Source organism: Azospirillum cavernae (genome assembly GCF_003590795.1).
Classification (GTDB): Bacteria; Pseudomonadota; Alphaproteobacteria; order Azospirillales; family Azospirillaceae; genus Azospirillum; species Azospirillum cavernae.
The window spans coordinates 343,169-400,839 of sequence record NZ_QYUL01000004.1 but is presented as its reverse complement, the minus strand read 5'-3'; the positions used below and the strand labels follow the sequence as shown (position 1 = coordinate 400,839).

At 65.6% G+C, this 57,671-nt stretch carries 43 protein-coding genes (1 of these 43 cut by a window edge); 17 read left to right on the top strand and 26 right to left on the bottom strand.

What is annotated here, in order from left to right:
* The 3 genes in view from D3877_RS24955 to bcsA are tightly spaced (each overlapping or abutting the next) and all read right to left on the bottom strand, a layout consistent with a single transcriptional unit that may run on beyond the window.
* Positions 1 to 401, bottom strand: the 5' portion of a protein-coding gene (locus tag D3877_RS24955; RefSeq protein ID WP_119833489.1) for a family 8 glycosyl hydrolase. It extends 667 nt beyond the left edge of the window; only the first 401 of its 1,068 coding nucleotides appear in the window; it begins with the start codon at positions 399 to 401; the stop codon falls past the left edge of the window.
* Positions 398 to 2,896, bottom strand: a complete 2,499-nt coding sequence (locus D3877_RS24950) for a cellulose biosynthesis cyclic di-GMP-binding regulatory protein BcsB (RefSeq protein WP_119833488.1) — start codon at positions 2,894 to 2,896, stop codon at positions 398 to 400. Before D3877_RS24950 ends, D3877_RS24955 begins: the two co-directional genes overlap by 4 nt.
* Positions 2,893 to 5,175 carry a UDP-forming cellulose synthase catalytic subunit gene (gene bcsA, locus D3877_RS24945; RefSeq protein WP_119833487.1) on the bottom strand — a complete coding sequence of 761 codons (2,283 nt, stop codon included), beginning with the start codon at positions 5,173 to 5,175 and terminating at the stop codon, positions 2,893 to 2,895. The genes D3877_RS24950 and bcsA overlap by 4 nt, the downstream gene beginning before the upstream one ends.
* A 378-nt stretch (positions 5,176 to 5,553) precedes the next feature.
* Here bcsA and D3877_RS24940 point away from each other — a divergent pair, with 378 nt between their 5' ends.
* Together D3877_RS24940 and D3877_RS24935 are read left to right on the top strand one after the other, a co-directional pair.
* Complete coding sequence (locus D3877_RS24940) at positions 5,554 to 6,450, top strand: AEC family transporter (protein WP_238475067.1); 897 nt, start codon at positions 5,554 to 5,556, stop codon at positions 6,448 to 6,450.
* A gap of 63 nt (positions 6,451 to 6,513) precedes the next feature.
* Positions 6,514 to 6,993: an OsmC family protein gene (locus D3877_RS24935; protein WP_119833486.1), complete on the top strand. Its 480-nt coding sequence runs from the start codon at positions 6,514 to 6,516 to the stop codon at positions 6,991 to 6,993.
* Between the two features lie 21 nt (positions 6,994 to 7,014).
* On the opposite strand, the gene D3877_RS24930 is transcribed toward D3877_RS24935, so the two are convergent.
* The 15 genes from D3877_RS24930 to D3877_RS24860 form a co-directional block, all read right to left on the bottom strand.
* Positions 7,015 to 8,316, bottom strand: a complete 1,302-nt coding sequence (locus D3877_RS24930; protein WP_119833485.1) for an HD-GYP domain-containing protein — start codon at positions 8,314 to 8,316, stop codon at positions 7,015 to 7,017.
* A gap of 183 nt (positions 8,317 to 8,499) precedes the next feature.
* Complete coding sequence (locus D3877_RS24925; RefSeq protein WP_119833635.1) at positions 8,500 to 9,945, bottom strand: diguanylate cyclase; 1,446 nt, start codon at positions 9,943 to 9,945, stop codon at positions 8,500 to 8,502.
* Between the two features lie 145 nt (positions 9,946 to 10,090).
* On the bottom strand, positions 10,091 to 12,073 hold the full coding sequence (locus D3877_RS24920; RefSeq protein WP_158599995.1) for an HD domain-containing phosphohydrolase: 1,983 nt from the start codon (positions 12,071 to 12,073) through the stop codon (positions 10,091 to 10,093).
* A 14-nt stretch (positions 12,074 to 12,087) separates the two neighbouring features.
* Positions 12,088 to 13,317, bottom strand: a complete 1,230-nt coding sequence (locus D3877_RS24915; RefSeq protein ID WP_119833483.1) for an HD-GYP domain-containing protein — start codon at positions 13,315 to 13,317, stop codon at positions 12,088 to 12,090.
* Positions 13,318 to 13,452: 135 nt separating this feature from the next.
* A complete protein-coding gene (locus D3877_RS24910) occupies positions 13,453 to 14,055 on the bottom strand; it encodes a cold-shock protein (protein WP_119833482.1) in 603 nt (200 codons plus the stop codon).
* A 202-nt stretch (positions 14,056 to 14,257) separates the two neighbouring features.
* Positions 14,258 to 15,139 carry a LysR family transcriptional regulator gene (locus tag D3877_RS24905; RefSeq protein ID WP_119833481.1) on the bottom strand — a complete coding sequence of 294 codons (882 nt, stop codon included), beginning with the start codon at positions 15,137 to 15,139 and terminating at the stop codon, positions 14,258 to 14,260.
* 98 nt (positions 15,140 to 15,237) lie between these two features.
* Complete coding sequence (locus D3877_RS24900; protein ID WP_158599994.1) at positions 15,238 to 16,281, bottom strand: pentapeptide repeat-containing protein; 1,044 nt, start codon at positions 16,279 to 16,281, stop codon at positions 15,238 to 15,240.
* Positions 16,282 to 16,945: 664 nt separating this feature from the next.
* Complete coding sequence (locus tag D3877_RS24895; RefSeq protein ID WP_119833480.1) at positions 16,946 to 17,701, bottom strand: 2OG-Fe(II) oxygenase; 756 nt, start codon at positions 17,699 to 17,701, stop codon at positions 16,946 to 16,948.
* Positions 17,702 to 17,816: 115 nt separating this feature from the next.
* Positions 17,817 to 19,256 (bottom strand): dihydropyrimidinase, encoded by a 1,440-nt coding sequence (gene hydA / locus D3877_RS24890; protein WP_119833479.1) that lies wholly within the window; start codon positions 19,254 to 19,256, stop codon positions 17,817 to 17,819.
* A gap of 13 nt (positions 19,257 to 19,269) precedes the next feature.
* Entirely contained in the window at positions 19,270 to 19,956 is a 687-nt protein-coding gene (locus D3877_RS24885; protein ID WP_119833478.1) for a TetR/AcrR family transcriptional regulator, read from the bottom strand.
* Positions 19,957 to 20,028: 72 nt separating this feature from the next.
* The gene (locus D3877_RS24880) at positions 20,029 to 21,291 is read right to left on the bottom strand and encodes a Zn-dependent hydrolase (RefSeq protein WP_119833477.1); all 1,263 of its coding nucleotides are present in this window, start codon (positions 21,289 to 21,291) and stop codon (positions 20,029 to 20,031) included.
* Positions 21,292 to 21,327: 36 nt separating this feature from the next.
* Positions 21,328 to 22,608, bottom strand: coding sequence for an NAD-dependent dihydropyrimidine dehydrogenase subunit PreA (gene preA, locus D3877_RS24875; RefSeq protein ID WP_119833476.1), 1,281 nt, complete (start codon positions 22,606 to 22,608; stop codon positions 21,328 to 21,330).
* A 15-nt stretch (positions 22,609 to 22,623) separates the two neighbouring features.
* Positions 22,624 to 23,916 carry an NAD(P)-dependent oxidoreductase gene (locus D3877_RS24870; protein ID WP_119833475.1) on the bottom strand — a complete coding sequence of 431 codons (1,293 nt, stop codon included), beginning with the start codon at positions 23,914 to 23,916 and terminating at the stop codon, positions 22,624 to 22,626.
* 330 nt (positions 23,917 to 24,246) lie between these two features.
* Positions 24,247 to 25,227, bottom strand: coding sequence for an extracellular catalytic domain type 1 short-chain-length polyhydroxyalkanoate depolymerase (locus D3877_RS24865; protein ID WP_119833474.1), 981 nt, complete (start codon positions 25,225 to 25,227; stop codon positions 24,247 to 24,249).
* A 144-nt stretch (positions 25,228 to 25,371) separates the two neighbouring features.
* The gene (locus tag D3877_RS24860; RefSeq protein ID WP_119833473.1) at positions 25,372 to 26,283 is read right to left on the bottom strand and encodes a hydrogen peroxide-inducible genes activator; all 912 of its coding nucleotides are present in this window, start codon (positions 26,281 to 26,283) and stop codon (positions 25,372 to 25,374) included.
* 243 nt (positions 26,284 to 26,526) lie between these two features.
* Between D3877_RS24860 and ahpC the strand changes: the two genes are divergently transcribed.
* The 4 genes from ahpC to D3877_RS24840 all read left to right on the top strand — a co-directional run bounded on the left by ahpC (position 26,527) and on the right by D3877_RS24840 (position 32,855).
* On the top strand, positions 26,527 to 27,090 hold the full coding sequence (gene ahpC / locus D3877_RS24855) for an alkyl hydroperoxide reductase subunit C (RefSeq protein ID WP_119833472.1): 564 nt from the start codon (positions 26,527 to 26,529) through the stop codon (positions 27,088 to 27,090).
* 183 nt (positions 27,091 to 27,273) lie between these two features.
* Positions 27,274 to 28,872, top strand: a complete 1,599-nt coding sequence (gene ahpF, locus D3877_RS24850) for an alkyl hydroperoxide reductase subunit F (protein ID WP_119833471.1) — start codon at positions 27,274 to 27,276, stop codon at positions 28,870 to 28,872.
* Positions 28,873 to 29,281: 409 nt separating this feature from the next.
* Positions 29,282 to 30,400: a sensor histidine kinase gene (locus tag D3877_RS24845; RefSeq protein ID WP_119833470.1), complete on the top strand. Its 1,119-nt coding sequence runs from the start codon at positions 29,282 to 29,284 to the stop codon at positions 30,398 to 30,400.
* Positions 30,366 to 32,855 (top strand): two-component system response regulator, encoded by a 2,490-nt coding sequence (locus D3877_RS24840; protein ID WP_119833469.1) that lies wholly within the window; start codon positions 30,366 to 30,368, stop codon positions 32,853 to 32,855. The genes D3877_RS24845 and D3877_RS24840 overlap by 35 nt, the downstream gene beginning before the upstream one ends.
* Positions 32,856 to 32,865: 10 nt before the next feature.
* Here the strand turns inward: D3877_RS24840 and D3877_RS24835 are convergent, their stop codons facing one another.
* The 4 genes from D3877_RS24835 to D3877_RS24820 all read right to left on the bottom strand — a co-directional run bounded on the left by D3877_RS24835 (position 32,866) and on the right by D3877_RS24820 (position 37,098).
* On the bottom strand, positions 32,866 to 34,164 hold the full coding sequence (locus tag D3877_RS24835; protein WP_119833468.1) for a TRAP transporter large permease: 1,299 nt from the start codon (positions 34,162 to 34,164) through the stop codon (positions 32,866 to 32,868).
* The gene (locus D3877_RS24830; RefSeq protein WP_119833467.1) at positions 34,161 to 34,799 is read right to left on the bottom strand and encodes a TRAP transporter small permease; all 639 of its coding nucleotides are present in this window, start codon (positions 34,797 to 34,799) and stop codon (positions 34,161 to 34,163) included. Before D3877_RS24830 ends, D3877_RS24835 begins: the two co-directional genes overlap by 4 nt.
* A gap of 80 nt (positions 34,800 to 34,879) precedes the next feature.
* On the bottom strand, positions 34,880 to 35,902 hold the full coding sequence (locus tag D3877_RS24825) for a DctP family TRAP transporter solute-binding subunit (RefSeq protein ID WP_119833633.1): 1,023 nt from the start codon (positions 35,900 to 35,902) through the stop codon (positions 34,880 to 34,882).
* A 98-nt stretch (positions 35,903 to 36,000) separates the two neighbouring features.
* Positions 36,001 to 37,098: a 4-oxalomesaconate tautomerase gene (locus D3877_RS24820; protein WP_119833466.1), complete on the bottom strand. Its 1,098-nt coding sequence runs from the start codon at positions 37,096 to 37,098 to the stop codon at positions 36,001 to 36,003.
* Between the two features lie 154 nt (positions 37,099 to 37,252).
* On the opposite strand from D3877_RS24820, the gene D3877_RS24815 reads away from it, so the two are divergent.
* The 7 genes from D3877_RS24815 (at position 37,253) to D3877_RS24785 (ending at position 48,056) form a co-directional block, all read left to right on the top strand.
* Positions 37,253 to 38,143, top strand: a complete 891-nt coding sequence (locus D3877_RS24815) for a LysR family transcriptional regulator (protein ID WP_119833465.1) — start codon at positions 37,253 to 37,255, stop codon at positions 38,141 to 38,143.
* Positions 38,144 to 38,410: 267 nt separating this feature from the next.
* On the top strand, positions 38,411 to 39,379 hold the full coding sequence (gene ytfQ / locus D3877_RS24810) for a galactofuranose ABC transporter, galactofuranose-binding protein YtfQ (RefSeq protein WP_274379645.1): 969 nt from the start codon (positions 38,411 to 38,413) through the stop codon (positions 39,377 to 39,379).
* 140 nt (positions 39,380 to 39,519) lie between these two features.
* Positions 39,520 to 41,079 (top strand): galactofuranose ABC transporter, ATP-binding protein YtfR, encoded by a 1,560-nt coding sequence (ytfR, locus tag D3877_RS24805; RefSeq protein ID WP_119833464.1) that lies wholly within the window; start codon positions 39,520 to 39,522, stop codon positions 41,077 to 41,079.
* The gene (locus D3877_RS24800) at positions 41,076 to 42,107 is read left to right on the top strand and encodes an ABC transporter permease (RefSeq protein WP_119833463.1); all 1,032 of its coding nucleotides are present in this window, start codon (positions 41,076 to 41,078) and stop codon (positions 42,105 to 42,107) included. The genes ytfR and D3877_RS24800 overlap by 4 nt, the downstream gene beginning before the upstream one ends.
* On the top strand, positions 42,104 to 43,081 hold the full coding sequence (gene yjfF / locus D3877_RS24795) for a galactofuranose ABC transporter, permease protein YjfF (RefSeq protein WP_119833462.1): 978 nt from the start codon (positions 42,104 to 42,106) through the stop codon (positions 43,079 to 43,081). Before D3877_RS24800 ends, yjfF begins: the two co-directional genes overlap by 4 nt.
* A 5-nt stretch (positions 43,082 to 43,086) precedes the next feature.
* Complete coding sequence (locus D3877_RS24790; protein WP_119833461.1) at positions 43,087 to 44,160, top strand: aldose epimerase family protein; 1,074 nt, start codon at positions 43,087 to 43,089, stop codon at positions 44,158 to 44,160.
* A 260-nt stretch (positions 44,161 to 44,420) separates the two neighbouring features.
* Positions 44,421 to 48,056 (top strand): hypothetical protein, encoded by a 3,636-nt coding sequence (locus D3877_RS24785; RefSeq protein WP_119833460.1) that lies wholly within the window; start codon positions 44,421 to 44,423, stop codon positions 48,054 to 48,056.
* 14 nt (positions 48,057 to 48,070) lie between these two features.
* Here D3877_RS24785 and D3877_RS24780 read toward each other — a convergent pair whose 3' ends face one another.
* Positions 48,071 to 49,012, bottom strand: a complete 942-nt coding sequence (locus tag D3877_RS24780; protein WP_119833459.1) for a LysR family transcriptional regulator — start codon at positions 49,010 to 49,012, stop codon at positions 48,071 to 48,073.
* 132 nt (positions 49,013 to 49,144) lie between these two features.
* Here D3877_RS24780 and aptA point away from each other — a divergent pair, with 132 nt between their 5' ends.
* Together aptA and D3877_RS24770 are read left to right on the top strand one after the other, a co-directional pair.
* A complete protein-coding gene (gene aptA / locus D3877_RS24775) occupies positions 49,145 to 50,506 on the top strand; it encodes an omega-aminotransferase AptA (RefSeq protein ID WP_119833458.1) in 1,362 nt (453 codons plus the stop codon).
* A gap of 22 nt (positions 50,507 to 50,528) precedes the next feature.
* A complete protein-coding gene (locus D3877_RS24770; RefSeq protein ID WP_119833631.1) occupies positions 50,529 to 52,028 on the top strand; it encodes a CoA-acylating methylmalonate-semialdehyde dehydrogenase in 1,500 nt (499 codons plus the stop codon).
* Positions 52,029 to 52,103: 75 nt separating this feature from the next.
* Here D3877_RS24770 and D3877_RS24765 read toward each other — a convergent pair whose 3' ends face one another.
* Complete coding sequence (locus tag D3877_RS24765; protein ID WP_119833457.1) at positions 52,104 to 52,682, bottom strand: hypothetical protein; 579 nt, start codon at positions 52,680 to 52,682, stop codon at positions 52,104 to 52,106.
* Positions 52,683 to 52,806: 124 nt separating this feature from the next.
* Entirely contained in the window at positions 52,807 to 54,213 is a 1,407-nt protein-coding gene (locus D3877_RS24760; protein WP_119833456.1) for a cytochrome c peroxidase, read from the bottom strand.
* A 565-nt stretch (positions 54,214 to 54,778) separates the two neighbouring features.
* Here D3877_RS24760 and D3877_RS24755 point away from each other — a divergent pair.
* Both D3877_RS24755 and D3877_RS31090 read left to right on the top strand, forming a co-directional pair.
* Positions 54,779 to 56,137: a calcium-binding protein gene (locus D3877_RS24755; protein WP_119833455.1), complete on the top strand. Its 1,359-nt coding sequence runs from the start codon at positions 54,779 to 54,781 to the stop codon at positions 56,135 to 56,137.
* Between the two features lie 203 nt (positions 56,138 to 56,340).
* On the top strand, positions 56,341 to 56,610 hold the full coding sequence (locus D3877_RS31090) for a transposase (protein ID WP_199720949.1): 270 nt from the start codon (positions 56,341 to 56,343) through the stop codon (positions 56,608 to 56,610).
* 263 nt (positions 56,611 to 56,873) lie between these two features.
* On the opposite strand, the gene D3877_RS24745 is transcribed toward D3877_RS31090, so the two are convergent.
* Positions 56,874 to 57,659 carry an SDR family NAD(P)-dependent oxidoreductase gene (locus tag D3877_RS24745; RefSeq protein WP_119833630.1) on the bottom strand — a complete coding sequence of 262 codons (786 nt, stop codon included), beginning with the start codon at positions 57,657 to 57,659 and terminating at the stop codon, positions 56,874 to 56,876.
* Positions 57,660 to 57,671: the final 12 nt, after the last annotated feature.

Here is a 57,671-nt window from a genome sequence, read left to right as displayed (position 1 = left end):
CAAACCTCGGCGGCGCGCAGCAACCCCCAGGCGATCAGGATGTCGCCGTCCGACGCGTTGTTGCGGTCGGTCACGCCGCCCTCGGGCTGCCAGCGCCACGCCGCCAGCCCATCGCCGCGCACCATCAGATTGCGTTGGGTCCAGCCCCACAGCCGATCAAAGGCCGCCCGGTCGCCCGCCGCGACGGCCAGAAGCATGCCGTAACCCTGCCCTTCGGAATGGCTGACGTCTTTGTTGCCGGTGTCGACGATTCGGCCCTCGGGCCGCAGGAAGCGGTCGGCGTAATCGCGCCACGCGGCGGCGTCGAACGGCTTGGCCCACAGCGGCGGAACGCCCGCCGCCGCCGTGGTCAGCAGCGCGGCGGTTCCCCCGATCAGCAGGTCGCGCCGGGTCGGCGTCATGGTCCGTCCTGTTCCTTGTGGTTCCGTTCGGCGTGGCCGCCGCGCAGCAACATCCGCATGCTGACCGTCAGGACCACCGCCGTTCCCAGCAGCAACCCGAACAGCAGCTCCAGCCGCTGCGAGAGGTTGCGCGCCAGAATGAGGATCACGTTGCCAATGTCAAAGGGATTGAGAATGATCTGGTAGGGGCGCGGCGCCTCCAGAACCGTCATCGACGGCGACACGCTGCTCCACAAGCCGCCGCCGCCGCGCAGCTTGTCCCACAAGCCGCCGTCGCCCAAACTGCGCAGGGCGCGGTCCAGCGACCGGGTGTCCGACGCGGTCAGCACCGTCCAGGTCAGCGCCTCCGACCCCGGCGCGTGGTATTGCAGCAGGGCGGCTTCCGGCAGGGTTTCGGTGTTTTCGGTCAGCGCCACCACATCCACCGGCGTGTCCACCACGGTCCAGTGGTTGACGTAGCGCGCCACCATGGCCATGCCGCGCCGCGCCCAATCGGGCGCCCAGCCGCTGGTCGCGCTGGCGCCGCTCTTGCCGTCGCCAGCCATGCGCTGCCAGCGGTTTTGCGCGCCGCCGCTGTCCACTGGGGCGCTGACGGGGGCCGGGCGGGCGGCGACTCCGGCGCGGCCATTGGCGCCGACGCCCGTCCAGGCGCCGCGCAGCCGGTCCACCAGGGCGCGGCGTTCGGCGGCGGCCATCGGTTCGCCGCGCGCGCTGGCCTGGGCGATCAACGCGCCCGCCTCCAACAGACCGGCGAGCCGGTCGGCGGGCAGCGGCGCGCTGGCGAAGGCGGCCTGCGGCAGCGCGGCGACCGGGCCGACGATCAAGGCGTTGCCATCGGGCGCGCCGTCCCAACCGACGGCGGGAACCAGGCGCAGAAGATCGCCCGAGCGTTGGGCCAGCCGGGCCGCCATCGTCCAGGCCGCGCCGAACCAGGGCGCCTCTTTCCCCACCACGACCAGATCGAAGGACGGCGCCGGATCCCGCCCGGCCATTCCGCCATAGGGGTAGGCGGTCTGCGCCGTGGTGGCGAGGTTGGGCAGCGTCACCAGCCGGGCGAAACCGGGGATTTCCAGGCTGGAATTGTCCTGCAAGGTGAAGCGGGGCCGCCGCACGGCGAACACGCAATCGGCGCCGCTGGCTGGCGGCAGTTCGGCTTCGATGTCGATGATGTTCGGGCCGGGCCGGAACAGCGTCATCGGCAATTGCATCTCGCCGTTTTCGATGGCGCCGCTGGATCGTTTGTCGATTTCCATGGCCGAAGCGGCGCGCCCGTTGACGCGCACGTTCAAAATCGCGCCGGGGCCAAGATTGCCCTCGAACGCGCCATTGACGTGGAACAGAACGGCGCGGTCGCTGACCGGGGCGTAGCCGGTCGGCAACGTCAGCGTGACATGGCCGGTGTAGCGGTAGCCGTCATGCTGAACCGTGGAAAAACCAAGGTCCGACAGGCGGTAACGCCCTTCCTCCTGCACCTCGCGGGGTGGGGCGGCGGACGCGCCGACGTCGGTGACGATGACCGCGCTTTGCGTCGGCAATGGACGGTTGACGTCGGACAGCCGGGCCACCGCCTGATCGACCTCCGCCGGATTGCGGCCCGAGACGACGGCAAGGAAGGCGCCGGGCGTGGCGCCGGCTCCGGGGACCGGGCCGGGAACCGGGTACACGGCCAGAAACGGGCCGGTGATCGCCGCCGCCCGCGCCTCGCCCAGCAGCGGGGCGATCTGGTCGCGCGTACCGATCAGGATGTTCTTGCTGCCGAGGCCGGGCAGGCTGTCGAGCGCTGGCGGGGCGCTTCCGGCTTTCCCGAGCGGGATCGGGCGGGCGACGACGCGCGGCGACTGGTCGCCCAGCAGCAGGCCGTAGGATTGCGCCACAATCGCGCCCCACCCCAGATGGTCCGCGTCGATGTCGGCCCCGGCCTTCAGGATCGTCAACGGGTCGCGCGTCCGGTCCGAGGCGACCAGCAATTGCCGCATCATCGCCAGATCGGGTTCGGGGGCCGTCCCCTCGGCCTCCAGCGTCAGCGACGAGGCGGCCAGATTGACCCGCGCCCACAAATCAAAGGTGCCGCGCACCGTGCAGATCGCCCGGTGCTGGGCGTTGGCCTCGAAAACAATCTGATTTTCGCCGGGCCGCATCAGGCTCGCGGGCAGGGAGATGGCGGCGTTGACCGGCCCCTTGAAGGCCGCCAACGGCAGTTCCGCCACCGCCGCCCCGTTGATGAAAACGGCCAGCGTGCCTTTTTCCGGCAGAATGTCGATGCCGTTTTCATAGGACAGCGTCAGCAGCACCGACGACAGCGGCCCGGTCGGCGGGATGAAGACCCGCAAGGCCACACTGTCGGTTTCGCCGTTCAGAACCGCTTCGGGCGGTCCGTCGCGCAAGTTCGACAACGGGATGACGCGGCGGTCCAGCGCCTGGGCCGCCGTCGCGCACAAGGACAAAAGGACGGCGAACAGCGCCGCCCACAGGCGAAACGGTGACGGTGGGATCATGGCGCCCGGAACATCAGGATGCGGCCAACCGCGCCCGGCAAGGCCAGCAGCACATGGCCCAACCGGGGCAGGACGCGCGTCAGGAAGAACAGCAACCCGCCGAAAAAGGTCGGGGCTTGCACCCGCTTGCGGTCCAGGAAGCTGTCCCAGCCAACGCTGTTGCCGAAGACGAAGCGGGCCATCTCCACAATGTCTTGCCGGTTGCGCGGGGCGAAGCTGGCCCCGACGGACAGGATGCCGCCGCGCATCTCCAGCCGTGAGACGCGGACGCCGGTGGTGGTCGCGGCCTCCGTCTCGGTCGCGGTGATGGTCAGGACCGGGGTGTCGGGGTGGGTCAGCCGTTCCCGCCAGCGCGGCTCGACGTCCAACCCGACGCCGCCCGCCGACACGTCGGCGACGGTCACGTCGATCCGCGCGCCGTCGGCGAAGAGCAGAACCGCCGGGCGTTCCATGGTGAAGCGTTCCTGCCGCCGCACCCGCTTGCGTTCATAGACCACCGCCAGACCGCCAAGCGACAGGATGAAGCTCAGGCCGTTCCACACCGCCACCGGCACGATGGCGGCGCGGTGTTCGGGGTACATGCCATAGCGCCAGGCGCACATCGCCAACCCGAGGGCCAACACCAGCGTGACCAGGATGAAGGGGGTCGCCAGCGGCGAAAAGCCGTCCTGTTCGACCGATTGCCCCTTGGCCGTCACCTTGAACACCGGGTTGCGCGGGCGCAGGAAGGTGGCCAAGGCGGCGCGCGAGACGTGGAAACTTTGCAAATACTCGTACAATTCCGAAAACAACGGCCAACGCATCCGCCCATGCAGGAATTGGGACAGGAAGGCGGCGGCGAAGACGTGCGGAATGACGAAACAGGCGAAATCGGGCAGGTTGATCCGGTAAATCTCCATGCCGAACAGCGCGTAGCACAGCGGCGACAGCAGGAAGATCGGGCGCCAGAACCAGAAGAACCAATAGAGCATGGTGCTGAGATAGCACAGCCGTTGCGGCACGGTCAGGCCGCGCTTGAAGATCGGGTTCTTCAGCAGGAATAGCTGGATCATGCCTTGAGTCCAGCGCGACCGCTGCATGATGAAGCTGTCGAAGGTTTCCGGTTGCAGCCCGGCGATCAACGGGCGCGGCAGATACACGCTGTGCCAGCCGCGCGCGTGCAGCTCCAGCGCCGTTTCGCAATCTTCGGTGATGGTGTCGCCGGAAAATCCGCCGACCTCTTCCAGCGCGGCGCGGCGCAGCACGGCGGCGGACCCGCAGAAGAAAGAGCCGTTCCAACGGTCCAGGCCGGGTTGGATCGAGTAATAGAACATCTCGTTCTCGCTCGGCATCCGCTCGAACGTGCCAAGGTTGTACTCGATGGGGTCGGGGTTGACGAAGAAATGCGGGGTCTGAACCAGAAACAACCGGGCGTTCTGCTGGAAAAACCCCACCGTCGCCTGAAGAATGCCCGAGGTCGGGACGTGATCGGCGTCGAGGATCAGCATCAGATCGCCGCTGGTCTGATGAAAGGCGTGGTTGATGTTGCCGGCCTTGGCGTGCTCGTTGCGCGGGCGGGTCATGTAGGTGACGTGCAAGCGCTCGCACAGGGCCATCAGCGTCGCGCGCCGTTCGCGCGCCGCCGCCGCCGCCGCCGGGTTGGCGTTGGCCAGCTTCTGATCGGTGCCGCCATCGTCCAGCAAATAGATGCGCAGCTTGTCGCGCGGATAGTCGATGGACACGGCGGCGGCGAGCGTCGTCTCCAGCAGCTCCGGCTCTTCGTTGTAGGACGGGATGTAGACGTCGACCGACGGCCAGAAAGCCGGGTCGCCGGTCGGCTCCACCGGCTCACGCGTCAGCGGGTCGATGATGACGAAGAGGGAGGTGAGGAAGAGGACGAAGGACAAGGCCTCGGCGGCGAACAGGATGACGCCGGGGATGAAGTTCAACAGATCATCCGCTGGCGGCAGGGTGCCGGTGAGGCGCCAGAAAAAATACCGAAATGTAACAAAGGCCAGCAACAGAACCGTCAGGGTGCGGGCGTGCCAGAATTTTTGCGCAAAACGGCCCAAGACAAAGGCGGCGGCCACCACGCCCACCGAAATGGCGGCGCTGGCCACGCGCCCGACCGGCAAAGCGGCAAGCGCAAGAAAGAACCCAGAGGAAAGCAACAGAAGAACCCACAGAAGCAGCGTTCGTATGGTGAACCGGCGGCTGTGTGGGCTTGGACGCCGATTCGTCTGTTGCGTCGCATTGTTCAGAGGTCGAACAACCGTTTGAACGCTTGTGGAGGGTATCATACGAGACCACAGAATTGCCGTGTTCTTACCATAGACAGTTGCATCGCCAAGGCTCAAGCATCGTTACAATTCGCTACGAAAATGAGATAAACATTGCGCAATTGCCGCGCATGCTTTTTGTCTCTCGTCCGTAGACGGTTGCGAATCGTTCAGCAGGCCAGCCGATCCCCCCTTTTTTGGCCAGCCTGGTGAAACGTCATAGACGAATCGGTTCAGCAAAGAATTGGTTCAGTGACGAATCGGCTGGGTTGAGGGCGCCGATGATCGGTGGTCGCCGCGTTCCTGCCTTGCGTGAAAGCGGGGGCTGTCGAGGGTGACGGCGGCGGGATTTGCCATCATGGTGCGGGACCGATCCGCAAGCGTGATGGTCCTATGCTGATGTCCCTGTCATCGCTGGCTGTGTTGGCCGACGCCTTTGGCGTGATCGCGCCGGTTCTGGTGGTCGCGGCCATCGGGTTTGGTTGGCATCGGGCCAAGCTGCCCTATGACAGCGCGTTTATCACCACCTTCGCCATCAACGTGTCCTCGCCCTGTCTGGTCTTTTCCTCCCTGACCCGTCTGCACATCAGCGGCGCGGTGATGGGGGACATGGCGGTGGCGGCGTTGGCCTGCATGGGGTTGGCCGGGTTGGCCTCTGTTCCCATTCTGCTGGCGGCCCGGCTGCCGCTGCGCGTCTATCTTCCGGCGATGAGCTTTCCCAACGCGGGCAATCTCGGCCTGCCGGTCTGCCTGTTCGCCTTTGGCGAGGAGGGGTTGAGCTTGGCGGTGCTGTTCTTCGCCATGATGTCGGTGTCGCAATTCACCTTTGGACCGGCGTTGGCCGCTGGGCGATTCAGTGTGGCCCAACTGATCCGCACGCCGGTGATCTACGCGGTGGCGCTGGCGATCGGCATGCAGACGACCAACCTCACGCCGCCGGTGTGGGTGTCCAACACCACCACCTTGCTGGGCAATTGCGCGGTGCCGCTGATGCTGCTGTCGCTGGGGGTGGCGCTGTCCGGGCTGCGCTTGACCGGGGCGTTGCGGGCGCTGTCGATGTCGGCGCTGCGGCTGGGGCTGGGCTTCGCCGTTGGGTGGCTGGTGGTGTCGGCGATGGGGTTGACCGGAACGATGCGCGGCGTCGTGCTGGTGCAAAGCGCCATGCCGGTGGCCGTGTTCAATTATTTGTGGGCGCTGCGTTACAACAACGCGCCCGAAGAGGTCGCCGGGATGGTGCTTGGCTCGACCCTGATGGCCTTTCTTGGCCTGCCGGTCCTGCTGGCCCTGGTGATGTGAGCGGGTTGATGTGAATGGGTTGATGCGACCAACAGCGCAAACGAGAGAGGGGAGGGGTTTGAAATGACCAACAAGCTTCATCGTTACCGGGTTCGGCTCGACTGGACGGGGAATCAGGGAACCGGCACCTCGTCGTATCGGGGCTACAGCCGCGACCACAGCCTGAGCGCGGGGACGAAGGCCCCCATCGCCGGGTCTTCCGATCCGGGCTTTCGCGGCGATCCCGCCCGCTGGAACCCGGAGGATCTGGTGGTGGCGGCGCTGTCGTCCTGCCACCAGCTTTGGTATCTGCATCTGTGCGCCACCGCCGGGGTGATCGTCACCGCCTATGAGGATGACGCCGAAGGCGTGATGGAGGAACAGCCCGACGGGGCGGGCCAGTTCGTCAGCGCGGTGTTGCGGCCCCGCGTCACGCTGGCGCCGGGATCGGACGCGGACAAGGCCCTGCATCTGCACCACACGGCGGCGGAGAAATGCTTCGTCGCCCGGTCGGTGAATTTCCCGGTCGCGCACGAACCAACCATTGTGGTGGCGGACGCCTGACCGGCGCCATGGCTTTTGCGGTCAGTGTTTGGCGAAATACTGGCCGACCAGTCGGCGCAACTCCCCCTCCACCCCATCGTCGCCCAGCGCGGTCAAATGGGCGTGGAGGGGGGCGACGATCTCCGTGAAGCGGGCCAGCGCCGCCGGGTCGAAATGCCGTCCCGCCCCCTCTTGCAAAATGCCCATCGCCACATCGAAAGGCATCGGCTCCTTGTAGGGGCGGCGGGAGGTCAGGGCGTCGAAGACGTCGGCGATGGCGAAGATGCGGGCGGCGATTGGGATGGCGTCGCCCGCCAGCCCGCGCGGATAGCCTGATCCGTCGAATTTCTCATGATGCCCGCCCACCACGTCGGCGGCGTCGGTCAGCCAATCCGACGCGCGCAGAATGTCCAGCCCATGGACGACGTGGGTCTTCATCACGGTGAATTCGTCGGCGTCCAGCTTGCCGGGCTTCAACAGGATGCGGTCGGGGATGGCGATCTTGCCGACGTCGTGCAGGAAGGCGCCCTTCACCAGCCGACGGATGGCGGCGGCGTCCAGCCCCATCGCCTCGGCCAGACGGATGGCCAGGATGGTGACGCGGTAATTGTGGGCATGGGTGTCGCTGTCGCGCTTGGCGATGGCGCTGCCCAACACCGTCAGAATGTCGATGTTGGCGGTCAGCAATTGGCGCGACAGCCCCATGACGCTCCGGTTGAAGGCGACGAAGATCGGCAGCAGCACCAAGGCCGCCAGCAGAACCGACAGGGACGAGACGCCGACGACGGTCACGGTGTCCTTGACGATTTCGCGGGAATGTTCCGGCGACAGTTGGAAGACGCTTTCGAAATAGCCCAGGAGTTTGCCGTCGCGGTCGGACAGGGACTCGATGGTCTGGATGAAAAAGCGTCCGTCGATGGTGAAGCGTTCGTATTGGGAGTTTCCAGCGGCGGGGAAGGCGTGGCGGTTGTTTTTCAACCGCTCCTCCGCCCACTCCGCTCCGGGCGCGATGTATTCGGCGGCTTTGGCCTGCGTGGGGTCGTACAGTTCGGCGACGATGAAGATCCCGCCGGTTCCGACCTGGTCGGCCTTGATCCGGCTTTGCATGAAGCGACTGAGAAGCTCGTCGGCTTTGGCGCCGTTCGCGCGATCCGCCGTGACGCCGGGCAACAGGTCGCGGGCTTCGGCCAGAAAGGCGCTGGATTCCCGTTTGGCCAGATCGGACACCAACGCGTCGGCGATTTCCATTTCGACCCAAAAGGCGACGCCCCCGACCACGACGGCCACCGTCAGCGCGGCCACCGCCACGCGCGCCAAGATTGATCGGTAGGTTGGCAGGCTCATCGGGACACGCTCGTCAACGAAAAGGCAGACATTGGACAATCACCAAGGGGAATACACGAAGAGGGCCTTTTTGTCATGGTCATGGGATGATTCCGCCCTTCGGCGGCCAGCCCCCTTGCTCATCCGTCCGCATTCAAGCATCTTTTGGCTGAACTGGGGCTGAACAGCGCGCTCAAATCCGGTTCAGTTGGCCGTTTCGTGGATGTTCGACCGCTCCGCTTCGGTCTGGGGGTTTGTCTCTTCCAGACAGACTTGGTCGCGCCCCCGGTTTTTGGCGAGATACATGGCCTTGTCAGCCCGGTGCAGCAGGCTGTCCACGCTGTCGCCGTTCACCAGGACGGCGACGCCGACGCTGATCGTGTGCGTCCAGCCGGTGGAAAAGGCGTGGGCGCGCACGGCGTCGCACAGGCGCCGGGCGACGATCATCGCCGCTTCCGCGTCGGTTTCCGGGCAGAGGCACAGAAACTCCTCGCCGCCCCAGCGCCCGACCGTGTCGATGACGCGGGTGTTGGCCTTGGCGACGACCGCGAATTCCTGAAGCGTCTTGTCTCCCGCCAGATGACCGAGCAGATCGTTGATCGCCTTGAAATGGTCGAGGTCGACCATGATGACCGACAGCGGGCGACCGTAACGGATCGACCGCTCGATCTCCTTGGTGAAGCGCTCGTTCAGACTGGCCCGGTTGGCCAAGCCGGTCAGGCTGTCGGTTTGCGATTGGATTTTCAGCGCTCGGTTCAATCGGGTGAGCTTGACGATCCAGAACAGGCTGGTCAGCGCCACCAGGACGAAGGCGAAGGCGATCTTTCCAATCAGATCGTAATCAAGGGCGGTTTGCACGTTGATGGCGACATGCTTGTTGGCGATCATCGCCCGCTCTTGCGGGGTGATGGTGGCGATGGCCTTGTTCAGAATAGTCCGCAGGAGGGGGAGATCCTTCACGATTCCAACCCGCAGATGGTTGTCATAGCCGGGAATCTGGCCCGCGATTTTCAGATTGAACCAGCCTTCCTTCTTGATGGTGTAGACGGACACGGTCATCGAGCGGATGGTCAGATCCGCTTTCTTTTCCGCCACCATGGCGAAGGAGTCGGCGTCGCTGTCGCTCAACAGGATGCGCAGGTTGGGGAAGTCCCGCCGCACCCGCTCCTCGATCGAGGTTCCTTTTGGCAGCGTCAGAGTTTCGTTTGACAGAGCGGCGAGATCGGCGACGAAGGGATGGCCTTCGCGGGTGATGATGACGTTGGGGTCGATGAACAGCGGTTCGGTGAAGCTCAGCCAAGCGTCGCGTTTGGGCGTCTGATTCAGGAAATTCAGCAGCGTGCAGGTTCCGGCCTTGGATTGGGCGAGGCTGTCCTCCCAATCCTTCGTCACCACCAGACGCAGGGCAAGACCGGCGCGCGACGCCGCCAGACGCAGCAGATCGGCGCCGATGCCGACATGCTCGCCGCGTTCGGTGACGGTTTCATAGGGCGCCCAATCGGGATCGACGCAATAAGAAATGGGACCGGACGCGTCAAGATATTGGCGTTCTTCCGCCGTCAGATCGAGGCAGAAGGCCAAAGACGGCAGGAGGATGGCGACGCAAAGGGCGACGGCGGCGGCAATGGATCGGCTGGAAAAAGGCTTCATGATTTGCAACTTGTACGGCCGTGCCGAGCGAAACTCCCGCCCCTGCTTGCGATCATGATGCCTGATGCTGACCGATGACGCCATTCATCCAACCGCGACAAGTTGCGACAAAAGACGTTTGGTTTGTTTGGGCCGCCAACCGCTTTCACTCCAGCGTGGATTTTCCCTGGAAACAGCGCAGACAGGCGTCGACCACCGGCGGATCCAGACGGCTGCCGCGTTGGCGGGTGATTTCGTCCAGCGCGGCTTTCAGCCCCAGCGCTGGGCGGTAGGGGCGGGGGGCCGACATGGATTCGACGATGTCGGCGACGGTCAGGATGCGGGCCTCCAGAATGATGGCGTCGCCCTGGATGCCGCGCGGATAGCCGCTGCCGTCGAGATACTCGTGATGCTGGTGCACCGCTTCCGCCAAGGGCCAGGGCAGGTCCAGCCCCTTCAGAATCTCGTAACCGGCGGTCGTGTGGGTCTTGATGAGATCGAATTCGATGGCGGACAGCGTGCCGGGCTTGGACAGGATTTGCAGCGGGATTTGGATCTTGCCGACGTCATGGACCATCGCGGCCAGACGAAGCCCTTGGATGAAGAAGTCGTCCAACCCCATTTCAGCGGCGATGGCGGTGGCGATGTCGCCGACCCGGCGTTGATGGCCCGCCGTGTAGGGATCGCGCGATTCGACGGTGGAGGAAATCGCCTCGATGGTCAATTCCATGCCCCGGCGGAAACGCTCGACCTCAATCTCGCGTTCGGCTTGCGCCGCGTCCAGGGCGCGGCGGGTGCGGCGGGCGTCGATGCCGAACCCCAGATTGTCGGCGAAGCGCTCCAACAGCGCGACCTCCTCCGGGCCGAAGGCGTTCGGCTCCGCCGCGTAAACCCCCATGACGGCGATGATCGACCGTCCGGCGCGCACCGGAATGGCGATGGACGACCGGATTCCGGCGGCGCTGGCCCGCTCCGCCCAGGCGGAAAAACGCGGGTCGCTTTGGATGTCGTCAATGATGGCCGGTTTGCCGGTGCGAACGGCCATGCCCGATGGCCCGCGCCCGTGCGCGTTGTCGGCCCAGGACAGGGCGATGCCGTCGATGTAGGCGACCGCCCGCCCGGCGGCGGCGCGGATGACGATGGATTTGTCGGAATCATCCAGCGGTTCGGCGATGGCCGCCAGAAGGAAGATGTCGTCCGACGTCAGCGCCTCGCACACCTTGCTCATCAGGTCCAGTTCCGAAGAGCTGCGGATCAGGGCGGCCTCGGACTCGGTGACGGCGCGCAGGGTCCAGTTGACCCGTTGCAGGTCCAATTCCCGTGTTTTCAGTTCGGTGACGTCTTGGACGGCGCCGATGGCCTGCGCGGGTTTTCCCTTTCGGTGGATCGAACGGCCACGGATGACCACATGCCGGACGTCGCCGGTCGCCGAACGGACGCGCGCGTTCCGTTGCCAGGATCCGTCCTGGTCGCGGCTGTCGCGGAAGGCCGAGGCGATGGCGGCGCGGTCATCGTCATGAACATGGGCGATGAAGTCGGCCAGCGTCCCATGGGTCTGATCGGGCGGCAGGCCGACGATCCGGAGCAGCTCGGCAGACCATTCAAAATGATCGTCGGCGCTGTGATAGCGCCAGCTTCCCAGATGGGCCAGCCGTTCGCCCTCGCTCAACATCCAACGATGCTGTTCGGCCCGCTGTTCGGCTTCCATCTGTTCGGTGATGTCGATGAGGACGCCCAGAACGCCGATGGGCCGCCCATCGCCATCCAGAATGGGGGCCTTGGTCGTCCGCACCATCCGTTGCGCGCCGTCGGCGGGGTAGGGTTCCTCGACGCTGATCGGCTGGGCGGACGCGAGAACCCGCAGATCGTCGTGCCGATACCGGGCCGCAAGGTCTTCGGGGTAGAACATGCGGTCGGTGCGGCCGATCATGTCGGCGGGCGTCAGCCCCTGGTCGGCGGCGAACGCGGCGTTGACGTGCAGATAGACGCCGTCCGCGTCCTTGACGAACAGCCGGGGATGAACGCCGTCGGTCGCGCGTTGGGTGGCGAGAATGGCGGAAAAGGCGTTGAAAAAGGCGTTCCGTTCCAGCGGGCCACCGGGAATGGGCGGCTCGTCAACCACGGCCTTTTCCAGGGATGGGGACAGCATGGCGGTCGGCTCCATCACGGCGGCGCGGCGGACGGGCCGCTGAACGCCGATGGGAAGCGATAGACCCCTTGAGACACCAGATCAACGCAGTGATCGACGATCTGCGGGTCGAGCGCGGTTCCCCGCGCGCTCTTCAGGGTTTCCACGGCGTCGCCCAAGGACAGGGCGGAGCGGAACGGACGGTGGGAGCACAGGGCTTCCAGCATGTCGGCGACGCGCAGAATCCGGGCCTCGATCAAAATCTCCTCCCCCTTCAGGCCTTGAGGGTAGCCGGTGCCGTCGAAATTCTCATGATGCTGGCGAACGATGGTGGCGACCGGCCAGGGGAAATCAATGGAGCGCAGGATTTCCCAACCGACGTCCGGGTGTTTTTTGACGAACGCGAACTCCAGCGGGGTCAGGCGGCGGGGACGCAGCAGGATTTCCGACGGAACTTGCATTTGGCCGATGTCGTGGGTCTTGGCCGCCAGTTCCATGCCGCGCAGCCGGTCTTCGTCAAAACCGATCCGACGGGCCAGCGCCACGCAGAGATCCGCGACTCGCGCCTCGTGCCCGGCGGTGTAGGGGTCGGTGTGGACGGTGACTTTGGTGAAGGCGTCAATCGTCTGCCGCAACACCGCGTCCAACCTGTCCAGCCGCCCCTGAAGCTGGCCGTCCAACGCCCGACGCTCGTCGGCAAGCTCGATCATGCCGCCAAACAGCAGGACGGCCAGCGCTTGGATGGCGAACAGGCTGCCGCCGAACGTCGCGAAGGCCGTGGATTGGGCGGCGGTTTCCGGCGTCAGCAGCAAGGACAGCGCCTCGACGGCGCCGACGGCGACGCCCAACAGGGCGAGCCGGACAACCCGCCCCGCGCCCGGACGCCACAGCCAATGCACGACCGCCAGCGACACCAACCAATCCGCGCCGACGCCGATGACTCCGGCGGCGGCTCCTTGCCCGCCATACCACCAGCGGGTGGCCGCGCAGACCGCTGCGGTCAACGCGCCGCCAAGCGGCCCGGAATAGGCGGTGGCCAGCCCAACGACGGCGCCGCGCGGATCAAGCCGCAATCCGGCGTCCGGCTGAAGGCTGAGCCAGAGGGTGAGCCATCCGGCCAAAGCGAAAGCGCCGACGCGCAGAATCCGCTGTTGATCGGCGTTCAGACGGAACCCGACGATGACCTGCGACAAGCCCCACAGCCCGAACAGCGACAGGCTGAACGTGCCATGGATGACGAGATCGGGAAGGATCATTCCGGGCATGCTGCACCTTAGAACGCGCGCGGTCCATCAATCATAAGATGGGCAGTGTGCAGGACTTTGTGCAGAGGCGGTATTGAGGACGGCCCTGATGTCCGGCGGCGCTTGTGCGGTGGAACAAGGCCGCCGGACCGAGGGTCAGATCAACTCGACCCGCTGGGCCACCGGCGCGTCTTCCGCCCCATAGGCGACATAGCGGACGTCTTCGCCGTCGGCGACGATTTCCAGGCCGGACAGGCGCAGGGTGGCCCGGTCAAAGAACACGTCGGCGCCGTCTTCCCACGGCTCGATCAGGCCGGACTGGCTGTCCAGATTGTACCAGCGCACGGTGCCATAGGCCATGACCGCCGGGCCGACCGGCTCCGCCGGGCGTTCGCGGCGCTCACGCGGCGGCTTGGGCGCGCGGGGCGGGGCGGCGGCGACGTCGCCATAGTCGGGCTGCGGCTGCTGGGCGATGGGCGGCGCGCCGCGCTGGGGGCGGGCCGGGCGGGCGCGCGGGGCGGGGGGATTTTCCGGCGGAGTCACCGAATGGATGGCGACGACCTGCGGCCCCTTGGCGCCTTGCGCCATGTCGCAAACCAGAATCGTGCCTTCCACCGGGTTGGGCAGGGAGGCGGCGGCCAGGACCGACGCGTGGAGGAACGCCTCGCCCGTGCCGTCGGCCAGACGGACAAAACCAAAACCTTTTTCCGGCTTGAACCACTTCACCGTCGCCGTGACGTTCTTAAACTCGTCGCTCAATGCAATTCCCTTTCGCGTCCCGAAAGCCGGGCAGGCGGCGGCTATCCCCTGATGCGGGCGCAACGCCGCGCGTCGCGACCGTAGAACGGCCCCGGCTGCGCGCACCCTATCATAAATCGACCGAAGAAAAGCCACATCACCGTTGCGGTCCGCGCCGGACTGCGACGAAAAATTCGCAATTCGCCGTCAGACAGCGCCAAACTTACCCGCCAGCCACCCAAGGATGGCGTTTGGCCAGCGCCGCGAAGCTGCGCAGCGCGGGGGAATGGCGGCGGCCCGACACCATCACCAGCCGGATCTCGCGCGAGATTTCCGGCTCCACAATCACCCGCGTGGCGATGCCGGGCAGAATCGGCAGGAATTCCGGCATGACGGCGCAGCCCATCCCGGCCAGAATCAGCGCCTGCACCCAATCCTCCCGCTCCGTCGCGTAGCAGACGCGGACGTCCACCGTGTCGGGAACCCCCAACGCCGAGAAATGATCGGGGTATTCGCAGTTCAGGCGGGACAGATACTCTTCGCCATGCAGTTCCTTGTACGGCACGCGGTCCATCGCCTCGAACCGATGACCGGGGGCAAAGGCGACGGTGTAGCGTTCGCGGTAGAGAAGATCATGGTCGCAGCGGTCGGGCAGGTCGGGCAACCCGACAAAGGCGACGTCGAGTTCCCCCTCCATCAACAGCCGCACCACCTCGCGGCCCGGCGCGTCTTTCAGCGTGACCTCGACATTCGGGATTTCGCGGCGGACCCGTTTGAGGAATTCGACCATGCGCCCCGGCCCGATGGTGCACATCAACCCGACGCGCAGCGGCGAACGGTCCAGCTTGCGCCAGCTTTCGGCCTGATGCCGGGCCATTTCGCTGGCGTTGAACACCGCCTCCAGATGCGGGCGCATCAGACGCCCCAGATCGGACAGATGGGTCAACCCGCGCTCCCGCCGGAACAACGGCCCGCCCATCTCGTCTTCCAGCTTCTTGATCGCCTTGGTCAAGGACGGCTGCGTCACCCCGCAGGCGTCGGCGGCGCGGGTGAAGTTCAAGGTCTGGCACAGCGCCATGAAATACTGAACCTGATGAATTTCCATCCCAACGGCCCGCTGTTCGTGATGGCCCTAACGACGAAGGGGCTTCCGTCATGCTTGTACGCAAGCCATGGGGTGGAGGGTATTGGAAATGTCGGCGCTCACGCATTCGTTACGGGGGTGGGGTCGGGTGGGGGGCCTTTGCCGGTCCAGACGCGGCCATCGGGGAGGAGGGTGTTTTCAAAGATGGTGTTGGTGAGGGTGGTGTTTTCAAAGATGGTGTCGGTGAGGGTGGCCCCGATAAGATTGGCCCCGTACAGGACGGTCCCGCTCAGGTCGGCCCCGTGCAGGTTGGCTCCGCTCAGGTCGGCCCCGCTCAGGTCGGCCCCGTGCAGGTTGGCCCCGTGCAGGCTGGCCCAGCTCAGGCTGGCCCAGCTCAGGTCGGCCCCGCTCAGGCTGGCCCCGCTCAGGTTGGCCCTGCCCAGGCTGGCCCACCTCAGGTCAGCCCCGCTCAGGTTGACCCGGCTCAGGTCAGCCCCGTACAGGTTAGCCTCCCACAGGTCTGCCCCGCTCAAGTTGGCCCAGCGCAGGCGGGCGCCTCGGAGATCTACGAGCGAAAGATCAATTTTGATTCGGTTGTCTTTGTCTTCCCGTTTCAGACGGTTGACGATGTCAAGAATCAACTGGATGTCCGTGGGGAGCGGTGAAACCAGCTCGGTTTCCGCTGTCTTATCCGTTGGGGCGGTCGGTGAGACGGGCCGTGCTTCCCGGACATAGGCGCAAAGAACTTCAATGGCTTGGGACAGCAAGCGCGGGGTGGATTTTCCCAACGCCTCCAAGGCCAGAGCGGCACCCATGCGGATGGATGATTTGTCGTGGCCCAGTTGCTCCACCGCCTTGGCGAAGGCTTCCGCCGCTTTGGCGTAGGCTTCGGCGTCCAGCTTTCGGATCGCCGTCAGCCCGTCGCGGTGCTGGTTCCAACTGCGCCAAAAGGCCAACGCGACGCCAGCCACGCCGACGGGCGCGGCGGCAAGCAAGCCGATGGCGGAAATCAGCTTGCCAAAGGCTTCGACCTTTTTGTCATGATCCGCGATGGCGTCGAAGGAGGTCAGAGCGGCCCCCGTCTTGCCGCCCAACAGCAGCAACTCCAGCACCAGCACCACGGCGAACAGGGCCGCGATGGCGGATGGGGGATCGTTGCGCACCCATTCTTTCGCCTGTTTCCCCAAGCTTTGGACGGCGCCGCACGCCCGTCGCCAGCAACCGAGACACCAACCCCGCACCCCAACCATCCGCCCACACCCTCGCCGCCTTGCGCCGGGCCTCACTACACGCGCAAACGCGCGCTCTGGCAAGATGTGCAATTTTTCGGCTGGCGACGCCCCGCCAACCCACGCGCCCATCCCCCTCTCCCCCCCGGGGAGAGGGTCGGGGTGAGGGGGACGCATGGCGAGGATGAGCGGGATTGGCGGATCGCGTCGGCTCCGCCCGATGGGCCACGCGGCGCCACCCCCTCACCCTAACCTCTCCCCGGGGGGGAGAGGGGATTCCTGCGGTGATCGGGCTTTGGCAAGATGGGCGATGTTTCGGCTGGCGACGCCCCACCGACGCGCGCGCCCTTCCCCCTCTCCCCCCCCGGGGAGAGGGTCGGGGTGAGGGGGATGCATGGCGAGGATGAGCGGGGTTGGCGGATCGCGTCGGCTCTGCCCGATGGGCCACGCGGCGCCACCCCCTCACCCTAACCTCTCCCCGGGGGGGAGAGGGGATTCCTGCGGTGATCGTCCTGCGGTGATTGGGCTTTGGCAAGATGGGCGCGCGCGTCGGATCGGATCACTGTCTCCGACAGCCGCCGCCCGCAGGCCGCCCTGTTTACGGCGCGTCGTGAAAGATGATGCCGGTGGTGAAACGTTCCCCCGCCAGCAGGCGGCTGACGCCGTGGCGGTGGGTGACGCGCAAGGTTCCGCGCGCGCCCTGGGTGGGGCGGTGGCTGACGGCGAAGATCACCGCCCAGCCTTGGCGCAGGGGAACCACCTCGGCGCGGGATTGCTGGCGCGGGCGCTGTTCGGTCAGCACGAAATCGCCGCCCCGAAAATCCCGCCCCGGTTCAGACAGCAGGATGGCGGCCTGAAGCGGAAACACCGTTTCGCCATACAGATCCTGATGCAGGCAATTGTAATCGCCCACCGCGTATTTCAGCAGCAAGGGCGTTGGCCGGGTCTGACCGGCGGCGCGGCAGCGGTTCAGAAAGGCGGCGTGGTCGGCGGGGTAACGAACGGACACGCCGAGGCGGTCGTTCCAGCGGTTGGCGATGGGGGCCAACCGTTCGTACAGCGCGCCGCGCAGCCCGGCGATGGGGGCGGGCAGGGGATAGGCGAAATATTTGTATTCGCCCTTGCCGAAGCCATGGCGGGCCATCACCACCCGGCTGCGGAAGGGAGCGTCTTGCGGGTACAGCGCCGTCAGGGCGGCGCAGTCGTCGGCGGTCAGCAGCGGCCCGACCAGGGCGTTGCCCGCCGCGTCCAAATCGGCCTCGATCCGCCCCCAATCCAGGGCGTCGGCGCGCGCGGTCCAGGATTTGTCAACAACAGGGCAGGGGCGGGAAAGGGCGAGAGAGGCGAGGGGCATGGCGGGGCGTCCATCCAGCGGGCGGGGCGGCGCCAGCCGCCCCTTCACGCCGTGACTGTGGCGCCGCCCGCCGGATCGGACATCCCGGCTCTTGCGGTCGAATCCCCGCCTTGCGTCAGCGAACGACCGGCGTCGGGACGTTCAGCGCGTTGCGCTTCTTCACCGCTTCGTAGACAGACGGGAAGGCCGGGCGGTTGACGTAGCGGCCCGCCCCGCGCACGGCGCGGCTTTCGCCCAGCGCGTGGACGATTTTGCCCTGGCTCAGCGTGTAGGCTGGGGTTCCCGTCACCGTCATGCCTTCGAAGATGTTCAGGCCGACCTTCTGCATTTGCGTCTTGGCCGAGATGGTCTTGGTCGCCGCCGGATCCCACACCACCAGATCGGCGTCGGCCCCGACGCTGACCGATCCCTTGCGCGGGTACAGGTTGAAGATCTTCGCCGCGTTGGCCGAGGTGATGGCGACGAACTCGTTCATCGTCAGACGACCCGTGTTGACGCCATGCGTCCAGAGCGCGGTCATGCGGTCCTCGATCCCCGCCGTGCCATTCGGGATCTTGGTGAAGTCGTTGCGTCCCACAGCCTTTTGCTCGGCGCAGAAACAGCAATGGTCGGTCGCCGTGGTGTGCAGATGCCCCGCCTGCAAGCCGCGCCACAGCGCCTCCTGATGCTCCTTGGCGCGGAAGGGCGGACTCATGACGTGACCGGCGGCGACATCCCAATCGGGGTTGCGGTACACGCTGTCGTCGATCAGAAGATGCCCGGCCAGCACCTCGCCGAACACCCGCTGGCCGCCGTCCTGGCCGCGCGTGATCGCCTCCAGCGCTTCCTTGGCCGAGACATGGACGATGTAGACCGGCACGCCGAACACCTTGGCGACCTGGATGGCGCGGTTGGCGGCCTCGCCCTCCACCTCCGGCGGGCGGGACAGGGGATGCGCCTCCGGCCCGGTCATGCCCTGGGCAAGCAGCTTCTTTTGCAACTGGAACACCAGCTCGCCGTTTTCGGCGTGGACGGTCGGGATGGCTCCCAGCTCCAAACAGCGCTGGAAGCTGTTCACCAGCACCTCGTCGTCGGCCATGATGGCGTTCTTGTAGGCCATGAAATGCTTGAAGCTGTTCACCCCATGGTCGGCGACCAGCGTGCCCATGTCGGCGCGCACCGTCTCGTCCCACCAGGTGACGGCGACGTGAAAGCTGTAATCGCCCGCCGCCTTTTCCGCCCAGCCGCGCCAGGTGTGATAGGCCTCCATCAGGCTTTGTTTCGGGTTGGGGATGACGAAGTCGATGATCGTCGTCGTGCCGCCCGCGAAACCGGCGGCGGTGCCGCTGAAGAAATCCTCGGTCGTCACCGTGCCCATGAAGGGCAATTCCATGTGGGTGTGCGGGTCGATGCCGCCGGGCATGACGAAGCAGCCGCCCGCCTCCACCGCTTCGGTTCCGGCGGGAACGTCCAGCGCGTCGCCAACGGCCTTGATGAGGCCATCCTCGCAATAGACATCGGCGCGCTGCGTCTGCTCGGCTGTGACGACGGTTCCACCGCGAATGACGATACCCATGGAAGGCGCTCCCTTATGCGTTGGTCGGGGATGGGGTGGGGGAAGGGGCCGGTTCCGGCAGCCCGGCGGCGCGCAGGATCATCCGCAGCACCTCGGCGGTGATCTGGGCGAAATCCTGGCGGGTCAGGGTGCGGCGGCCCAGAACCTTGCGGACCTGGACGTCGAAATCGGCGTAATGCTGGGTCACGGCCCAGATCATGAACAGGAATTGGCGGGCGTCCACCGGGGCCATGCGGCCTTCGGCGACCCAGCCGTCGATGACGGCGGCCTTGGCGTCGACCAGACGGCGCAGATCGTCGGACAGGAAGCGTTCGATCTGCGCCCCGCCATGCAGGATCTCGTTGGCGAACACCTTGGACGCCTGCGCCCGGGTGCGCGAGGCTTCCATTTTGGTGGTGATGTAGGCGGTCAGCGCGGCGGCCGGATCGGCGTCCGGCGTCAGCGCGTCGATGGGGGCGAGCCACAGCCGCAGGATGTTGTCCAGCACCGCGCGGTACAGATCCTCTTTGGTGCCGAAGTAATAATGCAGATTGGCCTTGGGCAGCCCGGCCTTGTCGGCGATGTCGGCCATGGTCGCCCCGGCGCATCCGGCCTCCGCGAACACGGCCTCCGCCGCCTTGAGAATGCGTTCCACATTCTCGCGGCGGATGCGCCCTTGCGGGGCGGCGTCGGGGGGGGCCGGATCTGTTTTCAGCGTCATCGCCAACCTTCGTCCATCATCCTTGAAGCCCCTCTCCCGCTTCGGGAGAGGGGCGAAGAGAGACGGACTGTATCACGCGGCTGCCGGGGATCGCTCGGCGTTTGCCCGTTCCAGCACGGCGTGCAGCAGAACTTCGCAGCCCGCCGTGGACCATTCCGGCGTCGTTTCCTCGATCTCGTTGTGGCTGATGCCGTCGATGCAGGGGATGAAGACCATGCCGGTCGGCGCCACCTTCGACAGATAACAGGCGTCGTGACCGGCGCCGGAAATGATGTCGCGGAAGGAATAGCCGGTGCGTTCCACCCCGTTGCGCACCGCCTTTACGCAATCGGCGTCGAACTGGATGGGGGCGTAATACCAGATTTGCTTGAAGTCGCTCTCCAGCCCGATGCCGCTGGCGATTTCTTCCACGGCGGCGCGCAGTTCGGCGTCCATCGCCGCCAAAATCTCATCCTTCGGATGGCGGAAATCGACGGTGAAGAAGACGCGGCCCGGAATGACGTTGCGCGAGTTCGGGTGAATCTGCATCAGCCCGACCGTGGCGCAGGCCGCCGGGCCATACTTCAAGCCAATGCGGTTCACCGCGTCCACCACGCGCGCGGCCCCCAGCAGGGCGTCCTTGCGGCGGGTCATCGGCGTCGGCCCAGCGTGGGCCTCCTGGCCGGTGAAGGTGATTTCGTACCAGCGTTGGCCCTGGCAATCGGTGACGACGCCGATGGTCTTGCCCTCGGCCTCCAGGATCGGGCCTTGTTCGATGTGGGCCTCGAAATAGGCGCCGACCTTGCGCCCGCCGACCTCCTGGTCCCCGGCGTAGCCGATGCGGGCGAGTTCCTCGCCCATCGTCTTGCCATCCAGATCGGCGCGCGACAGACCATACTCCAGATCGAACACCCCGGCGAAGACGCCGGACGCCACCATGGCCGGGGCGAAGCGCGAGCCTTCCTCGTTCGTCCACACCGCCACCTCGACCGGGGCCTCGGTGACGTAGCCCATGTCGTTCAGGCTGCGCACCACTTCCAACCCGGCCAGCACGCCATAGACGCCGTCATATTTGCCGCCGGTCGGCTGGCTGTCCAGATGGCTGCCCATGATGATCGGGGGCAGGCTGTCGTCGCGACCGGCCCGGCGGGCGAAGATGTTGCCCATCTTGTCCACGCTGATGGTGCATCCCGCCTCCTCGCACCAGCGCGCGAACAGGTCGCGGCTCTGCTTGTCCAAGTCGGTCAGGGCCAGTCGGCAGACGCCGCCCTTGGGCGTCGCGCCGATCTGCGCCATGTCCATCAGGCTTTGCCACAGGCGCGAGCCGTTCACGGCGACATTCTGCGGGTAAGACATCGTTGCTCTCTCCCAGACGTAAAGGGTGGGCCGGGCTTATTCGGCGGCGGCGGCGCGCATCGGGTTGCGGGGGTCGTTGGGCCAGGTCATGGGGGGCAAGCCGTTTTCCTCCGGCTGCATGGTGATGCAATCGGGCACCGGGCAGACGTGGGAGCACAGGTTGCAGCCGACGCACTCCTCGTTGACCACGGTGAAGATCCGGCGGCCCTCCCCCTGGTCGATGCGGATCGCCTGATGCGAGGTGTCCTCGCACACAATGTGGCAGCGTCCGCAGTCGATGCACAAGGCCGGGTCGATCACCGCCTTGGTCGAGAAATTCATGTTCAGGTCGTTCCAGTTCACCACGTTGCGAACGGCCCGGCCCGACAGTTGATCGAGGTTGGCGTACCCCTTGTCGTCCATCCAGTTGGACAGGCCGCTGATCATATCCTCGACGATCTTAAAGCCGAAGGTCATGGCGGCGGTGCACACCTGCACGTTGGTCGCCCCCAGCGCCAGGAACTCCGCCGCGTCGCGCCAGTTGGTGACGCCGCCGATGCCCGACACCGGCAGCCCCGCCGTGTCCGGGTTGCGGGCGATTTCCGCCACCATGTTGAGCGCGATGGGCTTCACCGCCGGGCCGCAATAGCCGCCATGGCTGCCCTTGCCATCGACCACCGGCGTCGGGGCCATGGCGTCGAGATCGACCGCGACGATGGAGTTGACGGTGTTGATGAGCGACACCGCGTCGGCCCCGCCGCGCTTGGCCGCTTCCGCCGACCACAGGATGTTGGTGATGTTGGGCGTCAGCTTGACGATGACCGGCAGGTTGGTGGCGTTTTTGACCCAGCGCGTCACCTGCTCGACCATCTCCGGCACCTGGCCGATGGCCGATCCCATGCCGCGCTCGCACATGCCGTGCGGGCAGCCCAGGTTCAGTTCCAGCCCGTCCACCGCGCCCGTCGCGGCGATGCGGCGAGCCAGCCCGGCCCAGGCCTCTTCTTCGATCCGCGCCATCAGGGACACGACCATGGCGCGGTCGGGCCAGTCGCGCTTGACCTGGATGATCTCCTGGAGATTGACCTCCAACGGGCGGTCGGAAATCAGTTCGATGTTGTTCAGCCCGATCAGCTTGCGCTCGTTGTCGAGATGCGCGCCGTAGCGGCTGGACACGTTGACGACGGGCGGATCCTCGCCCAGCGTCTTCCAGACCACGCCGCCCCATCCGGCCTGAAAGGCGCGGACGACGTTGGTCAGCTTGTCGGTGGGCGGGGCGGACGCCAGCCAGAAGGGATTCGGCGAGCGGATGCCGGCGATGGTGCTGCGCAGATCGGCCATGGTTCGGCTCCCGTCTCAGGCGGTCAGGTGGCGGTGAATGGCCAGGGCGGCAAGCTTGCCGTCCTGCACGGACTGAACGGTCAGATCCTCGCCGCTGGCGACGCAATCGCCCCCGGCATAGACCGTGTCCAGGCTGGCGCGGTGGTCGTCGTCGATGACGATCTTGCCGCCCGCGATGGTCAGCCCGTCCAGCGCCTCGCGCGCCAGCGTCTGGCCCACCGCCTTCAGGATCATGGCGGCGGGCAGGCTGTAACGCTCGCCGGTGGAGACGAGTTTGCCATCCTCCAACCGGGTGCGCTCCAGGGTGATTCCCTGCGCGTCGATGGCGACCGGGGCGGCGAAGGTTTTCAGGACGACGCCGTTGGTTTGCGCCAACTCCTGCTCCCACGCCGTCGCGCCCATTTGGCCGCGCCCGCGTCGGTACACCAGCGTCACATCTTCCGCCCCTAGGCGCTTGGCCTGGATGGCGGCGTCGATGGCGGTGTTGCCGCCGCCGATGACCACGACGCTGCGGCCCACGGCCACCGGGGCGTCCGGGGTCGCCTGCCGCACCCGTTCGATGAAGGCGGTGGCGTTCTCCACGCCGTCGCGCTCCTCGCCGGGGATGTTCAGGAGGTTGTTGCCGCCCAGACCGACGCCGAGGAACACGGCGTCGAACTCGGCGCGCAGCGTTTCCAGCGACAGGTCGGCGCCCAGGCGGCGGCCATGCTCGATGGTGATTCCGCCGATCTCCAGGATGAAGGCGACCTCGCGCTGGGCGAAATCATCGGCCATCTTGTAGGGGGCGAGGCCATATTCGTTCAGGCCGCCGGATTTCGGCTTGGCCTCATACACCGTCACCTCATGGCCCAGCGTGGCGAGCCGGTGGGCGCAGGACAGACCGGCGGGACCGGCCCCGACCACGGCGACGCGCTTGCCGGTGCTGGCGGCGCGGGCGAAGGGGTGGGGGCCTTTGCGGGCGAACAGGTGGTCGGTGGCGTGGCGCTGCAACCGGCCGATGGCGACCGGGCGCTCCTCGGCGGTGTTGCGGACGCAGGCCTGTTCGCACAGGGTTTCCGTCGGGCAGACGCGGGCGCAGGTTCCGCCCATGATGTTGTCCGACAGGATCGTGGTGGCCGCGCCCTTCAGATTGCCGGTGGCGATGGAGCGGATGAAGGAGGGGATGTCGATCCCGGTCGGGCAGGCCCGCACACAGGCGGCGTCGTAACAGAACAGGCAGCGGTTGGATTCGGCAAGCGCCTGCACCGCCGTCAAAGGCGGCGTGAGATCGGCGTAGGGCGAAGCCGGAATGTCAGCGTTCAGGGTCATGGCGGATGGCTTCCCTTTGGTCGCTAAGCGGCGTGGCTTCCCGTTCATCAGCAACCGCCGTGCCAAGCAATTGCAAGGGCCGGAGGGTGGCGGAAAAGCTGACTACACGGTCAAGAACTGACGCCTTGGACAATCATGGCAGCCGCGCGAATTGCACGCAATACGGACTTTCTGCGCCTATTTGGTGGGCGTTGCCGTCCAAACAGGGCGAAATGCTCGCTGTGCGCCGCGTCAAATCCAGCCGCATCAAGGGATTGACCAGCGGCGCCCCTGCCTGATTTGGCGGCAGGGGGGTGTAAAAAAGCATGATTGTTGCGGGGAAGACCGCCGTCAGGCCGGGGTGGCGGTCAAGCGCTGCGCAAGAAAGAAGCGCAGCATGTCCTTGGCGACGTTCGGCCCTTGCGGGTCGGTGTAGGACCCGGCGGGATGGCCGCCGATCCAGGCGTGCCCGGCGCCGTGGATCATCCAACGCTCGCACAGGATTCGCCCGTTGGAGTCGGCGAACAGAGCGCGGCGGTAGGCGTGGCCGTCCGGTGCCTGCCCGTCTTTCTCGGTCGCGCCGTTCAATCCCGGAGCCGACGCGACGACGGCGCTAGCCAGCGCCTCGGCGTTGCGCGGGTTGACCACGCGGTCCTGATCGCCGTGAACGATGAAGGTGGGAACCGCGCGGCGAAGCGGCGCCGCCGCCTCCGCCCCCTGGCGCATGGCGAGGAGGGCGGAGGGCAGATCATGGGCGGCCCCGGCGGGCAAACCGGAATGCACGCCAACCGCCGCGTAGAGATCGGGGTAGACGGCTCCGAGAATGGCCGCCGCCGATCCGCCCGCCGACAGTCCGGCGACCCAAACGCGGCTTGGGTCAATCGGGTGATCGCGCAGAAGCGCGCGGGTGAGGTCGGCGATCAGCGCCGGTTCGCCCTGGTCGCGCGCTTGATCTTCGGGCCGGAACCAGTTCCAGCATTTTTGCGGGTTGGCCGACGCCGGTTGTTCCGGGTAGGCGACGAAAACGCCGTGCGCCTCGGCCAGCGCGTTCATGCCGGTTCCTGCGGCGAAATCATCCGCCGTCTGGGTGCAGCCGTGCAGCATCACCAGCAGCGGGCGGAGCGGCCCATCGCCCCGGTTGGCGGGCGTATAAAGCGCGTAGGCGCGCGTTCCCGTCGGACCGCTGTGCGACCGGGTGGCGAAGGACGCGCGCTCAGGCAAGGGGGCGGGCGGAACGCTGGGCGGGGAGAAGCGGCGCGCCAAGCGGCGCAGGGTGGCGCCCAGGCCCACGCGGGCCGCCTGGACCAGACGATGGGGAAATCGGTTCGGCATGGGACGGTGCGCTTTCTGGATCGGGAACGGTTACAGACTGGCTTAGAGCAGATCGCGTTAAATCGGGGTCGATTTAACGCGTGAATCTGCTCGATAAATCAAAGATTAGAGCGCCGCACTGTTTCAGATTTAGCGCGCGGCGCTCTAAACGGCGGGCGGCGTCAGCGACGCCTTCAGCGAGGCGCCCAGCCGCCGGAAGGTTTCCTTTCGCCCGGAGGTCCGCCGCCAGACCAGCGCGATGCGGCGGAAAGGCCGCTCGCCGTCCAGCGGGCGCACCACCAGATTGAGGCCGCGCAGGATGCCCGACTCGACTGCCATCTGCGGCAGCAAAGTCACCCCCAGCCCGTTGGCGACCATCTGCACCAGCGTGTGCAGGCTGGTGCCCTGGAACACCGTGTTGCGCGGGGCGCTGTCCAGCGCGCAGGCGGCCAGCGCGTGATCGCGCAGGCAATGCCCGTCTTCCAGCAGCAACAAATCCTCCATCGCCACGTCGATGGGGTGGGCGGTGGCCGAGGCGCACAGACGATGTTCGGGCAGGCAGACGAAGGAGAAATGATCCTCGGCGATGTCCAGCGTTTCGATGTCGCCCATCGGGTAGGGCAGGGCGAGCAGGGCGGCGTCCAACTCCCCGCTGTTCAGCCGGTCGAGCAGGCGGGCGGTTTGATCCTCGCGCAGATAGAGTTTCAGATTGGGGAAGCTCGTCCGCAGATCGGGCATGACGCGGGGAATCAGGAAGGGGCCGATGGTGGGAATCACCCCCAGATGCAGCGGCCCGGCCATCGGGTCGGCGGCGGCGCGGGTGATGTCCACCAGATCCTCCGCGTCCTTCAGCAGGCTGCGCGCCCGTTCGGCGATTTCGCGGCCAAGGGGCGTCGGCATCACCGTCCGCCGCGTGCGTTCCAGCAGCGGCGTGCCAAGCAGATCCTCAAGCTCCTGAATTCCGGCGCTCAAGGTGGATTGGCTGACCAGACAGGCGTCCGCCGCCTGTCCGAAATGGCATCGGTCAACCACGGCAACGAGATAGCGGAGCTGGCGCAGCGTCGGCAGGGGTTTCATGGGGGAATGATTGATCGGTTTTTCCGATCAATGCAATCGGTATTTTGTGTTTCTCTTGGTCAGCGATTTCCCCTATTCCTCTCCTGGTCAAGCAACCCCGGGGGAGACGCCGCACCGATCCTGACGAGCCGCCAAGACCGCCCGCCGCCAAGTCCGCTGAAACAGCGCGGATCGCCACGCGGGCGTCATCGGGGGCCGGGACAGCGCCGCTTCCCCACCCATAGTCACCCATCGGAGAGTTCTATGTCTTTGATCAACACCGAAATTAAGCCCTTCAAGGCGACCGCGTTCAAGTCCGGCAAGTTCATCGACGTCAGCGACGCCGACCTGAAGGGCAAATGGTCGGTCGTGTTCTTCTACCCCGCCGATTTCACCTTCGTCTGCCCGACCGAGCTTGAGGATCTGGCCGACAACTACGCCGCCTTCCAGAAGCTGGGCGTCGAGATCTACGCCGTGTCGACCGACACGCATTTCGCCCACAAGGCGTGGCACGACACCTCGCCCGCCATCGGCAAGATCGAATACACGATGGTCGGCGACCCGACCACCACCCTGTCCCGCAACTTCGGCGTTCTGATCGAAGAGGTCGGCCTCGCTGATCGCGGCACCTTCGTCGTCGATCCGGCCGGCAAGATCCAGATCGTCGAGATCACCGCCGGCGGCATCGGCCGCGACGCGGGCGAGCTGCTGCGCAAGGTCAAGGCCGCCCAGTATGTCGCCTCGCACCCCGGCGAAGTCTGCCCGGCCAAGTGGCAGGAAGGCGAGAAGACCCTCGCCCCCTCGCTCGACCTGGTTGGCAAGATCTAAGTTCGTCTGACGGGCGGACGGCCCTGGTTCCGAGCAACACCGGAACCAGGGCCGCTCCCCCCTTAAAAAATGCCGGGCCTTGCGCCCCGCCTGCGCTTTAAAATTTTCAAAATCCTCCCTGCCGGACCACCACCGACGCGCACTCGGTTCGTTCCGACGCCTTCACATTCGGGAACCATTGCCATGCTGGACGCCACTCTCAAAGGCCAACTGAAGGGCTATCTTGAGCGGATCACGCAGCCCGTCGAACTGGTTGCGTCGCTCGACGGCTCGCCGAAATCCCAGGAAATGCTGGGTCTGCTGGAGGACATCGCGTCCCTGTCGGACAAGATCACGCTGGTGCGCCGCGACGACGCGCGCACGCCCTCCTTCGCCATCGCCCGTGTTGGAACCGACATCGCCGTGCGGTTCGCCGGTCTGCCGATGGGCCATGAATTCAACTCGCTGGTGCTCGCCCTGTTGCAGGTCGGCGGCCACCCGTCCAAGGAATCCGCCGACCTGATCGAGCGGGTCAAGGATCTGGACGGCGATTACCAGTTCGAGACCTATTTCTCGCTGTCCTGCCAGAACTGCCCCGACGTGGTGCAGGCGCTCAATCTGATGAGCGTGCTCAACCCCCGGATCAAGCATGTCGCCATCGACGGCGCGCTGTTCCCGGCCGAGGTTGAGAGCCGCCAGATCATGGCCGTTCCGGCGATCTATCTGAACGGCGAGCCGTTCGGCCAGGGCCGCATGGGGCTGGAGCAGATCGTCGCCAAGCTCGACACCGGCGCGGCGGCCCGCGCCGCCGAGACGATCAAGGCCAAGGGCGCCTTTGACGTTCTGGTGATCGGCGGCGGCCCGGCGGGCGCGGCGTCGGCGGTCTACGCCGCCCGCAAGGGCATCCGCACCGGCGTGGCGGCGGAACGCTTTGGCGGTCAGGTGCTCGACACCATGGCCATTGAAAACTTCATCTCGGTCTCGCACACCGAAGGGCCGAAGCTGGCCACCGCCCTGGAGCAGCACGTCAAAGAGTATGACGTGGACATCATGAACCTGCAAACCGCTGAAGCGTTGATCCCGGCGGCGGTTCCCGGCGGCCTGATCGAAATCCGGCTGGCCAGCGGCGCCACGCTGAAATCCCGCACGGTGATCCTGTCCACCGGCGCCCGCTGGCGCTCGATGAACGTGCCGGGCGAGGCGGAATACCGCAACAAGGGCGTGGCCTATTGCCCGCACTGCGACGGCCCGCTGTTCAAGGGCAAGCGGGTGGCGGTGATCGGCGGCGGCAATTCGGGCGTCGAGGCGGCCATCGACCTCGCCGGTCTGGTGGCGCACGTCACCTTGATCGAGTTCGACAGCCAGTTGCGCGCCGACGCGGTGCTTCAGCGCAAGCTGAACAGCCTGCCCAACGTCAGCATCGTCACCTCGGGCCAAACCACCGAGGTGCATGGCGACGGGGCCAAGGTGACGGGCCTGTCCTACAAGGACCGCAACAGCGGCGATCTGCGCCGGGTCGATCTTGAAGGCATCTTCGTGCAGATCGGTCTGGTGCCGAACACCGAATGGCTGAAGGGTGCAGTCGCCCTGTCGCCGCGCGGCGAGATCGAGGTGGACGCCCGTGGCCAAACCTCCGTCCCCGGCGTGTTCGCCGCTGGCGACGCGACGACGACGCCGTTCAAGCAGATCATCATCGCCATGGGCGAGGGCGCGAAAGCGGCGCTGTCGGCCTTTGACTTCCTGATCCGCACCGTCCCGGCGGAGGAGGTCAGCCACCCGGTCGAAAGCGTCGCGGCGGAGTAAGCGCCTCATCACCGTGTGTTTGTCATCATGGTTCAGGGTCTGCCCAGGGGAAAGCCGGGGTGGACCCTGCGCGTTTTGGCGGGGCGTTTGCGGCGGCACGGCCAATCCGGTGAAAAAGCGGATAGACAGCGCCCTGTGGTTGCATTACCATTGTTGTCCGAAAATACAAAGGCGTTCAATTTGAGCGTTGTGCTTTAAATATTTTTCAAAAAGCCAGAATCGGTCACAGATAAGACCATATGGTTATGTGTTAGGTTGTGTTTGCGGCGGGTGAATTACTTTTATCCTATGACCTTTATCGGAGCGGTGTGGCCTCATCGGAATGAGAGGCCCGTCGAAATCTTTGTCGTGCCCATTTAGTCTTGCAGAACGACAGCCTGACCCGAAACGCGGTGGCGGAGGACGACGGATGCAGGATGAGGTTGAGCTTTCGCCGGAGGATGTTCGGCGGCTGCGCATCGAACAGGCGCTGCGCAAGAGCGAGGAACGGTTCCGGCAGGTCGTCGAATCCGCCCCCAACGCCATGGTCATGGTCAACAGCCGGGGGCTGATCGAAATGATCAACACCCAGGCGGAGCGGGTGTTCGGCTACGCCCGCAGCGAACTGTTGGGCCAGCCGGTCGAAATCCTGGTCCCGATCCGCTTCAGCGGCCACCACCCGACCTTGCGCGAGTCCTTTTTCGCCCACCCCCAATCACGCCCGATGGGGGCCGGACGGGATTTGCACGCTCTGCGCAAGGACGGCAGCGAGTTTCCGGTCGAAATCGGCTTGAACCCGATTGAGACCGAGGAAGGAACCATGGTGCTGTCGGCCATCGTCGACATTTCCGACCGCAAGCAAAAAGAAGAAAAAATCCAGCAGGCGCTGAAGGAAAAAGACGTTCTTCTCGCCGAGATCCATCATCGGGTGAAGAACAACCTGCAAATCATCGACAGCCTGCTCGATCTGCAATCCGCGCGGATCGACGACGCGCAAGTGTTGGGGATGCTGCGCGACAGCCAGACGCGCATCCGCTCGATGGCGCTGATTCATCAAACGCTTTACCAGTCGAAAGACTTCGCGCGGGTCGATTTCGCCAATTTCCTGGATTCTTTGGCCCCGACCCTCATCGCGTCGTACGGGGTCGATCCGTCGCGCATCGCCTTGGCGGTCCACACCATCGGCGTCCATTTGCCGATCAGCGCCGCCATTCCCTGCGGCCTGATTGTGAACGAGCTGATTTCCAACGCGATCAAGCATGGCTTTCCCAACGGGCGCGGCGGGGAGATCGCCGTCCGGCTGGTCAATGAAACGCCGACCGAGGTGTCCCTGTCGGTCAGCGACGACGGCGTCGGTCTGCCCGCCGACGTCGATCCGGGCGTGTCCGGCACCCTTGGTCTGCAACTGGTCAGCCTGTTGACCGAACAGTTGGGCGGCGTCCTGTCGATCCAAAAGGCGAACCCCACCTGTTTTTCCTTGCGCTTTCCCATCGCCAAACAAACGGAGTCGCCGCATGACACAGGCCCGCGTGCTGGTGGTCGAGGATGAACGCATCGTCGCCCTGCATCTTCAGCAACGGCTGAAAACCCTGGGATACGATCTCGCGTCTCCGGCGGCCTCGGGCGTGCAGGCGCTGGAACGCGTCCGCAACGAGCGGCCCGACATCGTGCTGATGGACATCCACATCGAAGGCTCGATGGACGGGATCGAAACGGCGTCGGAAATCCACAAGGAATTCCACACCCCGATCATCTATCTGACCGCCTATTCCGAAGCGGCGACGCTGGAGCGGGCGCGCGGCACCAAGCCCTATGGCTATCTCGTCAAGCCGTTCAGCGAACGTGAGTTGCACGCGACGATCCAGATGGCGCTGGAGCGCGGCGCCGCCGACGCGGCGATCCGCGAGAGCGAAGAGCGGCTGCATCTGGCGATGGAAGCGGCGGACATGGCGTCGTGGGAGTTGGACGTGTCCACCCGCACGGTGCTGCATGTCGGCAAGGCCCAACGCCTGTTCGGTCATGCGCACGAGGCGTTTTCCGGGTCGTGGGACCGTTTTTTGGAGCAGGTGCACGCGGAGGACCGGGACCTCGTCAACCGGGCGTTCGAACGGACGGTCGATGGCCAGGGCTTGGGGGTGATCGAATTCCGCAGCGTCCATCCCGACGGCAGCGTCCATTGGCTGAAGGTGCAGGGCCGGGTTTTCACCACCGACATTGGCAAGAAAAAACGGCTGATCGGCGTGATCCAGGACGTCACCGCGCGCCGAAACACCGAAACGCAATTGCGCCAGGCGGCCACCGTGTTCGAGGCGACGCAGGAGGGAATCCTGATCCTGGATCGCGAGTTCGCCACCCTGGATTCCAACCGTGGCTATTGCGCGATCACCGGCTATGAGCGGGAGGAGGTGATCGGGCGCGCCGCGCATCTGCTGTCGCCGCCCAATCTGTCCGCCGCCGACTGGCGGATCGCGCAAGACACGCTGGCCGCCAACCGGCAATGGCACGGCGAAATCCGGGGCCATCGGCGCAACGGCGAGGCGTTGCCCATGCTGGCGAACATTGCGGCGGTCGCCGACCGTCACGGGCAGGTGTCGCACTATGTCGCGCTGTTCTCCGATCTGCGGGCGATCCGTCAGGCGCAGGACAAGTTTCAGCATCTGGCCCATTTCGATCCGCTGACCGACCTGCCCAACCGGCTGTTGGCGATGGACCGGCTGGAGCACGCCATGCAGGCGGCGGACCGCGCCCAGGGCAAGGTTGGCCTGCTGTTCGTCGATCTCGACCATTTCAAACGGATCAACGACACGTTGGGGCACAGCGTCGGCGACGATCTGTTGCGCACGGTGGCCAAGGCGTTGCGCCTTGCCGTGCGCGCCGAAGACACCGTGGCCCGGTTGGGCGGCGACGAATTCATGGTCATCGTGGATCGGGTCGAGCAGCCCGAAGCGATGGCGGAGTTGGCGGATCGCGTCATCGCCGCGCTGTCCCACCCGGTCACGCTGTCCGGGATGGAGTTCGCCATCTCCGCCAGCGTCGGCATCAGCCTGTTTCCCGAGGATGGAACCACGCAAGAGGATCTGATCCGCGCCGCCGACACCGCCATGTACGCCGCCAAGGACGCCGGACGAAGCGGCTTTTCCTTTTACCGCAAGGAGATGACCGAACGGGCCGCCCTTTATTTGGAGCGTGACCGCGACCTGCGGCGCGGCTTTGAAAAGGACGAGTTGCGGCTCCACTACCAGCCGCAAGTCGATCTGGCCACCGGCGCCATTGTGGGGGTGGAGGCGTTGATCCGCTGGCAACACCCGATCCATGGGCTGCGCGGGGCCGACGACGTGGTGCCGGTCGCCGAAAAAAGCCGCCTGATCGTCGGCATCGGCGATTGGGTGCTGCGCGAAGCCTGTTGGCAGGCGCGGGCGTGGCGGGACGCCGGTTTGCCGCCGTTGCGCATGGCCGTCAACGTCTCCGCCCGCCAGATGGATCCCGACCGTTTGCCGGGAGTCGTCCGTCAGATTTTGGTGGTCACGGGCCTTGATCCGGCGTCGCTGGAAATCGAGATCACCGAAAGCACCTTGCAGAACGACGAACGCTGCGTCGCCACCCTGCGCGCGCTGAAAGAGCTGGGGGTGTCGCTGGCCATCGATGATTTCGGCACCGGCTATTCCTGTATGGGGTCGTTGAAATCCCTGCCCATCGACCGCATCAAGATCGACCGCAGCTTTGTTCAGGACATCCCCCACGACCGAAACGACGAGGCCATCGCCGAGGCGATCATCGCCATGGCCCACCGGCTGAACCTGATCGCCATCGCCGAAGGAATCGAAACCGAGGATCAAAAGGCCTTCTTGCGGGCGCAGGGCTGCGAAGAAGGTCAGGGCTATCTGTACGCCCGCCCGCTGACCGCCGACGCGGTCGCCGCGCTGCTGCGGGAACAGCAGCAGCGCGGCGACGTCCCGCGCGGCGAAGAACGGGGGGAACAGGGAGCGGACGACGCTCAGGGCTGACGGGCGCGCGTCACATCATGCCGAGGCTGCGCGGCAGCCACAGGGACAGGATCGGCATGTAGGTGACGGCGACCAGAAAGGCCAGCATGGTCAACAGCCACGGCCACACCGCCACGGTCAATTCGGTGATGCCCATCTTGGTGATGCCGCTGGCGACGTAGAGATTCAGGCCGACCGGCGGGTGGCACATCCCGACCTCCATGTTCACCACCATAATGATGCCGAAATGCACCGGGTCGATGCCCAGGCGCAGGGCGACCGGCACCAGGATCGGCGCCATGATGAGGACGATGGAGGACGGCTCCATGAAATTGCCCGCCATCAGCAGCAGGATGTTCGTCACCAGCAGGAAGGCGACGACGCCCAAGCCCTGCCCGGTGATCCAATCGGCGATCGCCTGCGGGATGTTTTCCGAGGTCAGCACGAAGGAGAACAGCACCGCGTTGGTGATGATGTAGAGCAGCATCGCCGACATGCTGGCCGACGACAGCAGCACCTTCGGCACGCCCGCCAGCGGCATGTCCTTGTAGACGAACACGGCGATGACGAAGGCGTAGACGGCGCTCATCGCCGCCGCTTCGGTCGGGGTGAAGGCCCCGCTGTAGATGCCGCCGATGACGACGACGATCAACAGCAGGCCCCACACCGCTTCGCGGAAGCTGCTCAGGCGCTGGCCCAGGCTGGCTTTCGGCAGGCGGGGGTAGTTGTTTTTGCGGGCGCGGTGCCAGGTGGTCAGACCCAGCAGGAAGGCCAAAATCAGACCGGGAATCACCCCCGCCATGAAGAGTTGGCCGATGGACGCCGATTTGGGATTTCCGGAAGTCGCCACCGCGTACATCACCATGCAGATCGACGGCGGAATCAGGATGCCCAGCGCCCCCGCCGTGGTGATGACGCCCGCCCCGAACTGGCGGGGAAAGCCCTGCTGCACCATCGCGGGCAGAATGACCGAGCCGATGGCGACCACGGTGGCCGGGCTGGATCCCGACACCGCCGCGAACAGCGCGCAGCCCATGACGCCCGCCAACCCCAACCCGCCGTGCCAATGGCCGACCATCGACGTGGCGAAATTGATCATCCGGCGGGCGACGCCGCCATGGGTCAGGAAATTGCCCGCCAGGATGAAGAAGGGGATCGCCATGATCTCGAACTTCTCAATCCCGGTGAACAGCTTCAACGCCACCGCGCTGATCGGCACGTCGGTCATGGTGAAGAGAAAGGTCAGAACGGTCAGGCCGAGCGAAATGGAAATCGGCATGCCGGTCAGCATCAGGACCAGCAGCAGGCCAAAAATAATGGCGGCGCTCATCGGGCCGTCTCCTCAGTTCGCGGCGCGTCGGCGCGGTTCAGGTCATGCGGGTGCAGATTGTCGTCCAGCGCGTACCAGTTGATGTCGGCGGACGCGGCGGCTTCTTCCTCCAGCCCATCGACATGGCCGTGGTCATGGTGGGGCAAGCTTCCCGTCCGCAGAAAGGCGACGCAGACCTGAAGAAAGCGGAAGCCCATCAAATAGGATCCGCAGGGAATCGCCAGATAGACCAGCCACATCGGCATTTCCAGATCGGCGGAAACCTGATCGGTGTGCGCCATGTGCCAGACGAAGCTGGCCCCCAGCGTGCCGACGATCCCGGTGAACAGCGCGCCCGCCAGCAGCCCCAGCACGATGAAGCGGGCGCGCCACGGCCCGTTCAGCCGGTTGATGAGGACGTCGACGCCGACATGGATGCCGGTGCGCACGCCATACGCGGCGCCGAATTTGGCCATCCAGACGAACATGTAAATGCAGAGTTCCTGCGCCCAGGTGAAATCAAAACGCAGCAGCGCGTCTTGCAAAACGGGAACGCCGACGAGATAGCGGTGAACCACCGCCACAAAAATGACGAGCGTCGCCGCCGCCATGAGGGTGGAGATGATCCACTCCTCCAGCGCATCGAGAAAAGTCATGGCGCCTTGTGTCCTTATATGCCGGGGGGAGCGGGGAGGCTCGCCGCCTCGCCGCCCTCGCCCCGTCGCCGCGCGGCGGGTTACTGGCTGCGTTCGGCGGTCAGGTCGCGGTTCACCGCCGCGACCAGTTCGGTCAGGCCAAGCTGTTGGGCCATCTTGGTCTGCACCGGCGTCAACGCCTTGATCCAGGCTTGTTTTTCGTCCGGCGTCGGGGTGTGGACGGCGGACTTGCCGGAATTGCGGATGGCGTCGATGGTCTTGCGCTCATCCTCTTCGGCCAGTTGGTCGTTGATCCGCGTGGCGTCCTTCAGCGCGCCGTCCAGCGTGCTGCGGATGTCGGCGGGCAAGCCGTCCCAAAAGGGCTTGTTCACCACGACGACGTAGGCGCTGAAGCTGTGGTCGGTCAGGGCGACGTGCTTTTGCACCTCATGCTGTTTTTGGGTGTAGAGGTTGGACAGCGGCCCGTCCGTGCCATCGACGACGCCGGTGTCGAGCGCCTGATACACCTCCGACAGCACCAGCGTTTGCGGCAGCCCGCCCAGCGCCTTGATGGTTTCGGCGTTCACCTTGGACGAGTTGATGCGGATCTTCAGGCCGCGCGCGTCGGTCGGCAGGCGCAGCGGGGTGTTGGCGCTAATCGCGCGGAACCCGTTGTCCCAAAAGGCCATCCCGACCATGCCCTTGCTCTCCAGCTTGCGCAGCAGGGCGGCGCCGATCGGCCCGTTCGTCACCTTGTGGACGGTGGCGCGGTCGGGGAACAGATAGGGCAGATCGAAGGCTTGATACTCCTTCAGCCCGATGGGGCCGAATTTGCTGGCGGTCGGGGCCAGCATCTGCACGGCGCCCAGTTGCAGCGCCTCCAACTCCTCCTTGTCCTTGTAAAGTTGGCTGTTGGGGTACAGCTCGACCACCACCTTGCCGCCGGTGCGCTCCTCGGCGAATTTCTTGAACTGGGCCGCCGCGATTCCCTTGGGGGTGTCGGGGGCGACGACGTGGCTGAATTTGATGATGATGGGCTTGTCAGCCAGGGCAGGCCCGGCGACAGAGACGGTGGCGAGCAGGGCGCTGGACGCCAGCAGCAGGGCGGCGAGGGTGCGATTCATGGTGGTTTCCTCCGACAGGCCGGCGCCGCGCGATGGCATGGCGGTTCCGGCTGAATTTTCTGGGATTTTTGGGGAGCGTTCGCGCCGTCGCGGCGCGGTCAACTGGCCAGGGCGAACGGGTGGGGCGCCGCCTCGGGACGGGCGAAAACCGATCCTTCAAACAGACGCCGGGCGGTGCGTTGAACCGCCGCCAAGGGGGCTTGTCGGTTCGCCGACGGCTCCAGACGGACGGTGAGGCGCCCGGACGGGTGTTCCAACGCCACGTCGGCGGGCAGCGTCTGCGGCCCGACCATCGCCGCCGCCAGCGTGCCGGGGGTGGCGCAGGCGGTGGCGACGGCGACCGCGCCGGTGATCGCCAACGCCTTGTGGCAGTCGTGCGGCATGAAATAGCGCACCGCCAGCGTGCCGCCGCGCGTGGCCGGGGCCAGCAGGACGGGTTTGGGAATGACCAGATCGGCGGCGTTGGCGAAGCCCATCCGCCGCCCGGCCTCCAGCCGCAGCGCCTCCAGCCGGTTCATGAACACGCGGTCGAGGCGGTAGCTGTCGGGCGATTCAGCCCCCGTTTTGCCGAGATCGGCGGCGCGGACCATCATCACCGGAATGGCGGCGTCCAGGCAGGACACGGCGATTCCGTCAATCTCCTCCAGCGCCGACCCGGTCGGCAGCAGCCGCCCGGTGTTGGCCCCCGCCGCGTCGAGAAAGGACAGATGGATGGGGGCGGCCGTTCCGGGCACGCCGTCGATGGTCGCGTCGCCCTCGTAGGTGACGTGGCCGCCGGGGGTCTGGACCCGCGCCTCGATCAATTTGCGGGTGTTGACGTTGTGGATGCGCAGCACGGTCACGCCGTCCGACGCGGCCACCAGACCGGCTTCGATGGCGAAGGGGCCGACCGCCGCCAGCATGTTTCCGCAATTGGGCGAGGTGTCCACCACCCGTTCGCGCACCTTGACCTGGGCGAACAGATAATCGACGTCGGCCCCGGCGACGCTGGGGGGACCGATGATCGCCACCTTGCTGGTCAGCGGGTTGCCGCCGCCGATGCCGTCGATTTCCAGATCATGCCCCGCCCCCATCACCGACAACAGCAGCGCGTCGCGCGCCGCCGGATCGGCGGGAAGGTCGGAGGCGAGAAAGAAGGGGCCACGGGAGGTGCCGCCGCGCATCATAACGCAGGGGATTCGGATCTGATCGTTCATGGGAATGCCTGGAGTCCATCCGATGACGGGGTGCCGTGGCCACGGTCGATGGGCCGACTATCGGCCTTGCCCGCATTTCTGTGAAATGCAAAGATCGGAGGAATTATTGCGAAAATCGGATCAATGATCCGGCGCGTCGGAGGCGGCAAGGCGGATGAATTTTGAACTGATCGACCTGAAGGCCTTCGTCGCCGTGGCGGAGTTGGGCAGCTTTCACCGGGCGGCCAAGCTGCTGAACCTGTCGCAACCAGCGCTGAGCCGCCGCATCCAAAAGCTGGAGGAGACGTTGGGCGTCGCCCTGCTCGAACGTTCCACCCGGCATGTGGCGCTGACCATGGTCGGGCGCGACTTCATCCCGAAGGTGCAGCGGTTGCTGGATGATTTCGAGACGTCGCTGATGGGAATCCATGATCTGGGAACCCGCAGCGGCGGGCAGATCTCCATCGCGGCGGTGCCGACCACGGTGTTCTATTTCCTGCCCCGCGCCATCAGCGGCTTCAGCGACGCCTTCCCCCGCATCCGCTTCCGCATCCTTGATTTGGGCGCCAACGAGGGGTTGGAGGCGGTGGCGCGCGGCGAGGCCGATTTCGGCATCAACTTCATCGGCGCCTCGCACCCCGACATTGATTTTCAGCCATTGGCCGAGGATCCCTTCGTCCTGGCCTGCCGCCACGATCACCCGCTGGCCGCGCGCGAGACGGTGACGTGGAGCGAGTTGGCGGCGCACCGCATCATCACGGTGGGGCGGACCAGCGGCAACCGCGCCCTGATCGACAACACGCTGGCCGAACATGGCCTGAAGCTGACCTGGTCCTACGAGGTCACGCATCTGTCAGGGTCGCTGGGACTGGTGGAGGCCGGGTTGGGCGTGGCGCTGCTGCCCAAGCTGGCCACCCCGGCGCAGGGCCACCCGATCATCCGCACCGTCCCGCTGGTCCACCCAAAAATCTCGCGCACCATCGGCGTGGTCCGCCGCCACGGCGCGGTGCTGTCGCCGATGGCGGCGCGCTTCCTCGACACTCTGCTGGGGGCCTGGAAGCCGTGATGATCCCGTCAACCGGCAACAATCATATCGATTCCCATATCAAAACCGTCCGAAATCGCATTGGACAGTTATGATATGGACGCATAAAGTACGTTCATCAAACAATCAATGATCCGGTGCCCCGACCGAAAACAACCCGGCTCGGCGCATCGGATCGGACGCTTATCGACAGCACAGCCAATCCAACCGGGGCGCGTCGCGCGGTCCGGCAACGCATTCGCCTGCAAAAACGACCCATAAAATTTTAGGGAGTGAGGAACGATGTCCATGACTTGGCTGAAGTCCGCCGTCGCCGCCACGGCGGTTGTCGCCCTGTTCGCCGGTGTCGCCCCGGCTCAGGCCGCCGACGGCAAGCTGGTGGTCGGCTTCTCGCAAATCGGATCGGAATCCGGTTGGCGCGCCGCCGAAACCAAGACGGCCAAGGCCGAAGCCGACAAGCGCGGCATTGATTTGAAAATCTCCGACGCTCAGCAGAAGCAGGAAAACCAGATCAAGGCCGTGCGGTCCTTCGTGGCCCAGGGGGTGGACGCCATCTTCATCGCCCCGGTGGTCGCCACCGGCTGGGATTCGGTGCTGAAGGAAGCCAAGGAGGCCAAGATCCCGGTCGTCCTGCTCGACCGTCAGATCGACACGAAGGACAACAGCCTCTACATGACCGCCGTCACCTCCGACACGGTGCATGAAGGCCGGGTGGCTGGCGAATGGCTGGCCAAGAAGACCAGCGGCAAATGCGCGGTGGTCGAGTTGCAGGGCACCGTCGGCTCCTCCCCCGCCATCAACCGCAAAAAGGGCTTTGACGAGATCGTCGCCAAGAATCCCGGCATGAAGATCGTCCGCACCCAGTCCGGCGACTTCACCCGCGCCAAGGGCAAAGAGGTGATGGAAAGCTTCATCAAGGCCGAAAATGGCGGCAAGGGCATCTGCGCCGTTTACGCCCACAACGACGACATGGCGGTCGGCGCCATCCAGGCGATCAAGGAAGCCGGTTTGAAGCCCGGTTCGGACATCCTCGTCGTGTCGATTGACGGCGTTCCCGACATCTTCAAGGCGATGGCGGAGGGCACGGCCAACGCGACGGTGGAGCTGACCCCCAACATGGCGGGTCCGGCGTACGACGCGCTGATCGCCTACAAGAAGACTGGGACGTTGCCCGCCAAATGGATCCAGACGGAATCCGCGCTGTTCACCCCGGAAACCGCCAAAGCCGAGTATGAGCGCCGCAAGGACGCTTACTGATCGGCGTTTCTCTACGGCGCGGGGGGCGCCGGTCGGAGGTGGGGGTTGCGGCGCCGGTGACGCGGGCGCGGCAACCCCCGTTCCGTCCCCGGAACCGGCGTTTGGCCCCCCGGTTACTGGTCAGTCAGGCGAGGTTTTTCATGACGCATCCCCACGCCCCGCCGCTGCTGGCGATCCGGGGGCTGTCCAAGGCGTTTCTTGGCGTCCAGGCGCTCGACGGCGTTGATTTCACCCTGCGCCATGGCGAGGTGCACGCGCTGCTGGGGGAAAATGGCGCGGGCAAATCCACCCTCATCAAGACGCTGACCGGCGTTTACCAGCGCGATGGCGGCACAATCGCCCTGTGCGGCGAGGAGATCGCCCCGCGCAGCGTCGAAGACGCCCAGCGCCTGAACATCGGCACGGTCTATCAAGAGGTCAATCTGCTGCCCAACCTGTCGGTGGCGGAAAATCTGTTCCTCGGGCGGCAGCCGATGCGTTTCGGGCTGGTGGACCGGGCGGCGATGCGGCGGCGGGCGCGGGTGATTCTCGACGGCTACGGCCTGTCCATCGACGTGGCGGCCCCCCTTCAGCGCTTTTCCGTGGCGACTCAGCAAATCGTCGCCATCGCCCGTGCGGTGGACATGTCGGCCAAGGTGCTGATCCTCGACGAGCCGACCGCCAGCCTGGACGCGCAGGAGGTGGCGGTGCTGTTCGACGTCATGCGCGGGTTGAAGGCGCGCGGCATCGGCATCGTCTTCGTCACCCATTTCCTCGATCAAGTGTACGCGGTGTGCGACCGCATCACCGTGCTGCGCAACGGTCGTCTGGTCGGCGAACGCCGCGCCGCCGATCTGCCCCGGCTCGATCTGGTCGCCATGATGCTGGGTCGGGAGCTGGAGGCGGCGTCCCACCGGCTGGCCCAGCCCGAGGAGATCGACGACAGCCGCCCGCCGCTGGTGCGTTTCCAGGGTTTCGGCAAGACGCGCAGCGTCGCCCCCTTCGATCTCGACATCCGGCCCGGCGAGGTGGTCGGGTTGGCCGGTCTGCTCGGCTCCGGGCGGACGGAGACGGCGCGGCTGGCCTTCGGCGTGGACCGGGCCGACAGCGGCAGCGTGACGGTCGATGGCGAAAAAACCCAACTGCGCGGCCCGCGCGAGGCGGTGCGGCTGGGCTTCGGCTATTGCCCGGAAGACCGCAAGAAGGAGGGCATCGTCGGCGCCCTGTCGGTGCGGGAAAACATCATTCTGGCGCTTCAGGCCCGGCAAGGCTGGCTGAAGCCGATCCCCCGCCGCCGCCAGCAGGAGATCGCCGACCGCTTCATCCGCCTGCTCGACATCCGCACGCCGGACGCCGAACGCCCGATTCAGCTGTTGTCGGGTGGCAACCAGCAAAAGGCGCTGCTGGCGCGCTGGCTGGCGACCGAACCGCGTTTCCTGATTTTGGACGAGCCGACGCGCGGCATCGACGTCGGCGCGCACGCCGAAATCATCCGGCTGATCGAACGGCTGTGCGCCGACGGCATGGCGCTGCTGGTGGTGTCGTCGGAGCTTGAGGAGATCGTCGCCTACAGCCGCCGCGTCATCGTGCTGCGCGACCGCCACCATGTCGACGTCCTGCGCGGGGAGGATGTGAGCGTCGAACGGATCGTCGCCTCCATCGCCTCGGAATCGCCCCCATCACCCGTGCCCCCATCACCCGTTGCGGAGGTCCGGCCATGAGCCTGTCGCTGTCCGGCTCCACCCGCAATCTGCCGCAATATGGCGCGCTGGTCGCCGTGCTGCTGGCCAATTGGTTGCTGTTTCCCGATTTCTTTTCCATCCGTTTGCAGGATGGCCGTCTGTTCGGCAGTCTGGTCGATGTGATGAACCGGGGCGCGCCGGTGGCGCTGCTCGCCATCGGCATGACCATGGTCATCGCCACGCGCGGCGTCGATCTGTCGGTCGGCGCGATCATGGCGATTTCCGGGGCCATCGCCGCCACCATGACGCAAGCCGGTTGGGGGCTGTCGGCGGTGCTCGCCGCGTCGCTGGCGTCCGGCCTGTTGTGCGGGCTGTGGAACGGCGTGTTGGTCGCCGTGCTGCGCATTCAGCCGATCATCGCCACCTTGATCCTGATGGTCGCCGGGCGCGGCATCGCCCAACTTGTCACCGAGGGGCAGATCGTCACCTTCGTCAGCCCCGATCTGGCCGCCATCGGCAGCGGATCCTTTCTGACCGTGCCAATGCCGGTGGTGTTGACCGTCGCCATGCTGGGGTTGACCGCGCTGTTGGTGCGGATGACGGCCCTGGGGCTGATGATCGAATCGGTCGGCGTCAACCGGCTGTCCAGCGCCTACGCCGGGGTCAACACGCCGGTCATCCTGATCGCCGTCTATGTCTGGTGCGGGCTGTGCGCCGCCGTCGCCGGGTTGATCGTGACCGCCGACATCCGGGGGGCCGACGCCAATAACGCCGGTCTGTGGCTGGAACTGGACGCCATCCTGGCGGTGGTGGTCGGCGGAACCTCCCTGCTGGGCGGGCGCTTCGGGCTGCTGATGTCGGTGGTGGGGGCGGCGATCCTTCAGGCGATGAACACCGGCATTCTGTTGAGCGGCTTCAAGCCGGAATTCAACCTGATCGTCAAGGCGGCGGTGCTGCTGGTGGTGTTGCTGGCCCAATCGCCCGCCTTGACCACTCTGCTGCCCCGCCCGCGCGGCGCCCAGCCCATCAAACCCCACCCCGTCGCGCCGAAAAGGACCACGCCATGATCCAGCGTTTCCTGCCGCTGATCGTCACCATGGCGGTGCTGGTCGTCGGCTTTCTGCTGTGCGCCGCGCAGTTTCCCAATTTCGCCTCCCTCCGAGTGGTCGGCAATCTGTTGACCGACAACGCCTTTGTCGGCATCGCGGCGGCGGGCATGACCTTCGTCATCCTGTCGGGCGGCATCGACCTGTCGGTGGGGGCGGTGATCGGCTTCACCACCGTGCTGCTGGCCGTGCTGATCGAACAGGCGGGGATTCACCCGATGGTCGCCTTCGCCCTCGCCCTGATTGTCGGGGCCGGGTTTGGGGCGGCGATGGGGGCGGTGATCCATTGGTTCCAGATGCCGCCCTTCATCGTCACGCTGGCCGGAATGTTCATCGCGCGCGGCGTCAGCTTCGTCCTGACCACCGATTCTCTGCCGATCAACCACCCACTCTACAGCGATTTGAACGAGGTGGCGTGGCGCTTTTCCGGCGGCGGACGGCTCAGCCTGCCCGCGATGCTGCTGCTGGGCGTCTTCGCGCTGTCGATGCTGCTGGCCCATTGGACGCGCTTTGGCGCCAACATCTACGCGCTGGGCGGCAACCGCCACTCGGCGGAGCTGATGGGCGTGCCGGTGGCCCGCACCACGGTCGGCGTCTACGCCCTGTCGGGGCTGCTGGCCGGGTTGGCCGGGATCGTCTTTTCGCTCTACACCGGGGCGGGCTATTCGCTGGCGGCGACGGGGGTGGAGTTGGACACCATCACCGCCGTGGTGATCGGCGGCACGCAATTGACCGGCGGCTATGGTCTGGTGCTGGGCACCTTTGGCGGGGTGCTGATCCAGGGCTTGATCCAGACCTACATCACCTTCGACGGCACCATGAGCAGTTGGTGGACCAAGATCGCCATCGGCGTGCTGCTGTTCGTCTTCATTCTGTTGCAAAAGGGCTTGCTGGCGGTCTGGTCCGACCGCGACGGCGACCCGGCGGAGGCCTGAAGCCCGTGAGCGTCACCCGTTTCATCTTCGACCACGCCGCCGACGGAACCCCGGTGGAGGGCGTGACTCTGACCAGCCCGGCGGGGGTGTCGGCCACCCTGATCGCGCACGGCGCGCGTCTGGTCCGCCTGCTCGCCCCCGACCGCGCCGGAACGCTGTCCGACGTGGTGTTGGGCTTCGACCGGCTGTCCGATTACCTGGAGAGCAGCGCCTATTTCGGCGCGACCTGCGGGCGTTACGGCAACCGCATCGGCGGCGCGGCGTTCACGCTGGACGGCGTCCGGCATGATTTGAGCGTCAATGAGCCGCCGAACCATCTGCATGGCGGGGCCGACGGCTTCGACCGGCGGCTGTGGGCGATGGCGGTGGAGGAGGCGGAGAACGCCGTCACCTTCACCCTGCGCTCGCCCGACGGCGACCAGGGCTATCCGGGGGAACTTCTCGCCCAAACCTGCTATCGCTTGACGGCGGACGGGACGCTGGACATCCGGATGACGGCGACGACCGACGCGCCGACCATGGTCAATCTGGTCCATCACAGCTATTGGAACCTCGCCGGACACGCGGCGGGCGACGTGCGCGACCACCGCCTGACCGTACTGGGCGGCGCGATCACCCCGGTGGACGACGGCCTGATTCCCACCGGCGCCCGTCTGTCGGTGGACGGCACGCCGTTCGACCTGCGCGACGGGCCGCTGTTGGCCGACGCGCTCGACGCCCTGGGCGGAACAGTTGGAGGCGGAACGGTTGGGGGCGGAACGACCGGCTTCGACCACAATTGGTGTCTGGACGGCGGAACGGAAGATGTGCGTCTGGTGGCGCGCCTGGACCACCCGCCCACAGGCCGCCGCCTGGAGCTACTGTCCGACCAGCCGGGCTTGCAGGTCTACACCGGCGGGTATCTCAGCGCGGCGATCATCGGCAAGAACGACCAACCCTACCGCCCCTTCGCCGGGATCGCGCTGGAAACCCAGCGCTTTCCCAACAGCCCGAACATCGGAGATTTCCCCTCCGCCCGGCTGGAGCCGGGGCGGCGTTATGAGCACCGGATGGAGTTGCGGGTGACGGCGGGGGCGTGATGGAGGGCACCCCGACCCACTTGCAACGCGCAATGACTCAAAAGGGAGAGATTGCCCAGGCGGGGAGCACTTGTGGCCGCCACCTTTGGATGAGCGGACGGATTCATTGATCTTGATGCAAACATGCGCTACCAAAAGAAGAATTTCATTTTCTGATTGTTGGGGCAATGCCTGTATTTCCAGACGTTTTTCGATTGGAACACCTTGCAGGACCGCGCCGTCTCGCGTTTGAAAAACCAGAGGACGCTTTCCAGCAACTCGTGGGCGATTGGATTCTGGAGCTTGATCCCGGCGCGACGGCGACCTCGACAACGGGCCAAGACGGCGCCATCGACCAGTGGTTCGAACGGGATCGTCACAGCACCGGCCTGTTCTCCGATGCACCCTTTCCCATCATCGTCGAATGCAAACATCATACGGAGAAGTCGGAAAACCTCGCCGACAATATTTTCAGAGGTTGGGACGAGGTTCAAAAAAAGCTGGAAAGACAGGCGGCGGATGGCTGGCAGGGTCTCTATCGGCCATGGCTTCGGGCGAAAGGCTACCTCTATTGCGTTTCGGCCCGCCCAACCAAACAGACCTACGATGATCTGACCGCAAGGATAGAGAATTTTTTCGCCGGACTTCCGGCGGAGCGGCGACCGCCAATCAGCTGGGTGAAGGTGCTGGATTGGTCGATGCTGCGCAGCGCCTTTGACCGGCACGCGCGCCTGCGCGACGCTTGGCTGGGGGTCAAGGTCGAAGGGCTGCAAGACCATGCGGATTTTGAGGCTGGGTTGCAGGGAACACGCTCCTACCTCAAGGCCGACCATCTCGCCTTCATACCCCCTTCTGACACGGCGCCCCATCATCCCGACCGTGTGATGGCGCGGTTGGAGGAGGTTGGCGATCACATGGGGGTGCTGTTGGGCGGGGTCGGCGGCATCGGCAAAACACGCACCGCTGTCGAGGTCGCCCGCCGCGCCGTGCGAAAAGGGTGGCGGGTTCTCCACGCCACCGACAGCGCCAACAAACTGACCGTCGCGGCCATCGCGGACGGGGTTCTGCCGGGCATTGAGACGGCGCCGGTCCTGCTGATCGTCGATTATCTGGAACAATGTGAGGCGTTGAACAACCCTGAGAATCTGCGGGCGCTGCGCCAACAGGTGACAGCCCGCGCCGCGCCGCAGGGCGGCCGCTTTGCAATTCTGGCCCTGGCCCGATCCTGGGCGGTGGAGCGCAGACAGGACGATTGGCGGGCGTTTTTCGACATCCGCCCCATGGTCGTGGAAGACGCGCAGCGGGACGCCATTTTGCGGTCGATGGTGACGACCGTCGCCCCGCGCGCCTGCGCGCGGCACGGGTTGGACCACCTGTTGGAAGCGACCGGCCAACGCCCCATCATCGCCCTGTTCATCGCCCGAGAGATCGAACATTGCGAAACGCAGGACAACCGACCAAGCGATGTGGCGGCGCTGCTGGCCCGCGCCCGTCGGGACGGCCCCAATCTGGGCGGCTGGCTGGAACGCCGCCTGAAGAAAGATGGCCTGTTGCCAAAGTTGGATCAGGATCAGGATCAGCTTCTTCCAGCACCGGATCCACGCGCCACCATCATCGCTGCTGGGGCTGTGCTCACAGCGACTCCTCTGGCCCGCCACAAATTGCCAATGGTGGCGTTAACCGCTTTACTCACAGCTCAAAGCGCCACGAGGAATGATAATGCCGAGCGGGGCGCTAAGGGCATGATCGACACCCTGTTCGCGATGGGATGGGTGGAAGGCGATGGTGATTACGCCCTCGCCGCCCACGACGTCGTCACGGACGAAATTGTTGAGAAGTGCCTGTATTTTGACAGCCGCCGCCCCCGCGTGGCGGTGCTGGCCGCCCTGCTGAGTCCCGGACTGGAAGATGTCCGCGTCCTTGGGCGCTGCGCCACCACCTTCGCCCGCGCCTTTGGCCTGCTGGAGGAGGACCGGCGGGCGGGCTTGGAAAGCGCCCTGAGCGATTGGCTCCATCAGCATTCAGGCGCGTTCCAACGGGCCTTGGTGAGCGACACGCCGGACACGGTCGGCTACGCGCTGGGGGCGATGCTCGAATCCCCGCTGGCCGCCGGGCTGTTCGCCAATTGGCAACCGTTGATCGCGCCGTGGCTTGCGTTTGCCGACACGATTCATGAGGCGCGCCATCTGCTGGCGCGCGCGATCCAGCGGGGACCGGAGGGGCATTTCGCGATGTTCCGGGATTCGGTGTGGCGCTGGATCGACAGCAACGGCGCCACACCGGCGGCAACCCACCTGATCGCGCCCTTGCTGCGGCGCAACGACCTGGACCAGAACGACCACCTCAAAACCATCGCCGCCGCCCTGCGCTGGCTGGACAAGCACCCAACCGACCTTGACGCGCAGTTCGTTTTGTTTCCGTTGCTGGGGCGGGTGGATCTCGCCGCCAAACAGAGCGCTGAGGCTTGCGCGCGCGCGTTTGGGTGGTTGGACAAGCACGGGCAACGGGCCGAGGCCGGGTTTGTTTTGGCTCCGTTGCTGAAGCGGGCGGACCTCACCGCCGAACAGAGCGAGGCGGCTCGCACGCGCGCGTTCGGGTGGTTGGAGGAGCACGGGCCACAGGCCGAGGCCGGGTTTGTCTTGGCTCCGTTGCTGAAGCGGGCGGACCTCACCGCCGAACAGAGCGAGGCGGCTCGCACGCGCGCGCTCGGGTGGTTGGACAAGCACGAGCAACGGGCCGATGCCGATTTTGTTTTGGCTCAGTTGCTGGGCCGGACGGACCTCACTCCCGAACAGAGCGAGGCGGCTTGCACGCGCGCGCTCGGGTTGTTGGAGAAGCACGGGCAACGGGCCGAGGCCCGGTTTGTTTTGGCTCCGTTGCTGGAGCGGTCAGACCTCGCAGCCGAACAGAGCGAGGAAGCTCGTAAGCGCGCGTTCGGGTGGTTGGAGGAGCACGGGCTACGGGCCGAGGCGGGGTTTGTTTTGCCTCCGTTGCTGGGGCGGAAGGATCTGGGCGTGCGCGGGAAAGACGCCATTGAGATCGGTTTGGCGTGGTTGCAAGCGCATCCGACCGGCGTGGAGGCGGCCTTTGTCCTGCCGCCTCTTTTGGGTCGCCAGGATCTGGACCATCAGGCTGCGCCCGCGTTGAGGTCCGCCCATCATTGGCTGGGTCATTCGGACAACGCGCTGACGGTGGACGCGTCCCACATCATCAAACAGCAGCTTCGCCTCTGGCGGTCTCTGGATGACGACCAGCGTGATCGGTGCGTGGACTGTGGTTTCGCATGGATCATGCGTCATTGGCGGCGTTCTGAAGCTGATTTTCTCATCAACCGATTCTTACGCGGCCCACTGTTGTCCCCGGAACGCTGGCGATCCGTGGCGGCGCGGGCGTTGGTGCGTGTCAGAACATCGAAACGGGCGGGGCGAGCCTTCACTGTGGCGGCGTTGCTCACCCGGCCCGACATGTTCCATCGCCCGCAAACGGTTTTCCGGTTGTTTGCCTATTATTTTGACGCCGCCACGCAGCCCAGCGAGGCAAAAAGCGTCATCCCACCGGCAGCGGGGGTGCGCCTCATCAAATGGCTTTTTGCATCCGCGCGCGCGTCAACCCGCAAATTTCCGGCCGTGACGGCGGTGGTTGTGGATTATGTCGAAACGCGTTGGCCGAAGCACGAGGTCGATGGGTACGCCAACATCCTGGCTCCCCTGCTGCCGATGGCGCACCGCAGCGGCGATGCCCAGGTGATCGAACGCACGGGCGGCTTGATCGAGCGTTTTCATCAAACGGCCACCGCCGACGGTGTGCGGGCGTTTGATCGGGCCAGCCAGAGTCTGTTGGATGGCGGGGCATGGTCGGATCCGGCACAGGCGGCGGCGGCTTTGGCCCGGTTGAAGGGGGAAAAATCCCCTCCGTGACGCTGCTGGGGTTTTCAGCGTGCTTCCGTGGCCCGTGGCCCCGGCTTCGCCGTTTTGGCCGCCGGGCGTGACAGCAAATCCAGGAACCGTTCCAGCACCAGATTGGGTTGCGCGCCTTTTTGCGTGACGGCGTGGAAGGTCACGCTGTAACGGTGGCTGTCGGGCAGCATGGCGCGCATGGCGCCGCGTTCCACCCATTGGCGGGCGTAGTGGGTGGGCAGGAAGCCGACGTAGCAGCCGGTCAGCACCAGAAAGGCCACGCCCTCGCGGTCGGTCGCCGTCGCCGTGGCGTTGAGCGCGTGGGGTTGTTGGGCTTGGGTTGGGGCGACGGCGTCGGCGGATTCCACCGCGTCGCGGGTGATGGCGTCCGGCGCCGTGTCGAACAGCGGGTGGCCCTTGCCGCAATAGAGTTGCGATTCCTCCTCGTACAGGGCGAAGCGGGCGAGGCCGGGAAGGGCGCGGCGGGCGGGGACGACGCCGATGTGAAGGCGGCCGTCCAGAACGCCGCGCTCGATCTCGTTGGGCGGAATCATGCGGATGTTCACCCGCACGTCGGGGGCCTGGGTCTTCAGCCCGCGCAGCGCGTCGGTCACGCGCATTTGCGGCAGGGTGACGAGGTTGTCGGTGATGCCGATGTTCAATTCGCCGCGCAAGCGGCCATGGGCCGTGTTGATCTCGCTGCGAAAACTCTCCAACCCGGCGAGCAGGCGCAAGGCCGCCTCATAGGCCAGACGCCCCTCGTCGGTCAAAAGGAACCCGGCGCGGCCCCGGCGGCACAGGCGCAGGCCCAGGCGGCGCTCCAGATCGGCCATGTGCAGGCTGATGGCGGCGCGGCTGATGTTCAACTCCACCTCCGCCGCTGAAAAGCCGCCGCACTCCACCACCGTTTTGAAGACGCGCAGCAGGCGGATGTCGGTGTCGGTCACGGGGGACAGCGGGCGCGGGGGCTTGCTCATGATGGCGGCTCGATAGGTAAGGAAACGCTTGCCTGAAGTTTGAACAGTTTGGATTTAACCACATCCATGCGCCCGGCACACTGTCCGCGTTGTTGCTCTTTCACCGTGACGCGAACGCAGGAGAATGGACGGATGGCCCCCTTGGACAATGACCGTGGCGCTGGACTGGACAAGGCGGCGGGCCTGACCCGCGCGGAGCTGGACGCCCATTGGATGCCCTTCACCGCCAACCGCGAGTTCAAAGAGAATCCGCGCGTCATCGTGAAGGCCGAAGGGGCGTGGTATTGGGACGCGCAGGGCCGCAAGATTTACGACAGCCTGTCCGGCCTGTGGTGCTGCGGCGCCGGTCACAACCGCAAGGAAATCACCCAGGCGGTGGCCGAACAGATGGCCCAGCTTGATTACAGCCCCGGTTTCCAATACGGCCATCCGGCGTCCTTCAAGCTGGCGCACAAGCTGGCCTCGATGACCCCGGCGGGGCTGGACCATGTGTTCTTCGTCAATTCCGGGTCGGAAGCGACCGACACGGCGCTGAAGATGGCGCGGGCCTATTGGCGGCTGAAGGGGCAACCGGCGAAAACCAAGCTGATTGGGCGGTCCAAGGGCTATCACGGCGTCAATTTCGGCGGCATCAGCCTGGGCGGCATCGGCGGCAACCGCAAGCTGTTCGGCCAGGGCGTGGACGCCGACCATCTGCCGCACACCCTGCTGCCGCAGAATCTCTTCACCAAGGGCATGCCCGACGAGGGGGCCGAACTGGCCGACGCGCTGGAGGAATTGGTCGCCCTGCACGACGCGTCGAACATCGCCGCCGTGATCGTCGAGCCGCTGGCCGGGTCCGCCGGTGTGCTGCCGCCGCCCAAGGGCTATCTGGAGCGGCTGCGCGCCATCTGCGACAAGCACAGCATCCTGTTGATCTTCGACGAGGTCATCACCGGCTTTGGCCGCATGGGCGCGGCCTTTGGCGCCGACGCCTTCGGCGTGGTCCCCGACATCATGAACGTCGCCAAGGGCCTGACCAACGGCGCGATTCCGATGGGCGCGGTGGTCGCCAGCCATGAGATCTATCAGACCTTCATGGACAATGGCGGGCCGCGCTACATGGTGGAATTCCCGCACGGCTACACCTATTCCGCCCACCCGGTGGCCTGCGCGGCGGGCATCGCCGCGCTCGACCTGTTTGAAAAGGACAAGCTGGCGGAGAAGGCCGCCGCGCTCGCCCCGCATTTTGAAACGGTCCTGCATGGGTTGAAGGGGCTGAAGCACGTCGCCGACATCCGCAACTACGGCTTGGCGGGCGCCGTCACCATCGCCGCCCTGCCGGGCGAACCGGCCCGCCGCCCCTATGAGATCGCCATGAAATGCTGGGACGCGGGCTATTACGTCCGCTATGGCGGCGACACCCTGCAATTCGGCCCGCATTTCCTGACGACGCCGGAAGACCTCGACGGCCTGATGAACGTCGTCGCCGACGCCATCCAAGCCACCGCCTGACGTGATGACGGACCAACCAACCATGACCATTCTTCCGCACCTGATCGGCGCCAAGACCGACGCCCCCGCCGACAGCCGCACCGCCGACATCGTCAACCCGGCGACGGGGGAGGTGACGGGCCGGGTGGCGCTCGCCTCCCGCGCCACGGTGGAGGAGGCGATCGCCGCCGCCGAAGCCGCCTTCCCGGCCTGGCGGGCCACCCCGCCCGCCAAGCGGGCGCGCGTGATGTTCCGCTTCAAGCAGTTGTTGGAAGACAATCTTGACCGCATCTGCGCGCTCATCACGCAGGAGCATGGCAAGGTGCTGGACGACGCGCGCGGCGAGCTGACGCGCGGCATCGAGAATGTCGAATACGCCTGCGGCGTCCCGGAATTGCTGAAGGGCGAGCATTCCAAGAATGTCGGGCCGGGGGTGGATTCCTGGTCGGAATTCCAGCCGCTGGGCGTCGTCGCCGGGATCACGCCCTTCAATTTCCCGGCGATGGTGCCCTTGTGGATGTACCCCATCGCCATCGCCAGCGGGAACACCTTCGTCCTGAAACCGTCGGAGCGTGACCCAAGCTCGGCCCTGCTGGTCGCCCAACTGGCGCTGGAGGCCGGGTTGCCCCCCGGCGTGCTGAACGTCGTGAACGGCGACAAGGCGGCGGTGGACACGCTGCTGACCGACCCGCGCGTTCAGGCGGTCAGCTTCGTCGGATCGACCCCGGTCGCCGAATATGTCTACGCCACCGGCACGGCCAATGGCAAACGGGTGCAGGCGCTGGGCGGGGCGAAGAATCACGCCATCGTCATGCCCGACGCCGATCTGGACAACGCCGTCAGCGCGCTGATGGGGGCGGCCTATGGCTCCTGCGGCGAACGCTGCATGGCGATTTCGGTGGTGGTCGCCGTCGGCGACGCGGTGGCCGACCGTCTGGTCGAAAAGCTGGCGGTCGAGCTGCGCGGCCTGAAGGTCGGGGCCGGAACCTCGGCGGGCTGCGAGATGGGGCCGCTCGTCACCCGCGCCCATTTCGACAAGGTGAAGGGCTACGTCGATCAAGGCGTGCGCGAAGGGGCCGAACTGGTCGTCGATGGCCGGGGGCTGGTGGTGCCGGGCCACGAGAACGGCAATTTCCTGGGCGGCTGCCTGTTCGACCGCGTCACGTCGGACATGGCGATCTATAAGGAGGAGATCTTCGGCCCGGTCCTCTGCGTCGTCCGCGTCAAGACGATGCAGGAGGGGATGGACCTGATCGACTCCCACGAATACGGCAACGGCACCTGCCTGTTCACCCGCGACGGCGAGGCCGCCCGTTACTTCAGCGACATGATTAAGGTTGGCATGGTCGGCATCAACGTGCCGCTGCCGGTGCCGGTCGCCTATCACAGCTTCGGCGGCTGGAAACGCTCGCTGTTCGGCGATTTGTCGGCTTACGGCCCCGATGGCGTGCGCTTCTACACCCGGCGCAAGACGGTCAGCCAGCGCTGGCCGACCGGCGGCGTGCGCGAAGGGGCGCAGTTCGCGTTCCCGTCCATGAAATGAAAAGCGGGAAATGAAAAGCGGGGCCGCTGATGACGTCAGCGGCCCCGTTCCTTTGCGCCACCGTCGATGACCGGCTCAGTCCACGGACCAGCGGGTCATGCGGGGGAAGGGCGGCAGGCCATTGTCGCCCATGAAGGCGAAGACGCCGGAGTACCCGGTAAAATTGGCCTGGGCCAGAAACAACAGGCCATGATGCGTTCCCCGCGCCAGCCACTCCGCCATCGGGTGCTGGCCTTCATACTCGTGCAGCTTGTGCGTGCCGGGGAAGAAAATGCAGGCGGGCGGCAGGCCAAGATGCAGGGCGACCGCATAGGACCAGGCTTGGGCCATGAATTCGCCCCGCTGGGCCGCCACGGTGAGCAGAGGGTTGGCGGTCCCGTCCGGCTCCGTTTCTTCGGCGACCAGCGTCTCGATGCTGGTTTGGAGATCCGTCCCCAGCCGCGTCCAGTAACGCCGAGGCACGGCGACGATGTGCCCGGCCTCATGCAGAAGGTCGCCCGATCCGATCAGGGCGTCGGGGTCGACATGGATCACGCCGGCATGGATGTTCATGCCCGGCAGAAAGCCATTGCGCGCGCCCTCGCCATACTCAACGCCGACGCCCAAGCCACGCAGGAAGGTGACGATCGGATCCAGCGCTTCCGGGTGATACATCCGCCCTCTCCATAAAATCGCATTTTCCAGAGACTATTCCCTGAAAAAGGGATTTCAAGCAACCCTTACCCTTGCACGGAGTGTGGATTTCCCGTTGATCGTTCAACGCCGCCCCCAACGGGCGTCACAGCGCCTGAAGGAAATTCACCAGATCGGCCCGTTCCTGCGCCGACAGCCTCAAATTGAAGCGACCGTTGTAGAAGCCGACGACGGCGCCCAGCGTGGCCGCGCTTCCGTTGTGGAAATAGGGCGCGCGCGCCGCCAGACCGCGCAGGACCGGCACCTTCATCCGCCCGATGTCGCTGCACCGCCCCGTGACCATCGCCTGTCCAGGATCGGTGACGGTGAAGGTCCGGCCCGACAGCGGCCCCGCCGTGCAGGTCAGGGTCAAGACCGGCAGCGCCGACACGTCGAGCGCGGGCGGAACGGCGGCGGAAACGCCGATGTTCATCAGGGCGTTCACCGAATGATTGCCGACGTTCGGCGTGTCGTGGCAGGTGCTGCAACTGCCGGAAACGCTGGTGTTGGCGGCGGTGGTCAGACCAGGAACATTGTTGATGGTGAAGGCGCGCGTGTTGAAAATCTGCTCGCCGCGCGCGATGGATCGCCGCGCCTGCGTGGCGGCGTCGGCCCCGGTCAGGCTCTGCCACGCCGTGTAAAGCTTGAACACCACCCGGTCGAAACCGTTGGGATTGGCCGAATCATTGACGCCCACCGTGAAGGGCTGCTGGGCCAGCGTCGTCACCCCGCCGGTCGCGCCCAAGGCGTCCAACGCCCCCGCCGTGGCGTCCGTCGCCTGCGCGGTGTAGAGGCCGCTTTCAAAGGCGACCATCTGCGCCTGCTGCGCCAGCGTCGGCGCGCCGGTCGCCTGCGCGTGGCCCAGCGTGGCGCTGACCGCCTGCGTCGTCAGCGAGGCTTCGCGGCCATCCCACATGACGCTGGTCTGGAAACGCTGGTTGGTGGAGGGCAACGGGCGGCGGTAGACCGACAGCGTGCCGCTGGTCGGGCTGGTCAAACCCGTGCTGGCGTTGGTGTTGCAATCGTTGGGATCGCTGGCAACCGAAATGGTGAATTGCGCGTTGGCGGGAACCGGCAGGGCGATGCGGAACAGCCCCTTGCCCAACAGCAGCGAATAGGCGCGAAGCTGGGTCGCCGCCGTCGCGGTCGACGCGGTCGAACAGGTGGCCCCGTCGATCAGGCGGAACAGCGGATCGGCCCCTTGGGTCGCCTGGAAACGCGCGTTGACGCCGCGCGGGGTGACGCTCCAGCCCGCTTGCGGGTCATGGCAGGTGACGCAGCTCCGCCCGTTGGTTCCCAGAGATTGGAAAAAGGCGTTGTTGGCCGTCACCGTCGCCCCGTTGGCCTGAAAGCTGTCGGCCACGCCGGTCGGATCCGCCGCCGCCGTCAGCGCCTCAAGCAGCGACGGAACGCCGGTGGCCGTTTGGGCGAAGGCCAGGGTCGGGGCCAAAATGGCCGCGCCAACCAGGGCGGTCGCCGTTGTGGGAAGGCGTAGAGAGCGGGCTTTGCGCATGGCTGGCTCCAAGATGCGGTTGCAATTTATCTTGAATCCAATCTTTCCAGAACGCGCCCGCCCGCACAGTGACGACAGTCACAGATTGGCCATTTCCCTCACAATTCAATTTTGCAACAATTGAGACGGGCGCCCATCGTCACGGCGCCACAGAAAGCCGCGCCCGTCGGGCTGTTGCACGGAGCAAGTATGTGTGAGGGTGAACAGTGAATTGATGGCGATACGGTTCGAACCGAGGATCAGAAAAGCCCGGGTGATTCAATGTGTTCCAAACGCGCAACTTTGATTGGGACCTGATCTGCGGATCTCATCATGGCCCGCAGTCAATAGCGCCGCACCTTTAGAGGCCGGACACATGACAGCACCCGACCATTTTGCTACTTACTTCACTTCTCTTTTTGCGCAGAGGCGATCATCCACACATGAATCACATGTTTTTTGCCAGGGAAAGACATTTAATGGGTCCGGGCCCTAGGTGTGATGGCCGTCACACACTTCAATCGCGCGCAAAAGCTATCCTCCATCTCGCCTTTTTAAAGATGAGATAGCACTCGTCAACCGGGGGATGACAATGTCAGTAGTTTTAGGGACATCAGAAGCGGATTACTTGAGTGGGACGGCTAAGGACGACGATATTTCGGGGCTGGAAGGCAACGATACGCTGATTGGTGGAAAAGGCGTGGATATACTGCGTGGGGGAGACGGAGACGACCGTCTCTACGTCGATGCAGCCGATCTGCTGATCAGCGGAGGAGCCGGTGTCGATACCGCAATCATGCAGGGAACGACCGGCTTCACGCTGGACCTGGCCGCAACTGAAATCGAGCGCGTCTATGGCAGCGCGGGCGACGATACGCTGACTGCTTCGAATGCGCTCACAAATGTCTTCATCAACGGTCGAGGCGGGAACGACACGATCATCGGCAGTGGATTCAACGATCTCCTGCGCGGAGGGGATGGTAACGATCTGCTCCATGGGGGCGCGGGCGATGATACGCTCATCGGCGGACCCGGCTACGACACGCTACAGGGAGGCGATGGAAATGACCGCTTCTATCTCAGCGGTTACGGTGACTGGGTGGAGGGTGGCGACGGATATGACACCGTCGTCGTGCAGGGAAGCGAGTCCGTTTTCATCGACCTCGAATCTTCGAACATCGAGCGCGCCTATGGTGGCAGCGGAGATGATTACTTCTCTGGCGATAACCGTACGGTTGCCGTCGAAGTGAATTCTGGAGCCGGCAATGACTGGCTGATGGGAGGTTCCGGCAATGATACCCTGCGCGGCGGTGCTGGAAACGATTCCTTCGAAGCTGGTTCCGGCGCCGATGTGATCGTGGGGGGAGACGGTATCGACAAAGCCTATTTCTCCCGTTCCGCAGCAGCCATCACGGTCAACCTGAGCACCGGCATCGGGAGTGGTGGTGTTGCCGAGGGTGACAGCCTCAGCGGTATCGAGTTCGTTCAAGGATCCTACTACGGCGACGCTTTGATCGGAAACGCGTCGGCCAACCAGTTGGAAGGGTGGGAGGGCAACGACACGCTCTCCGGCGGCAAGGGCGACGATACCCTGATAGGAGGGAACGGCAGCGACCTTCTGATCGGCGGCGACGGTGCGGATGCCTTCCGCTTCCTCCGTTACGACATGGAGTCCGACATCATTCAGGATTTCCAAAGCGGGGTGGATCGCATCGAAGTCTATGGATGGTCGTATGGCAATCTTCCCGATGGAGTGTTGAGCGCGGACCTGTTCGCCTTGGATGCGCCAGCCGATGACAACGACCGATTCATCTTCAGCACCACGACCGGCGTTCTGTCTTACGACGCCGACGGAAGCGGTTCCGGTGCGGCGGTCACGATAGCGACGCTGAACGTCAGGACCTTGTCCGCTTCGGACATATTCTCGGTTCCGTACGGATCATAACGCTCTGGCCGGATAAGAAGGGGCGACGCATGGAACATCGTGTACGGTGCGGCGTGCGTCGCCGTCAGACCGAATTTGCGAGGGTCTGGACTCATCACCAGCGACCGAAGCGGCGCGTGACCAATTGGGCTGCTTATGATGCGGCCTTGCGTCGGCTCACAGCGAAGCTTTGCTTCGCCTGACGCTGTCAGCGCAAGCATCGCTTGCGCGAGAAGCGCGGCAGCCTCACCGTCTGGGTGAGCGACGAGGCGATCAAGCAGTGGAAGGCGGCGCCCCGCACGACACCGGACGGGCCGTCTCACCACTTGGACCTGGCGATCACCACGGCCCTGATGCTCAGCGCCACGGCGGCGACCGCTTCCACACAACGCGACCGTCACATCCAGATGATCGCGCAGACGGGTCGAATGGCCTGGCGGCGGGCCAGCGGCGACAACAAACGCGCCAGCGTGGAAAGCCAATGGCGCGTTTGAAGAGCGTCCTTGGCGAGGCGCTGCGCTTCCATTCCGATCAGGCGCAGGCCACCGAAGTCGCCATTGGCTCATGGTCCTCAACCGCATGCTCGACCTCGGTCGCCCGAACTCCGTCCGCGTCGCCTGAGCGAAGGAAAGGACAGGGGGGCATCATCGCCAAAATCACCTCCATGCAACGCGCCTAGCCATGCCAGACGGCGGCCTTCATCGTTCGCATCATGCCCATGGCGTGTTCCTCCGTTTGTTGTCTGTTTGGTTTGGAATCAGGCGAAGACCATGCCGCCATCGACCAGCAACGACTGGCCGGTCATGAAGTCGGAATCCGACGAGGCGAGGAAGCGCGCCACCCCGACCAGATCCTCGGGCGTCGAGGGTCGGCCCAGCACCGCGCCCGCCGCGAACATGTCGAAGGCCTCGTTCTCGGTCTTGGTGATGCCGGTGTCGCGGAAACCCTGGTCGATGATCTTCCACATTTCGGTGGCGACGACGCCGGGGCAAATGGCGTTCGCGGTGATCTTGTCCTTGCCGAAGCCGCGCGCCGCCGCCTGGGTCAGCGCCACCACGGCGAATTTGCTGGCCGAATAATGGGCCAGCGGCTCGTACCCCTGTTTGCCCGCGATGGACGCGGTGTTGATGATCTTGCCGCCGCCGCCTTGCGCCTTGAAGGTCTTGATCGCCTCCTGCATGCCGATCAGCACGCCCAGCGCGTTGACGTCGTTGACCATGCGCCAATCCTCCTCGGTGATGTCCAAGAAGGGCTTGGTCTGGGCGACGCCCGCGTTGTTGAAAATCACGTCGAGCCGACCATGGGCGGCGACCGCGTCGTCGATCATCTGGCGCACGGCGGCGCGGTCGCGGACATCGACAGTGACGGCGATGGCTGTCCCGCCCTCCGCGCGGATGGCCTCGGCGACGGACGCCGCGTCGTCGGCGTTGCGGTCGGCGATGGTCAGCCGGGCGCCGTCGGCGGCCAGCGCGCGGGCGATGGTCGCGCCGATGCCGCGCCCGGCCCCGGTGATGATGACGCTCTTGTCCTTCAGATTCGGCATGGTCAATCTCCA

Excerpts from the sequence above, each read along its gene's own strand:
- D3877_RS24950 (WP_119833488.1), bottom strand. The coding sequence starts at position 2,896 with ATGATCCCACCGTCACCGTTTCGCCTGTGGGCGGCGCTGTTCGCCGTC.
- bcsA (WP_119833487.1), bottom strand. The coding sequence starts at position 5,175 with ATGATACCCTCCACAAGCGTTCAAACGGTTGTTCGACCTCTGAACAAT.
- D3877_RS24940 (WP_238475067.1), top strand. The coding sequence starts at position 5,554 with ATGTCCCTGTCATCGCTGGCTGTGTTGGCCGACGCCTTTGGCGTGATC.
- D3877_RS24935 (WP_119833486.1), top strand. The coding sequence starts at position 6,514 with ATGACCAACAAGCTTCATCGTTACCGGGTTCGGCTCGACTGGACGGGG.
- D3877_RS24930 (WP_119833485.1), bottom strand. The coding sequence starts at position 8,316 with ATGAGCCTGCCAACCTACCGATCAATCTTGGCGCGCGTGGCGGTGGCC.
- D3877_RS24925 (WP_119833635.1), bottom strand. The coding sequence starts at position 9,945 with ATGAAGCCTTTTTCCAGCCGATCCATTGCCGCCGCCGTCGCCCTTTGC.
- D3877_RS24920 (WP_158599995.1), bottom strand. The coding sequence starts at position 12,073 with ATGCTGTCCCCATCCCTGGAAAAGGCCGTGGTTGACGAGCCGCCCATT.
- D3877_RS24915 (WP_119833483.1), bottom strand. The coding sequence starts at position 13,317 with ATGCCCGGAATGATCCTTCCCGATCTCGTCATCCATGGCACGTTCAGC.
- D3877_RS24905 (WP_119833481.1), bottom strand. The coding sequence starts at position 15,139 with ATGGAAATTCATCAGGTTCAGTATTTCATGGCGCTGTGCCAGACCTTG.
- D3877_RS24895 (WP_119833480.1), bottom strand. The coding sequence starts at position 17,701 with ATGCCCCTCGCCTCTCTCGCCCTTTCCCGCCCCTGCCCTGTTGTTGAC.
- hydA (WP_119833479.1), bottom strand. The coding sequence starts at position 19,256 with ATGGGTATCGTCATTCGCGGTGGAACCGTCGTCACAGCCGAGCAGACG.
- D3877_RS24885 (WP_119833478.1), bottom strand. The coding sequence starts at position 19,956 with ATGACGCTGAAAACAGATCCGGCCCCCCCCGACGCCGCCCCGCAAGGG.
- D3877_RS24880 (WP_119833477.1), bottom strand. The coding sequence starts at position 21,291 with ATGTCTTACCCGCAGAATGTCGCCGTGAACGGCTCGCGCCTGTGGCAA.
- preA (WP_119833476.1), bottom strand. The coding sequence starts at position 22,608 with ATGGCCGATCTGCGCAGCACCATCGCCGGCATCCGCTCGCCGAATCCC.
- D3877_RS24870 (WP_119833475.1), bottom strand. The coding sequence starts at position 23,916 with ATGACCCTGAACGCTGACATTCCGGCTTCGCCCTACGCCGATCTCACG.
- D3877_RS24865 (WP_119833474.1), bottom strand. The coding sequence starts at position 25,227 with ATGCCGAACCGATTTCCCCATCGTCTGGTCCAGGCGGCCCGCGTGGGC.
- D3877_RS24860 (WP_119833473.1), bottom strand. The coding sequence starts at position 26,283 with ATGAAACCCCTGCCGACGCTGCGCCAGCTCCGCTATCTCGTTGCCGTG.
- ahpC (WP_119833472.1), top strand. The coding sequence starts at position 26,527 with ATGTCTTTGATCAACACCGAAATTAAGCCCTTCAAGGCGACCGCGTTC.
- ahpF (WP_119833471.1), top strand. The coding sequence starts at position 27,274 with ATGCTGGACGCCACTCTCAAAGGCCAACTGAAGGGCTATCTTGAGCGG.
- D3877_RS24845 (WP_119833470.1), top strand. The coding sequence starts at position 29,282 with ATGCAGGATGAGGTTGAGCTTTCGCCGGAGGATGTTCGGCGGCTGCGC.
- D3877_RS24840 (WP_119833469.1), top strand. The coding sequence starts at position 30,366 with ATGACACAGGCCCGCGTGCTGGTGGTCGAGGATGAACGCATCGTCGCC.
- D3877_RS24835 (WP_119833468.1), bottom strand. The coding sequence starts at position 34,164 with ATGAGCGCCGCCATTATTTTTGGCCTGCTGCTGGTCCTGATGCTGACC.
- D3877_RS24830 (WP_119833467.1), bottom strand. The coding sequence starts at position 34,799 with ATGACTTTTCTCGATGCGCTGGAGGAGTGGATCATCTCCACCCTCATG.
- D3877_RS24825 (WP_119833633.1), bottom strand. The coding sequence starts at position 35,902 with ATGAATCGCACCCTCGCCGCCCTGCTGCTGGCGTCCAGCGCCCTGCTC.
- D3877_RS24820 (WP_119833466.1), bottom strand. The coding sequence starts at position 37,098 with ATGAACGATCAGATCCGAATCCCCTGCGTTATGATGCGCGGCGGCACC.
- D3877_RS24815 (WP_119833465.1), top strand. The coding sequence starts at position 37,253 with ATGAATTTTGAACTGATCGACCTGAAGGCCTTCGTCGCCGTGGCGGAG.
- ytfQ (WP_274379645.1), top strand. The coding sequence starts at position 38,411 with ATGACTTGGCTGAAGTCCGCCGTCGCCGCCACGGCGGTTGTCGCCCTG.
- ytfR (WP_119833464.1), top strand. The coding sequence starts at position 39,520 with ATGACGCATCCCCACGCCCCGCCGCTGCTGGCGATCCGGGGGCTGTCC.
- D3877_RS24800 (WP_119833463.1), top strand. The coding sequence starts at position 41,076 with ATGAGCCTGTCGCTGTCCGGCTCCACCCGCAATCTGCCGCAATATGGC.
- yjfF (WP_119833462.1), top strand. The coding sequence starts at position 42,104 with ATGATCCAGCGTTTCCTGCCGCTGATCGTCACCATGGCGGTGCTGGTC.
- D3877_RS24780 (WP_119833459.1), bottom strand. The coding sequence starts at position 49,012 with ATGAGCAAGCCCCCGCGCCCGCTGTCCCCCGTGACCGACACCGACATC.
- aptA (WP_119833458.1), top strand. The coding sequence starts at position 49,145 with ATGGCCCCCTTGGACAATGACCGTGGCGCTGGACTGGACAAGGCGGCG.
- D3877_RS24770 (WP_119833631.1), top strand. The coding sequence starts at position 50,529 with ATGACCATTCTTCCGCACCTGATCGGCGCCAAGACCGACGCCCCCGCC.
- D3877_RS24765 (WP_119833457.1), bottom strand. The coding sequence starts at position 52,682 with ATGTATCACCCGGAAGCGCTGGATCCGATCGTCACCTTCCTGCGTGGC.
- D3877_RS24760 (WP_119833456.1), bottom strand. The coding sequence starts at position 54,213 with ATGCGCAAAGCCCGCTCTCTACGCCTTCCCACAACGGCGACCGCCCTG.
- D3877_RS24755 (WP_119833455.1), top strand. The coding sequence starts at position 54,779 with ATGACAATGTCAGTAGTTTTAGGGACATCAGAAGCGGATTACTTGAGT.
- D3877_RS24745 (WP_119833630.1), bottom strand. The coding sequence starts at position 57,659 with ATGCCGAATCTGAAGGACAAGAGCGTCATCATCACCGGGGCCGGGCGC.